Here is a 53,884-nt window from a genome sequence, read left to right as displayed (position 1 = left end):
CTACGCCCGCGTCAGCCGCCACGCGCGGTGGATGCGGGCGTTGCGTTCGAAATCCGGCGGGATCGTGCCCGCGCTGATCTCCTCGCAGCGCGCGAACTCGGCCACCGCGTTCTCGTCTAGCCTGAAGCGGCGGAAGTTGTTGCTGAAATACAGCACGCCGCCCGGCGCCAGCCGGGCCACCGCGGCGCGCAGCAGGCGCACCTGTTCCTTCTGCACGTCGAAATCATCGGCACGCGCGGAATTGGAGAACGTCGGCGGATCGCAGAACACCAGGTCGTATTCGCCCTGCTCCGCTTCCAGCCAGCGCAACGCATCGGCCTGCACCAGCCGGTGCTTCGCGCCGCCCAGGCCGTTCTCGGCCAGGTTGTCGGCGCACCACTGCAGGTAGGTCGCGGACAGGTCGACACTGGTCGTCGTCGCAGCGCCGGCCACCGCCGCCTGCAAGCTGGCCACGCCGGTGTAGCAGAACAGGTTGAGGAAACGCTTGCCGCGCGCTTCCTGCGCCATGCGGCGACGCAGCGGGCGGTGATCGAGGAACAGCCCCGTATCCAAATAATCGAACAGGTTGACCCGCAGCAGCGCGCCCGATTCGCGCACGACGATGAGCTCGTCGCGCTGCTGCATGCGGCCGTACTTGGAGCCGCCCTTGCCGCGCTCGCGCGACTTCACCGCGATCTGCTCCTGCGGCACGCCGAACACCTCGCGGGTGGCGGCCAGCAGCTCGCTGAAACGACGACGCACGTCGTGTTCGGGAATGGTGGCCGGTGCGGCGTATTCCTGCACATGCAGGAAGGTCCGCGCCTGGCCGCCCTCCTCCTGGTACACGTCGATGGCGGCGGCATACTCGGGGAGATCGGCGTCGTAGACGCGATAGCAGGTGACGCCGTCACGCGCGCGCCAGTTCTTGAACTTCTTCTGGTTCTTGCGCAGCCGGTTGGCGACCATCTGCGCGCCGTCCGACAGCGGCTTCGCTTCGCGCGGCTCGCGCGCCGGCGTGGCGACCGGATCGCAGACGATCAGTGCGCATTCGATCGCGCCGTTGAACAGCTGGTACTTCTTCGCAGCCCGCAGGCCGGTGGCGTAGCCGAGCTCGGCATTGCCGCACAGCAGGCTGGCGCGCCACTGCGGCACCGCCCGTTGCAAGGCATCGCCCAGTGCGCGGTAGAGATCGGCATCGGCAGCGAGGCGTTCGTCGTAGGGCGGATTGCAGACCACCAGGCCACGCGCCGTCTCCTGCACCGGCAACTGCGCCACGTCGCGTGCTTCGAAGTGCAGCTGGCCGGCCAGCCCAGCGAGCACCGCATTGTCACGGGCGGCGCGGATCGCGCCCAGGTCGATGTCGCTGCCGAAGAACACCGCCCGCAACGCCTTGCGTCCTTCCGTTTCGCGCTGCACCGCCTCGGCGAACAGCGCGCGCCACGCGTCGACGTCGAATCCCAGCCAGCGCGATGGCAGTACGTTGCCGTGCCGTTGCAGGCCGGGCGCCACGTCGGCCGCCATCAGCGCGCCTTCGATCAGCAGCGTGCCGCTGCCGCACATCGGATCGAGCAGTGCGCCACCCTCGTGGTAGAGCGCCGGCCAGCCGCCGCGCATCAGCACCGCGGCGGCGAGGTTCTCCTTCAGCGGCGCATCGTTCTGCGCCTGCCGCCAGCCGCGGCGATGCATCGGTCCGCCGCCCAGGTCGATCGAGATCGTCGCGCGGTTCCTGCGCAACGACAGGTTGATGCGGACGTCCGGCTGCTCCACGTCCACCGACGGCCGTTCCATGCCCTGCTGGCGCAGGCGATCCACCACCGCATCCTTGACGCGCTGCGCAGCGAAACGCGCATGCGTGATGGCTTCGCCGGACACGTGGGCGTCCACCGCCAGCGTCAGTTCCGGCCGCGTGTGCTGTTCCCACGGCAGCGCCATCACGCCGTCGTACAGCGCCTGCTCGCTGAGGCATTCGAATTCGGCGATCGGCCACAGCACGCGACTGGCCAGGCGCGACCACAGCACGGCGCGCTGCGCATCGACCGGCTCGCCTTCGGCATTGACGCCGGCGACGGTCGCGGTGGCCTTGGGCACGCCGAGCGCGAGCAGTTCGTCGGCAAGCAGGTATTCCAGGCCCTTGGCGCAGGAGACGAAAAATTTCACGGTGGAACCTCGTAATGAACGTCACCCCGGCGAAGGCCGGGGCCCAGTGACTTTGCCCGCCGCGATCAACGTCGCTGGGTCCCGGCCTTCGCCGGGATGACGGCCTTCAAAGATGGGCGAGTAACTGCCCGAACGCCTCCGCCGAAGCAGCCACGTGATCGGACAGGCGATGCGAATCGTTGACCAGCAGCAGGCGCGCGCGGCGTGGAAGCGCCCAGTCGACGACCGCCTGCGCCGGAATCAGTTCGTCGTCCCAGCCATGGATGATCGATATGGGTACGGTCGCGGCATCCAGCGCCGGCAATGGCCCCATGGCGATTGCCGGCGCCATCAGGAACAGGCCGCGCACTGGCACCTCCAGCGAAATCCGCCCGGCGATGTAGCCGCCCAGACTGGAACCAGCCAGCACCACGGGACCGCGTGCCGCGGCCGCCTGCGCCAGGCCGCGCAGGCGCTCCAGCCGCGCCACCACGTCGCCCAGCGAACTGACGTCGCGACGCGCATCGAGGTCCGTGTAGTCGGGACGCTCGTGCGTCCAGCCCAACCGTTCGGCCACGTCGGCCAGGGCGGTGACCTTGGTCGCGTCCGGACCGCTCTCGAAACCGTGCGACAGGATGCAGTGACCGCGCATTACAGCGCCTCCACCGCGTCGCCAAGGCGGAACGTGCCGCCTTCGACGATGCGCGCGCACAGGCCACCGTGGCCGCGCATCGCGTTGTAACCGCCGGCGCCGAGCGCGTCCTCCATGCGCGAGCAGGGATCGCAGTCCTCGGTGCCTTCGAACACCGCATCGCCGATACGGAAGCGGCGGCCCTTCAGCGCGATCAGCGGAATACCCGAGACCACCACGTTCCGGCGCAACAGCGAAGGCGCCAGGTCCGGACGCTGCGCCAGCGCCGCGATGACCGGCAGGTGTTCGGCCTGGATCAGGGTGATGCCGCGCTTGCCGCTGCCGCCCTTGTAACGGTCGCCGACCAGACCCGCGCCGGTCTCGGCGTCGACGACCTCGGTGGCGACCATCACCTCGTCGCGCGCCGGGCGCAGGCCGATCCACTCCACCTTGCCGGCGCGCGGCAGGGTGGCCATCAGTTTGGCCAAGGGAGAGTCGGGATTGAGCGGCATGAGGAAACCCGCGCGTCGTGGACATTGAAGGCCGCCAGTTTACCGGACCGGGCTGCGGCCCGGTCCTGCTAGCATCCGGTCATGAGCACCGACCTTCCCATGTTCGCCCGCATCGTCGATCCCCTGCCCTACGAGGACAAGCTGGAGGCGCGCCCGCTCGACCGGATCGACCTGGTGGTCATCCATTGCACGGAGCTGCCTGACCTGGCGATGGCGCGCGAGTACGGCGAGCGTATCCTGCATGCCTCGGGCACCGGCAACAGCGGTCATTACTACGTCGATCGCGACGGCAGCGTGCACGTCTACGTGCGTCCGGAGCGTGTCGCCCACCACGTGCGCGGCTACAACCCGCGCTCGGTCGGCATCGAACTGGTCAACACCGGCCGTTATCCCAACTGGCTCGCCACCGGCAGCCAGACGATGCAAGAACCCTACACCGCCGCGCAGCTCGCCTCGCTGGACGCGTTGCTGGCGGACCTGCAGCGCGAACTGCCGGGCCTGCGTTTCATCGCCGGCCACGAAGACCTCGACACCGCCTGCGAGCCCGCCAGCGACGATCCGGACGTGCTGGTCCGCCGAAAGATGGACCCGGGCCCGCTGTTCCCCTGGGATGCGGTCCTGCGCACCACCACTCTGCGACGCCTGCTGCCCTGACGGGTCCACGCACAGGCGGCGGCTATAATCGCCGCTCGCCACGCATCCCAGGCCCTCCCGTGCCAGCCCCCGAACCCGTCGTCTCCGAGCTGATCGAACTGCTGTCGCTGGAGCGGCTGGAAGACAACCTGTTCCGTGGCCAGAGCCGCGATATCGGCACCAAGTACGTGTTCGGCGGCCAGGTGCTGGGCCAGGCCCTGTCGGCCGCGCAGGCCACGGTGGAAGGCGGCTCCGGCAGCCGGCGCGCGCACTCGCTGCATGCCTACTTCCTGCGCGCGGGCAACATCGAGGCGCCGATCGTCTACGAAGTGGACCGCACGCGCGACGGCGGCAGCTTCTCGGTGCGCCGGGTCACCGCGATCCAGCACGGTCGCGTGATCTTCTTCTGCGCGGCCTCGTTCCAGGCCGAAGAGGACGGCGCCGAACACCAGTTGTCGATGCCGGAAGTGCCGCAGCCGGAAGACATCGCGCCTGCGCCACCAGTCCCCGCCGAGGTAATGGCCTCACTGCCACCCAAGGTGCAGCGCTGGATGTCGCGCCGCGGCCCGTTCGAGTTCCGCCACGTGTATCCGCGCGACGAGCTGAATCCGCCCAAGCGTCCGCCGTTCCAGCAGGTCTGGTTCCGGTTGAGCGAACCGGTCGGCGACTCGCCGGAACTGCACCGCGCCCTGCTCGCCTACGCCTCCGACTTCCAGTTGCTGGGCACGGCGACCTATCCGCATGGCATCAGCTACTACCAGCCCAACGTGCAGATGGCCTCGCTGGACCACGCGCTGTGGTTCCACCGCCCGTTCCGCGCCGACGACTGGCTGCTCTACTCCATCGACAGCCCAAGCGCGAGTGGTTCGCGCGGGCTGGCGCGCGGGCAGATTTTCGACCGCCAGGGTCGGCTGGTCGCCAGCACCGCGCAGGAAGGCCTGATCCGCGTGGTGCCCGATGCCGAAGCGGCCTCCGCCGTTCCGGCAAAAGACTGAGGAACAAGCATGCGGCAGGTGTTTTCCAGCCAGCGGATCGAAACCGTCGAAGGCGTGGCCAAGCTGCTGACCGACGCCGGCATTCCCGTGCACATCAGCAACGGTCGCTCGTACCACAGCAAGCGTGGCGGGCAGTTCAGCTATACCGAGCCGGTGAAGGCCCAGCTGCAGCCGGCAGTGTGGGTGCGGCACGCCGACGACCAGCCGCGCGCGCGCGAACTGCTGCGCGAGGCCGGCCTGCTGGAAACCACACGGCCCGGCTACGCGTCCACGCTGACGTTCACCAGCCCGCAGGACGCGACGACGCCCCAGCGCTCGTGGGCCTGGCGCATCCGCCTGATCCTGCTGGCGCTGATCGCATTGGCCGCCGTCGTGATGTGGATGCGCCGTCCTGTGCCGCCATCTGCCGCCGTGCCGCAGCCTCAGCTGGAGCAGGCACCGCCTGCCCAACCCGCCCCGGCGGAAGAAGAGGAAGACCGCATCCGCATCCAGCCCGTCAGTGGCGGCTGAGCCCCGCATGACCTGGAGGGCGGTGCCGCCGAGCCCGGTCACATCCTGCGCGCCGGCCCGTCAGGGTCATCGGTTCCCTCGATGACCCCGATGCCATGAACGCAGTCGCCCTCGACCTGATGCTGCAAGTCGAACTGCCCGCCGCCACCCGTGGCAGCCAGGAAGCCTACGGCCGCATCGTGCATGCCTGCCAGAACACGGTCACCGCCATCGCGCTGGCGATCACGCGCGACGTGCAGGCCAGCGAGGACATCGCGCAGGAGGCCTTCCTCAAAGCCTGGCAACAGCTGGACCGGCTGAAGAACAGCGCCAGCTTCCTGCCGTGGCTGCGGCAGATCACCCGCAACCTGGCGCGCGACTGGCTGCGTGCGCAGCATGGCCGTCCCATGTCGGGCGAAGTGGCCGAGATCGCCATCGGCATGGCCGCGGATCCCGGACCCACGCCCGCCGAACGCCTGCTGCAGACGGAAGAGGAACTCGTCGCCACCGAGATCATCTCGTCGCTGCCGGAAGACAGCCGCGAGACCCTGCTGTTGTTCTACCGCGAAGGCCAGAGTTCGCAGCAGGTCGCCGACCTGCTCGGGCTGAGCGACGCCGCCGTCCGCAAGCGCCTGTCGCGTGCCCGTGCGATGGTCCGCGACGAGTTGCTGCAGAGGTTCGGCGAATTCGCGCGCGCCACGGCGCCGACGGCTGCCTTCACCATGATCGTGCTGGGTGGGCTGGTCGGTGCGATGCCGGCCGCCAGCGCGGCGACGGTGATCGGGTCCGGCGTGCTGGGCAGTGGCCTCATCGGGAAGATCAGCACCGGTGGACTGACCACCGGCGGCGTGACCGGTGGCGTCGCGGGCGGCTCGCTGGGCGTGATCTTCGAACAGGTCACCCAGCATCCGGCTTCGCTCAGTGGCCTGGTAGGCGGTGTGATCGGCGGACTCATCGGCTACGCCTTCACCTGGTGGTACTTGGCGCGTTTCTGCCAGACCGCGCAGGAGCGGCAGCAGGTGCGTCGCTTCATGACGCTGAACACTGTCACCGGTTCGGCCTGGCTGTTCTGCCTGATGCTGGCGACGCTGTTGACGACGGGCTGGCAGGCCATTGCGATCACCACGGCCGTGGGGTTGTCCGCGGTCAACTACCAGTATTTGGCCATCCTGCCCCGGATCATGGATCCGATCCTCGTCCGTCCCGACAACCAACGGCGCCGTCGCGGTTACGACTATCTGCTGGGCAAGCAGGCGATCATGATGACCAGCCTGTTCACCCTCGGCGCCATCGCCTTCGTGCTCATCCGTACGGGACGGCTGACCCTCTGAATGCCGCGCGCCACCACGATCGGTCACACTTCGTGCCGTCGGTCGTCGTGCCCGCATGACCCGGAAAACGCGGAGCGGCGGTGAAGACCTTGGTAATCGAACTTTCCTTGCGTGAGGCGCTGCCGGCGGCAGCGCGGGGCGACCAGGACGCCTACGGCCGCATCGTGGCCCTTTGCCAGAACACGATCACCGGCATTGCGCTGGCCATCACCCGCGACGTGCAGGCCAGCGAAGACATCGCACAGGAAGCCTTGCTCAAAGGATGGCGGCAACTCGCGACGCTGAACAATCCGGACAGCTTCCTGCCGTGGCTGCGCGAGATCACCCGCAACCTGGCGCGCGACCACCTGCGCGCGCAACGACGGCGACCGATGACCGGCGAGGCCGCCGAACTCGCGGTGACACTCGCGGCCGATACCGCTCCCACGCCGGCCGAGACGTTGCTGCAGACCGAACAGGAGCAGGCGGCCCGCGAAGTCATCGCCGCCCTGCCGGAAGACAGTCGCGAGGTACTGCTGCTCTACTACCGCGAGGGCCAGCGTTCGCAACAAGTCGCGGCCCTGCTGGGCATCACCGACGCAGCGGTACGCAAGCGTCTGTCACGCGCACGCCAGTACGTCCGGGAGGAACTGATGTCTCGCTTCGGCGACTTCGCCCGCACATCGGCGCCCTCCGCAGCGTTCGCCAGCGGAGTGCTCGGCCTGCTTGTCGTGGCGGCGCCGCCCTCCGCAGGCGCGGTCGTCCTGAGCACCGGTGGCGCCATCGCAGGCAAGGGACTGATGAAGCTGGTCGGTGGTGCGCTCGGCGCCACGGCTCTGGGTACGTTCGTGGGGATCGGCGCGGTCTGGTTCGGCGTCCGCAAGTACCTGCGCGACCCGCTGGACGCACGCGAACGCACTGAACTGCTGCGGTATGGCACGGTCAACACCCTCGCCATTCTGGCATTCATCGTAGGCATCAGCGCCCTGGCGCGCGTATCGGGATGGGTTCCGCATACGGTCCTGACGCTGACCTACATGATCGTCATCTGCTGGACATCCAGTTACTGGCTGCCACGCATCCTGGAACGCCGTCGGGTACGCGACCTGCTGCAGGATCCGGAGCGCGCGCGGCGCTGCATGGAACGCCAGCGCGTCTGGCGGATCTGGGGGCTTGTGTTGGCGGTGACACTGGCGACCGCCGGCCTGTTCGCCGGTCTGGTGATGTCCGGTCGCTTGATGCTCTGAACGGGCGCGTGCGCCCGGGTGGGCGCACGCCGTTCCTGCCCGGCTCAGCGGCGAGCGGGCTTGCCTGCTGCCAGTTCATCCTTGGACAGGAAGCCGTCCTTGTTGGTGTCGAGCGCATCGAAGCGCTCGGCGAAGCGGCCCTTGTCCTTCACCTCGTCTCGCGACAGGCGGCCATCCTTGTTGGCATCCAGTGCCGCGAAACGCTCGTCCATGCGCGCCTGCATGCGCTGCTGGAACTCGGCACGGCGCGCGACGTCGGCCTGGTCGATCTCGGCTCGGGTGAGCTTGCCGTCCTTGTCGGCGTCGGCCTTGGCAAACCATTCGTCACGACGCTGCTTGCTGCGCAGTTCGCGGTCGGCGCGGTCGATCACGCCGTCCTTGTTGGCGTCCATCGCATCGAAGCGGGCGGCGAAGCGCGGATCGGCGGCAGCTTCCGCCTTGCTGATGCGGCCATCCCCGTCGGTATCGAGCTTCTTGAAACCGTCGCCATGGCGCTGGCCACCGTGGCGACCGTGACCACGCATGCCCTTGTGCTGCGGGCGCTCGTCAGCCGTCAGCTTGCCGTCGCCGTTCTTGTCCAGGGCGGCAAAGCGTTCGGCCAGGCGCGGATGCGCGGCGGCTTCGGTCTTGTCGATCGCGCCGTCGTTGTTCTTGTCGAGGCTCGCGCGCGCCGGCTTCGCGGCATCGCCGGCCTGCGTGGCGGCGAATGCGGATCCGGCGCCGAGGGCGGCCAGCACGGCCACGAAAAGCAGGGTCTTGCGGTTCATCGTGTTCTCCTGAGGGCGCGGCGCCAGATGCGCCACTGACAGGGAAAACGCCTCGGCATCCCCGGGGTTGACGCGCGGACGGACGCGTTCAGGCAGCGGATGGTCGCAATCCACGCGACGGCGGGGCCGCAGTATGCTGGCCGCATGTCGATTCCCCTCGCCCGCGCGCTGTCGATCTTCGGCCACCCGATGCTGGTGCTGCCGATGGCCGTGCTGGCGATCGCGCTGGCGCAGGGAGATGCGCGCACCGCGATGTGGTCGGCGGCCGGCTTCGGCGCATTCGCCGCGCTGGTGATGGGCTATTCGTGGTGGCAGGTACGTCGCGGCCGCTGGGCGCACGTGGATGCCAGCGCGACGCACGAACGCAGCACGTTGAACCGCTTCCTGCTGATCGCGCTGGCCAGCGGCGCAATCCTGGTCGCCTGGCGTGGCGGGCAACCGCTGTTCGCGCTGGGGCTCGCGCTGTCCGCGGCCATGATCCTGGCGGCGATGCTGACGGCACGCTGGTGCAAGCTGTCGCTGCACCTGGCGTTCGTCGTGTTTGCCGCGTGCCTGCTGCACGAACTGGGCCTGGTGTGGATGCTCGTGGCGTTGCTGTTCGCTGCCACGGTCGCCTGGTCGCGCCTCGCGCTGCAACGCCATACGCCGCGCGACCTGGTCGCCGGCGCGGTGGCCGGTGCGCTGGCGGGACTCGCGTTCTGGCCGCTGGCCACGCGCTGGACCGGGTGACATGGGTGAGAACACGCAATCGCTCGACGACCTGCGCCTGTTCCACACCGGCGAGCATCCCTGCGGCTACTGGCCCGACCGCATTGCGCGCGACCTGGTGCTGGATCCGCGCGATCCGCGCCTGCCGCAGCTGTATCCCGATGCGCTGGGCTGGGGCTTCCGCCGATCGGGCGACATCGTCTACCGGCCGCACTGCCGGCAATGCCGCGCCTGCGTGGCCGTGCGCATTCCCGTCGCCGACTTCGCGCCCGACCGCAGCCAGCGGCGCTGCGCCGCACGCAACGCGCGCGTCGAGACACGGATCGTCGCCGCCTTGCGCGATGATGAGCATCTGGCGCTCTACCAGCGGTATCTCGCGGCCCGGCATCCGCTCGGCGGCATGGACGACCACGGTGCCACGGAGTTCGACCAGTTCCTGGTGGGCAGCTGGTCGCGCGGACGCTTCGTGGAACTGCGTGAGGATGGACAGTTGCTGGCGGTCGCGGTGACCGACGTCATTCCGGGTGCGCTGTCGGCCGTCTACACCTTCTACGATCCCGCACTGGAATCGCGCAGCCTGGGCACGCTGGCGATCCTGCGACAGATCGAATGGGCGCGACGCGACCGCTATACACATCTGTATCTCGGCTACTGGATCGACGGCCATCGCAAGATGGATTACAAGCGCCGCTTCTCCCCGCTCGAGTGCTTCGACGGGCGTAGCTGGGTCCGCGCGGATCTGTGAGTCGAAACACGTCCACGCGCTCAGTGTGAGACGTAAATGTAAATAGCAACTTCGTGATCGGCTGCACAGAATGTGCCACCGGCGTGCCCTGCGCGCCGGCCCTGGAACATCCACTCAATCGTCTGGAGTTGTCATGAAGTTCAACATTCTTGCCCTCGCGGCGCTGACCACCCTCGCGCTGGCCGCCTGCAAGCCCGCCGAGGAAGCGACTCCGGTCGCCGACGCACCGGCCGTCGAAGCACCGGCCGTCGAAGCCCCGGCCGTCGAAGCCCCGGCCGCCACCGAGGCCGTTGCCGCCACCACGGATACCGTCGAAGCCGGCACCGGCGTGCCCGAGTGCGACCAGTATCTGGAAAAGGTCTACGCCTGCATCAGCGACAAGGTGCCGGAAGCCCAGCGCGAGATGATGAAGCAGGGTATCGAGCAGTCGAAGGCCGGCTGGGCTGCGCTGACCGACAAGACGGCGCTGGCCGCGCAGTGCAAGACCGCGATGGACCAGGCCAAGACGGCGTACGCCGCGATGGGCTGCTCGTTCTAAGCGTTCCACCGGGCCGACTCGTCGTTAGCCTGCGGCGCCCCGGGTTTCCGGGGCGCCGTTTTTACGCCTGTCACGGTGGCATGACAGAATCCGCGCATGCGTACCCTTGCCCTCCTGCTCACGATGACCCTCGCCGCCTGCAGTTCGCCCGCCACGCTGGAGGCCCCTGCCCCCGGGCAGGTCGCGGCAATGCGCGTGGCGACCTACAACACGTCGCTCTTTTCCGATGATGCCGGCGACGTGATCCGGCAACTCGAAGGCGACAGCACGCATGCACGCAAGATCGCCGCGGTGCTGCAAAAGGTGCGGCCGGACCTGGTGCTGTTGAACGAGTTCGACTACGACGATGCGCATCGCGCCGCCGACCTGTTCCAGCAGCGCTATCTCGGCATCGCCCAGCCGGGCGGTGGCGAGCCGCTGCGGTACCCGTACCGCTATCTCGCACCGGTGAACACCGGCGTGCCGAGCGGCCTGGACCTGGATCGCGACGGCCAGGTCGGTACCGAAGGCCGCGCACGCGGCAACGATGCCTGGGGTTACGGCCTGCATCCCGGCCAGTACGGCATGCTGGTGCTGTCGCGCTTCCCGATCGACGAGACGAAGGTGCGCACGTTCCAGTTGCTGCGCTGGAGCACGCTGCCGGGCGCCACCAATCCCGTGGATCCGACCACGCACGAAGCGTTCTATCCCGACGCGATCTGGAAGCAGCTGCGCCTGTCGTCCAAGTCGCACTGGGACGTGCCGGTGCGCACGCCGGGCGGCGTGGTGCATTTCCTCGTCTCGCACCCCACGCCTCCCGTGTTCGACGGACCGGAAAACCGCAACGGCCTGCGCAATGCCGACGAGATCCGCCTGTGGCGCGAATACCTGACGCCGGGCGACGCGCCCTGGCTTTGCGACGACCAGGGACGCTGCGGAGGTCTGGCAGCCGATGCGCGCTTCGTCATCGCCGGCGATCTCAACAACGATCCCGCCGATGGCGATGGACAGCACGAGGCCATCGTCGAGCTGCTGGAACACCCGCGCGTCATGCGCATGGCCACGCCACGCAGCGAGGGCGGTGAAGAGACCGCGCTGGCATACGCCGCCAAGGGGCTTGAGCGCCGCGGTGCGCCTGCGCATGTCACCGGCGACTTCGGCCGCCGCAACGGTGCGCTGCGGCTGGACTACGTGCTGCCATCGACCGGTTTCAGCCTGACAGGCAGCGGCGTGTTCTGGCCCAAGAAGGATCATGCCGACGCCGCCATCGCCGACGGCAGCGATCATCATCTGGTCTGGGTGGACCTTACCCTCTAGCGCGGCATGCTTGCGCCCGGCGGGGCTACGCCCGTCGCGAACCTCAGCCCGCTACCGGCGGGCCGTCGCGACTTACGTCGCTCCCACGACGGGGTTGGCGACACGCGGACCGAACCCGAACAGCGATTCGTTCTGCGCCGACACGATCATGCGGATCATGCTGCCGGGCACCATCAGTTCCACCTGCACCTCATGGCCTTCGGCGTTCTTGCCGACCAGCGTCATCTCGGTGAAGGCGCCGCCGGTGTCGATTTCCTTGCAGAAGATATGGGGACCGTCGGGCTGGCTGGTGAGGTAGGGCTTGATCGCTTCGCCCAGCGCTTCCAGCGCCTGCGGGAAGAAAAAGACGGCATAGCCGGTATTGCCATTCATGGCGTCGCTCCGTTCATGGTGTGCGCCTCAGGCCAGGTCGATCGTGATGGCCGCAGCCGCATCGCGCGCCACGGCGCGTGCGGTGTCGACGTCGTTCGCACGCGCGAGCGTCACGCCGACGCGGCGATGGCCTTCCACGCGCGGCTTGCCGAACAGCCGCAGGGCGGTATCCGGCGCGGCCAACGCGCCTTCGACGTTGCCGAACACCGGCACGCCGTGACCGTGCGCCAGCATCGCGCAGGAGGCGGAGGGACCGCTCTGCCGGATCGCCGGGACCGGCAGACCCAGGATGGCGCGCGCATGCAGCGCGAATTCCGACAGCTCCTGCGACACCAGCGTGACCAGTCCCGTGTCGTGCGGGCGTGGCGAGACTTCGCTGAACCACACCTCGTCGCCCTTCACGAACAGTTCCACGCCGAACAGGCCCCAGCCGCCCAGGTCGTCGGTGACCGCGCGCGCGATCTGCTGCGCGCGTTCCAGCGCGCGCGGCGACATCGGCTGCGGCTGCCAGCTTTCGCGGTAGTCGCCGTCCTTCTGCCAGTGGCCGATGGGATCGCAGAATGAAGTGCCGCCGGCGTGGCGCACGGTCAGCAGGGTGATCTCGTAGTCGAAGTCGATGAAGCCTTCGACGATGCAGCGGCCCGCACCTGCACGGCCACCGGTCTGGGCATAGTCCCAGGCCGCATCGATGTCGGCCTCGCTGCGCAACGTGCTCTGGCCCTTGCCGGAGGACGACATCACCGGCTTCACCACGCAGGGCAGGCCGATCGCCTGCACCGCTTCACGGTATTCCTCGCGCGTATCGACGAAGCGGTACGGCGACGTCGGCAGGCCCAGCGTTTCGGCGGCCAGGCGGCGGATGCCTTCGCGGTCCATCGTCAGTCGCGCGGCGCGCGCGGTGGGGATGACGCGCGCGGCGCCTTCGGCTTCCAGTGCAACGAGGGTTTCGGTGTGGATCGCCTCGATTTCCGGCACCACCAGGTGGGGCTGCTCCTGCGCGATCAGCGCGCGGATCGCGGCCGGGTCCAGCATGTCGAGGACGTGCGAGCGATGCGCCACCTGCATGGCGGGCGCGTCCGCGTAGCGGTCGGCGGCGATGACTTCCACGCCGAGGCGTTGCAGCTCGATGGCCACTTCCTTGCCCAGTTCGCCCGATCCCAGCAGCAGGACGCGGGTGGCGGACGGGGACAGCGGGGTTCCAAGAGTGGTCATGCGCACGGGTCCTGAAAGGGGGCGCCAGTGTAACGGGAGCGCCGACGAGCGGCGGCAGACACGCATTGACATATGATATCAAATTGATATCTTTCATCTCATCGCAAGCCAACCCGGGGAACCGCCATGCTCCATGTGATCCGCCAGATCCAGCGCCGCTGGCCCTCCCAGGCGCACCGGGTCGTCCCCGGCCTGCTCCTTCTCTCCGCTGCCCTGCTTGCCGCAGGCGCCGGCCTGTCGCTGCTGTGATCCTCGCCTGAGACCAAGACCATGAAAGAGAACGCCAAGTCGTCGTTGCCCGGAATCCCGACCCTGCTGGGCCTGCTGGTGCTGGGCCTGGGGGTCATCGCCATTTTCATCACGGGCGCGGCCGACAAGCAGCCCGCCTACATGGGCGTGGCCGCCCTGCTCGGCTTCGTGCTGATGTTCCTGATGGCCGGGCTGTACAAGCTGGAACCCAACCAGTCGGCCGTGCTCAGCCTGTTCGGCAAGTACGTCGGCACGGTGAAGGACAACGGCCTGCACTGGAACAACCCCTTCTTCAGCAAGCGCAAGGTGTCGCTGCGCATCCGCAACTTCGAAAGCAGCCGCCTGAAGGTCAACGAACTGGATGGCAGTCCGATCGAGATCGCCGCGGTGATCGTGTGGCAGGTGGTCGACTCGGCGGAGGCCGTGTTCAACGTCGACGATTACGAGAGCTTCGTGCACATCCAGTCCGAAGCCGCGCTGCGCGCGATGGCCTCCAGCTATCCGTACGACCAGCATGAGGAAGGCCAGATCGCCCTGCGCAGCCACCCGCAGGAGATCTCCCAGCACCTGCAGGAGCAGATCGCCGAGCGCCTCGGCAAGGCCGGCGTGGACGTGATCGAGGCGCGCATCAGCCACCTCGCCTACGCACCGGAAATCGCCCAGGCCATGCTGCAGCGCCAGCAGGCCAACGCGGTGATCGCGGCACGCACGCGCATCGTCGCCGGTGCGGTCGGCATGGTGGAGATGGCGCTGGCCGAGCTGCAGAAGAACGACGTGGTGAAGCTGGACGAAGAGCGCAAGGCGCAAATGGTCAGCAACCTGCTGGTCGTGCTGTGCGGCGAGCGCGGCACCCAGCCCATCGTCAACACCGGCTCCATCTACTGACGCGGCGCGCCGGCATGCATGCCCTGGTCCCGCTGGTCCTCGCCGTCTCCGGCCTGCCCGCTCTGCTGGTCGCCGCATGGATGAGCCGCGCGAACGACATCCGCTCGCGCGGGCAGGCCTTGCACTGGCTGCTGGTCGGCCTGGCGATCCAGGCCGGCGCGGTCGGCGTCTACTTCGCCGGTGACGATGGCCGTCGGGCGCAGGGCATCGTGATCGCCATGGTGGTACTGGTGAATGCGCTGATCGTCTCGATGGTGCTGCAGCTGCGCCGCAACAGGAAGCAACCGTGAGCGAGAAGCCGGACAAGAAGGCCTATCCGCTGCGCATCAACGCCGAGGTGCTGGCGGCGGCGCAGCGCTGGGCGGACGACGAACTGCGCTCGCTCAATGCCCAGATCGAGTACGTGCTGCGTGATGCGCTGCGCAAGGCCGGGCGGCTGCCGAAGGGCGGCGCCCACGACATCGACAAGAAGGAATCGCCATGAACCACCGCTGGAGCCACAAGGTCGTCGAAGTTCCGTACAGGATGTTCGCCGGCAAGCTCACCGATCGCATCCAACAGGAGATGGACAAGATGAGCACGCAGGGATGGGAGCTGGTCAGTACCCTGTTCATCGAGCACGAGATTTCGGTGCGGCTGTTCTTCAAGAAGCCCGCCTGATCCCCGTTTACGGAGCCCATCCATGCAGCATCCGCAGGAGTTTCCCGTCGCCCCGCTGGCATCCCACGCTGCCTGGTGGCTGTGGTTGCCGATGCTCGTCGCGACCGGCGGCGTCATCGTCGCGATGACGATGGAGTCGCGCACGTCGCCACCGGCCGCTGGATGGCTCGCGATTCCGTTCGTTCTGGCCATCTGCGCTGTGTTGACACTCGCCCTGCGGCGCAGGCAGATCGTGCTGCACAACCGCGAGCTGCAGGTGCGCGCCACGTTCTATACGAAGAAGCTGCCCGTCGAAGCCATCGACCTGGACAAGGCGCGCGTGCTGAGTCTGGAGGAACACACCGACCTGGCGCCGATGCTGAAGACCAACGGCTTCAGCCTGCCGGGCTTCAAGGCCGGTCATTTCCGCCTGCGCAACCTCACCAAGGCGTTCTGCCTGGTCACCGATCGCACCCGCGTCCTCACCCTGCCGCTGCGTGGAGGCGGCATGGTGCTGTTGAGCCCGGCGCGCCCGGCCGACCTGCTGGCGCGCCTGCGCGAACTGGCGACGCCCGCGCCGCATCGCTAAGCTGCGGGCATGCGACGCCTGCCCACCAGACCGCTGAAGACGCTGCTGCTCAATACCGCGCAGATCGAGCTGTGGCCTGCCGACGGGCTGCGCGCACGCGGCAATGCCGATGCGCGTGCGCTGGCCGGCGCGCACACCGTGCTGCGTCGCAAGCAGGATGGCCGCTACCTGGCGGCGGTATCGGCACACGCCGTCCATCCGCTGGTGCCTGGCCTGATTCGCGAACCGGGACTCGACGACGCCTGGGATGCGCTGGACCGGCTTGAAGGCGCCACGCGCGGCTTCGATGCGGATGCGCAGGGCACGCTGCCGCTGCACGCGCTGCAGGAACGGCTGCACGCGTTGGGACTGGACGACCGCTACGGCGAGCGCAGCGGTCTGGCGCTGGTCGCCGAACCGGCCGCGCTGGCGTTCGCCGGACGCGACCGCTATCGCAGGCCGTTGTGGCTGACCACCGCCGCTGCACGCGCCTGGCTGACCATGCAGCGCGCGGCTTACGGGGAAGGCATCGTCCTCGACGCGATCTCCGGCTACCGCAGCCACGACTACCAGCTCGGCATCTTTAACCGCAAGCTGGCGCGCGGGCAGACGGTCGAAGAGATCCTCACCGTCAACGCCGCACCCGGCTACAGCGAACACCACGGTGGTTGCGCGCTCGATATCGGCACGCCCGGCGAGCCGCCGGCCGAAACGTCGTTCGAGAACACGCCCGCCTTCGCCTGGCTCACGCGATACGCCGGCGACTTCGGCTTCGCCATGAGTTATCCGCGCGACAATCCGCACGGCATCGTCTACGAACCGTGGCACTGGTGCCACCGGCCGGCAGCCTGACCGGCATGCACCGTCGCGACGCGATGCGTTGCGCGCTCGTCGCCGGCACGGCCGCGTGGTTGCCGGCCTGCAGCGATGTCGAGGACTCCGCCGCGCGAGCGGCCAGCGATATCGCCCGGCTGGACAGCACCCGTCTTGCCGGCATTGTCCGACCCACGACCACCACCGGGGTCGTGGCCGCCATGCGCGCCTGGCGCGGCGCGGTCTGCATCGCGGGCGCACGCTTCAGCATGGGCGGGCAGACACGCGAGCCCGAGGCGCTGCAGTTCGATCTGGCCGGCATGGACCGGCTGCTCCGGATGGACCCGGTGGCGCGCATCGTGCGCGTGCAGGCCGGCATGCGCTGGCGTCGCCTGCAGGCGCTGCTGGATCCGCACGACCTGTCCGTCAAGGTCATGCAGAGCTACAGCAACTTCACTGTCGGCGGCTCGGTATCGGTGAACTGCCATGGCCGCTACATCGGGGAAAGCGCGATCGCCGGCACGGTCCGCGCCCTGCAACTCGTCACGGCGGATGGAAGCACGCATGAACTGTCCCGTGACCGCGAGCCGGCCCTGTTCTCAGCAGCGCTCGGCGGTTACGGCGGCCTCGGCGTGATCACCGAAGTCGAACTGGACCTCGCGCACAACACGCGTATCGCGCGAACGGTGTCGGCGGTGCCGCTCGACGCGTATCCGGACTGGTTCCGGGTGAACGTGCTGGGCAAGGGCGATGTCGTCATGCACAACGCCGACCTGGTGCCTCCCGACTTCGACGCGCCACTGGCCATCACGTGGTCGCGCACCTCGGCACCTCTGACCGATACGCGCCGCCTGGTGCCGGAAGGCCTGGACTACAGCCGGGAACAGAACCTCATCTGGTCAGCCACCGAACTGCCTGGCGGCGATGCGCTCCGCGAGCGCTACATGACGCGCCGCCTGCTGACCGAGCCTCGCGTGATCATGCGCAACTGCGAGGCGAGCCTGGACGTAGCCTCGATCGAGCCGCGTACACGACGGGTGTCGACCTACCTGCTGCAGGAATACTTCGTGCCGACGGGCGCATTCCATCCGTTCATCGCGCGGATGCGTGCCATCCTGCGCGCCGCCGATGCCGACGCGCTCAACGTGTCCATCCGGCACGCGGCCGAGGATACGACCTCGCTGATGCGCTGGGCGGACCAGGACATGTTCTGCTTCGTGCTCTACCACAAGCAGCGCTCGTGGCAGGATGCGCGCGCCGTCGGCTGGACGCGGGCGCTGATCGACGCCGCACTGGACCACGGCGGACGCTACTACCTGCCTTACCGGCTGCATGCCACGCGAAAGCAGTTCGCGCGCGCCTACCCACAAGCGGACCGGTTCGCGGCGATCAAGCGGGACGTCGATCCCGATAACCGGTTCCGCAACCTGCTGTGGGATCGTTACCTCGCCAGCCCCTAGCGTCGCATCAGTCCTGCGAACGCTTTGTGGGCGTCTTCGCCTCGATGCCGGCATCGGCGATGCGCCACAGGTACTGCGCGGCGTAGGTGCGGTACGGGCCCCACGTCTCGCCGCGGGCGGCCAGTTCCTTCGGCGTGGGCATGGCGTCGAGCCTGTCGACGAACTGCGCGCCCTTGCGCACGCCGAGATCATCGATCGGCAGCACGTCCGGGCGGCCGAGGCGGAACATCAGCATCATTTCCACCGTCCAGCGGCCGATGCCGCGCACGGGCACCAGGGCGGCGACGATCTCGTCCTGGTGCATCGTCGACATCTGCCGCAACGTGGGGATCTCGCCACGCCGCTCGCGCGCCGCCAGATCACGCAGCGCCAGCGTCTTGTTGCCGGACACGCCGCAGGCGCGCAGCGCCGCGTCGTCGATGCGATCCAGGGTGTCGACGTGGAGGCGCGCGCTGGCGATGGCGGTTTCGACGCGACCGACGATGGTCGCCGCCGCCTTGCCGCTCAGTTGCTGGTACAGGATCGCCCTGGCCAGTGCGTCGACCGGATCGAAGGTCTTCTTCCAGGTGGGCTGCGGCGCGATGTAACCAATCCGCTTCATCCACGCACCCAGCTTGCGGTCGCGCCGGGTCAGGTAATCCCAGGCGTGTTCCGTGTCGAAGCCGCGTGCATGCCGGGGCATGGCCTCAGCGCCGGATGGCGTCGACCGCCCACAGTACCCAGCCCAGCATCAGCATCGTGCCGCCGGTGGGCGCCAGCCGCGTCGGCAGGCCGAAGAGCGCCCCACCCACCAGGCTGCCCGCGAACAACAGCGTGCCCAGCAGCAGCAGGCAGAGCGCCGCCGTTCCAAGGCGTCGCGTGGTGCCTGGCGCCAGCGCCGCGAGCGCCAGTCCGTGACCGAACGCGAACAGCGCGGCCATCTGCACGTGCGATTGCGACTGCGCGATCGCGACCCCGTGCGAGGCGTAGGCGGACAGACCCACCGCGACGGCCGCCAACAGGCCACCGGTCAGGGCCAGGAACGAGGGTTTGCGTTGGCGTCGGTCGTAGTTCATCGGCTCGGTGGTCCCGGGATCGGGCGGGCATCCTGCCAGCGACAGGACGCGCGTTCCGGAAACCGCGACCCCACAAACGCAACGCGCCGCATGAAGCGGCGCGTTGGGATGGAGCGGATCATCCGGGACAGGCGTCCGGGAGGGTTTACTGCTTGACCGCCCAGTAGACGTCGAACTTGCCGTCTTCCAGGAACGCGCCATCGACGCCGGACTTCCAGGACTCGTACGGACGGTCGACGACTTCGTGGCCGGCGGTGACCGCCCAGGCACGCAGCGCATTGCGCTGGTTGTCCAGCTGCGACATGTAACCGGTGTAGCTGCCGTAGGCCGACTTGCGGGCCTGCGTACGGACGTACTCCACCGGCGCGCCGGACGGAATGGTGACCTTCAGTTCGCCCGTGGACGCGACCGGTGCCGACGGCGGCGTGACCGGAGCGGCATCGGCGGCGGCATCGGCCTTCGGCGCGGCGCTGCCCTTGCGGACCGGCTGGGCGACGTCGAACGCGTACTTCTCGGTGCCGAAGTCGGTGGTGATGATGCGCAGCGGGCCGGCGGCGACCAGGCCGTTGGCGTCCATCACGCGCTTGATCCATTCCTGGTTCGACTTGATCGAGGCCTTGATGGCGTCGTTGTTGCGGTCGATGTTGCCGGCGTTGACGACCAGCAGGTCCTCGGCCGGGACGTCGACGATCTTGAGGTCGGTCAGCGTGCTGCCGGCTTCGCGGTAATCGATGTTCGGCACGGTGGCCAGCATGTTGCTCAGCTTGCCCAGGCCGGCCTTGACGGCATCGCCGACGTGGCGGCTGACGTACATGCCCGCATAGCGGCCGATCAGGTTGAAGCCGTAGGAGACTTCATAGCTCTGCGTGACCTTGACGTTACGGTTGTTCTTGCCGCTCGGCTCCAGCGCGAAGGTGCTGCGCTTGTCGGTGCCCATGCGCTTGTCGACGATCGCGTAGACGATCTTGCCCGGGCCGCCGGTCGGCGCGGGGCGCTCGCTCTCGACGATTTCCCAGCTGCCCTGGCCCCAGGCCGCATTGGCGGAATTGAAGTCCACCTTGGCGCCGACGCCCGTGTTGTCTTCGCCGCCGGAGTAGCTCAGCTCGTTGGCCGCGCCCGGGATCAGCGGGTTCCAGTCCTTCAGACGACGCACGTTGTTCAGCGTGTCGAACACGATGGTCATGCGACGGTTGGTCTCGATGCTTTCCTGCAGCTGGCGCGAGGACGGCAGGACCAGGCCGATCACCAGAAACAGCGCCAGAACCAGCGCCAACGCAATCACGAACTCGATCAAACGGGTCATTCAGGAGTCTCCGGGGGCCGGTGCCTCGGCCGTGAAAAAAATGCACCGCGCATCCTAGCAGGGTTACAGGGCTTCGGGCAGCCCATCTGACACCGGTTGGCCGCCCTCCTCCGGGACGTACGCGGGCGCATGCTGCGCCGGCCTCCGGAGTCCTGCTGCGCTGCAACGGCGGGCGTTTCCGCAATGCGGCCGGGCGCCTTCGCTACGGCCCCGGCGTCGCCGCGCACCACGTCAGGCAGAGCGTCTTCTCCTCAGACCAGCTGCAGTTCGAAGGCCTTCAGCACCGCCCGGGTGCGGTCGCGCACGCCCAGCTTGGAAAGGATGTTGGAGACGTGGTTCTTGATGGTGCCTTCGGCCACGCCCAGTGAGTTGGCGATCTCCTTGTTGGAGAAGCCGCTGGCCATCAGGCGAAGGATCTCGGTCTCGCGGTCGGTCAACGGGTCGGGGCGGTCCAGGCTGACGAATTCGTTGCGCATGTGTTCCAGCCCGGACAGCAGGCGCTGGGTGACGGCCGGCTGCACCAGCGAACCGCCGTCGGCCACCGTACGGATCGCGCCGACCAGTTGCTCCAGCGAGACGTCCTTCAGCAGGTAGCCCTTGGCGCCCGCCTTCAGCCCGGCCAGCACCAGCTGGTCGTCGTCGAAGGTGGTCAGGATGATGGTGGGCGGCAGCTGGCCCGCGCGGGCCAGGGCCTGCAGGGCCTCCAGTCCCGACATCACCGGCATGCGCATGTCCATCAGCACCACGTCGGGCTTGACCTGCGGGACCAGGTCCACCGCCTGCTTGCCGTCGGCGGCCTCGGCCACGACCTCGATGCCGTCGTCCAGCGCCAGCAGGGAGCGGATGCCCTGGCGCACCAGGGTTTGATCGTCGACCAGACAGACACGGATCACGGGGTTCCTCCGGAGCTGAGCTCGGGTGTGGGTTCGGGTTGGGGAATGGAAAGGGGAGTGAGCGCGGGGGCCGCCTCGGTGACGGGCAAGGCGATATGCAGGCAGAAGCCATGCCCCGGGCGCGTTTCGATGCGCAACTCGCCGCCGTACTGGACCAGGCGCTCGCGCATGCCGGTCAGGCCGTTGCCGGCCACCACCTGCTGGCTGCCGGCGCCGTCGTCGCGCGCGTCGATCAGGATCCGGGCGCCATCGCGCCGGCAGTGCAGCCAGAGATGCCGGGCGCCGGCGTGGCGCACCGCGTTGGTGATGATCTCCTGGGTGCAACGGAGCAAGACATGGGCGCGGTGCGGGTCTTCGAGGGTCAGCGGCTCCTCGATGTCCATGTGGATGGCCAGCGACGGCACCTTCTCGGCCAGTGGCAGCAGCGCCGCGCCGAGGTCGATCGATCCGCTGTCGCGCAGCTGGCTGACCGCCTCGCGCACGTCGGTCAGGAGCAGCCGGGCCAGCGTATGCGCCTGGCGTACATGCTCCTGCGCCCGCCCTTCGGTCATGTGCCCGGCGACTTCCAGGTTAAGGCTGAGCGCGGTCAGGTGGTGGCCCAGCAGGTCGTGCAGCTCCCGCGAAATGCGGGTGCGCTCGTTGACGCGGGCGCTTTCGGCCAGCAGCACCCGCGTGGCGCGCAGCTCCGCGTTGAGCCGACGCTGTTCTTCGCGCGCCTGGGCCTGCTGGCGCGCCACATAGGTGGTGATGAGCACGAAAGCGGCGAAGCCCACGTAGAACATGGACTGGAAGAGTGCTTCCCAGAAATTGAAGTCGTCGCGCGCCATGAACGATGGCACCAGCAGCACGTGCGCGGCGAGCAGCCAGGCCACGGCGAAGCGCAATTCCAGCAGCCAGGGCAGCACGCCGGCCATGATCAGCAGCAGCACTGCGCCCAGGCCGGTCTGGGTATAGAAGCCCACGCCGATGGCGGTCGCCGTCAGCACCATCGCCAGCGGAACGTTCCACGCCACCGGCAGGCTGTCGCGACGGCCGTCCAGGGCCCGTGTGGCGAGCCAGTAGACACCGCCGAAACTGAAGTAGCACAGGGCCGTCAGCGGCAGGTTCACGCCCTGCCCGTCCGTTCCGCTGGACGGCGGCAGCACCCATACGTTCAGGATGATGGGAATTCCCACCAGGGCCCACGTGTAGAGGCCTGCGGCGCGCAGCAGGCGGGTATGGCTCAGTCGTCCCAGCATCCGGGCATCTTAGGCGGAATCGTCCGGATCCATGGCCCAACTAAAGTCATGCCGACGTTGGAACGTGAGGTGGCCGGGTTCATCCCCGGCTCACCCGCGCCTCGCCGGTGGCGGCGACCGCATGCGATAATCCGCGCTCGGCCACGTGCCGCCCCGCAAGACCCGTTCGGAGTCAGGTAATGTCGATTGTCATCCGCGACGTGCGCGAGCACGAGCTGGATTCCGTCCTAGCCCTCAACAACAATGCCGGACTGGCGATCCTGCCGCTGGATTCGGCCAAGGTCCGCCGCTTCTACGAGACGGCCGAATACTTCCGCGTCGCCGAGCGCGACGGCAACCTCGCCGGTTTCCTCGTCGGCTTCGGCTCCGGCGCCGCGCACGACAGCAGCAACTTCGCCTGGTTCGGCGAGCGCTACCCGCAGTTCTTCTACATCGACCGCATCGTCGTGGCCAGCCGCCGTCGCGGCGGCGGCGTCGGCCGCGCGTTCTACGCCGACGTGCAGAGCTTCGCCGAGCTGCGCTATCCGCACTTGGCCTGTGAAGTCTTCCTCGACCACGGTGCCGATCCGGCCTTGCTGTTCCATGGCAGCTTCGGCTTCCGCGAAGTGGGCCAGAACGTCATGGCCGAGGCGGAAGTGCGCGCGAGCATGCTGATGAAGGAACTCTGCAGTTACCCGTGGGTGCGCGAGACCTACGGTGATGCCCTGCCCGACGTCGCGTGGGCCCGCACCCGCCTGCTGGCCGACGCCAGCGCGCAACGGCCGACCGGTACATGAGCGTGACCCGGGCTTCCATGGACTACGAACAGGCCGGCGAACTGAAGATCGGCCAGGTCGGCATCGCCAACCTCCGCATCCGCACCCTCGACGTCGACCAGCTGATCCGCGAAATGCGCGAGCGTGTCGAGCGCGCACCCAAGCTGTTCGGCCGTGCCGCCGTGATCGTCGATTTCGGCGGCCTGACCCGGCTGCCCGACGCGGACACCGCACGTGCGCTGATCGACGGCCTGCGCGGCGCGGGCGTCATTCCGGTGGCGCTGGCCTATGGCACCCGCGAGACCGAAACCCTGGCCGAACAGCTCGGCCTGCCGCTGCTGGCCAAGTTCCGCGCGCAATACGAGCCGGTGGCGCAAGCTGCGCAGGCCCCCGCACGTGCGGCACCCGAACCTGCCCCGGCCAAGGCCGCCCCCGTGCCGGCCGCGAAAGCCGCCGACGCGAAGCCGGGCCTAGTCCAGAAAACGCCGGTGCGCTCGGGCCAGCAGCTGTATGCCGAGAACCGCGACCTGACCGTGCTGAGCACCGTGGGCGCCGGCGCCGAAGTGATTTCCGACGGCTCCATCCACATCTACGGCGCCCTGCGCGGCCGCGCGCTCGCCGGCGCGCGCGGCAACGCCGACGCCCGCATTTTCTGCCGTGAATTCCATGCCGAACTGGTCGCCATCGCCGGCCACTACAAGGTGATGGAGGAAGTACCCAAGGAACTGCGCGGCAAGGCCGTGCAGATCTGGCTCGACCAGGACCAGCTCAAGATCGTCGCGCAGGACTGACGCGCGGCGCCGACCGAACATAAGAACGACCAAGGAGAACACCGTTGGCTGAAATCATCGTAGTCACGTCCGGCAAGGGCGGCGTCGGCAAGACCACCACCAGCGCCAGCATCGCCTGCGGCCTGGCGCGCCGCGGCAAGAAGGTCGCGGTCATCGACTTCGACGTCGGCCTGCGCAACCTCGACCTCATCATGGGCTGCGAGCGCCGCGTGGTGTACGACTTCGTCAACGTCACCCAGGGCGAGGCGACGCTGAAGCAGGCGCTGATCAAGGACAAGCGGTTCGAGACGCTGTACGTGCTGGCCGCATCGCAGACCCGCGACAAGGATGCACTGACCAAGGAAGGCGTGGAGAAGGTGCTGAAGGACCTGTCCGACGACGGCTTCGACTACGTCGTGTGCGACTCGCCGGCCGGCATCGAGAAGGGCGCGTTCCTGGCCATGTACTTCGCCGACCAAGCCATCGTGGTGGTCAATCCGGAAGTGTCTTCGGTGCGCGATTCCGACCGCATCCTCGGCCTGCTGGACTCCAAGACCCGCCGCGCCGAGAACGGCGAACCGCTGAAGGCCAACCTGCTGCTGACCCGCTACAACCCCGCGCGCGTGGAAGGCGGCGAGATGCTCAGCATCAAGGACGTGGAAGACGTGCTGGGGCTGAAGACCCTGGGCGTGATCCCCGAGTCGGGCGACGTGCTCAACGCCTCCAACAAGGGCGAGCCTGTCATCCTCGACCTGGAGTCGCCGGCCGGCCAGGCCTACGACGACACCGTCGGCCGCCTGCTGGGCGAAGACCGCCCGATGCGCTTCATCACCCTTGAGAAGAAGGGTTTCTTCACCAAGTTGTTCGGAGGTTGAACATGGGCCTGTTCGATTTCCTCAAGACCAAGAAGAACACCGCCGAGACCGCCAAGAACCGCCTGCAGATCATCATTGCGCAGGAACGCAATTCGCGTGGCGCTCCCGACTACCTGCCGCTGCTGCGCCGCGAGCTGCTGGAAGTCATCAAGAAGTACGTCAACGTCGACGTCGACGCGGTGAAGGTCGACCTGATCAAGGACGGCGACCACGACGTGCTGGATATCTCGGTGGCGCTGCCGGAAGGCAATGCCTGACCTGACAGGCGTCGCAGAGCGGAGCGTGCTCCGCTCGGAACGACCCGGTTCGTGACGAAAGGCAGCGGAGCGAGCTCCGCTCTACCCATGACGCCCGACGACGCTGCTGCCAACGCCGAGAACGCCGGGGTGATGCGGGTACGCGACCTGCCGCCCGGCGCGGCCGATGCGTTGCTCGCGTCCCATGGCCTGCAACTGCATCGCGTCGATGATGATGCCCCGATCCCCGGCAGCTACTGGGGCGAGCCCGAAGCCGGCGTCATCGCCAACAACGTCTACGTGCGCAGTGATACGCCCGTGCATTCGATGCTGCACGAGGCCTGCCACCTGATCGTCCTGCCGCCGGAACAGCGCGCGCAGGTGCATACCGATGCCACCGACTCGGTGATCGAGGAAGACGCCACCTGCTGCCTGCAGATCATCCTGGCCGGCGAACTGCCCGGTGTAGGGCGCGCGCGCCTGATGGCCGACATGGATGCCTGGGGATACACGTACCGGCTCGGGTCGACACAGGCGTGGTTCGAGCAAGATGCCGAGGACGCGCGGATGTTCTTGAGGGGTCTCGGACTGCCTCACCGCTGAGGCCGTGCTTTCTGCAGGAGCGACGTGAGTCGCGACCGCATGGCATCGGAGCCGTTGCCCCTGACGCGTGGCCGAACGGATCGGCTTCCACGTCGCCGGGAGCTACCCGGTCGCGACTCACGTCGCTCCTGCAGGGGATATGGACGCCGCACTTGCACCCCCTGCCCTGCCCTCACTACCCTTCCGGTTCCTGCGCCCGCGCCCTGAAGGACGTCCCGTGAAGCATCGCCACCTCCTGCTCGCCCTCGCCGTCGGCGTGGGCATCGCCACGCTCGCCGCCTGCAAGAAGGACGAGCCGGCCGCCGATACGGCCGCTGCGCCGGCCGCGCCGAAGGGCGAGACCGCCGACCAGTTCATCGCGCGCGTCAACGACGAGCTCAAGAAGATGTATCCGGAACTGACCGCCGCGCAATGGCTGTCCAGTACCTACATCAACGACGACAGCCAGCTGCTGGCCGCCAAGGGCAACGAGCGTTACCTGACCCAGCTCAACCACTGGATCGAGCAGGCGAAGAAGCACGAAGGCCAGCCGATGTCGCCGGAAACCGCGCGCGCGATCCAGTTGCTCAAGCTGGGCACCGCGATGCCGGCGCCGAAGGACCCGGCCAAGCTCGCCGAGCTGACGCAGATCGCGACGAAGATGGAAGGCACCTACGGCGCGGGCACGTACTGCACCGGCGAAGGCGATGCGAAGAAGTGCCGCCAGCTGGGCGAGCTCGAGGACGTGCTGCGCAGCAGCCGCGACTACGACGCGCAGCTCGACGCCTGGCAGGGCTGGCACACGATCGCCCAGCCGATGCGCAAGGACTACACGCGCTTCGTCGAACTGGTGAACGAGGGCTCGAAGGAAATGGGCTTCGCCGACGCCGGCGAGATGTGGCGCAGCGGCTACGACATGACGCCTGCCGAGATCGCCGCCGAAACCGACCGCCTGTGGGGCCAGGTCAAGCCGCTGTACGAACAGCTGCACTGCTACACCCGCACCAAGCTGCAGGCCACGTATGGCGTGGAGAAGGGCCAGGTCAACGGCCTGCTGCCCGCGCACCTGATGGGCAACATGTGGCAGCAGGACTGGGGCAACCTGTGGGATGTGCTGGAACCGTACAAGGGCGCCGGCAGCCTCGACATCACCGGCGCGCTGGAGAAGCAATACCAGGCGGATTACCAGGCCGCGCTGGCCAAGGCCGGTCCCGGCCCGGGCACGGACGCGCTGTTCAAGGCCGAGCGCGATGCGCAGCTGCAGGTCGCCAGGCAGATGACCGAACGCGCGCAGGACTTCTACACCAGTCTCGGCATGCCCAAGCTGCCGGAGAGCTACTGGACCAAGACGCAGTTCATCAAGCCGATGGACCGCGACGTGGTGTGCCATGCCAGCGCCTGGGACATGAACATGAGCGGCGATGTGCGCACCAAGATGTGCATCAAGCCGAACGAGGAAGACTTCACCACCATCTACCACGAGTTGGGCCACGTCTATTACTACCTGGCCTACAACAAGCTGCCGCCGCTGTTCCAGACCGGCGCGCACGACGGCTTCCACGAAGCCATCGGCGACACCATGGTGCTGGCGATGACGCCTGACTACCTGAAGTCGATCGGCATGATCGATGCCACCGCGCAGAGCAACGAAGCGCTGATCAACGCGCAGATGCGCATGGCGCTGGCGAAGGTGTCGTTCATGCCGTTCGGCCTGATGATCGACCGCTGGCGCTGGGGCGTGTTCGATGGCAGCATCAAGCCGGCCGACTACAACAAGGCCTGGTGGGAACTGAAGGCCAAGTACCAGGGCGTGGCGCCGGCGACCGCGCGCGGCGAGGACTTCTTCGACCCGGGCGCGAAGTACCACGTGCCGGGCAACACGCCGTACACGCGCTACTTCCTCTCGCACGTGCTGCAGTTCCAGTTCTACAAGGGCCTGTGCGATGCGGCCGGCTACCAGGGTCCGCTGTACAACTGCAGCTTCTACGGCAACAAGGCGGCGGGCCAGAAGTTCTGGGCGATGCTGGAGAAGGGCGCCAGCCAGCCTTGGCAGGCCACCCTGAAGGAACTCACCGGCGGCGAGAAGATGGATGCCGGTGCGGTGCTGGAGTACTTCGCCCCGCTGCAGGACTGGCTGAAGCAGCAGAACGAGGGCCAGACGTGCGGCTGGCAGGTGCCCGCCCCGGCGGCCGCGACGCCCGCGAAGCCGTAAGCGAACGCGAAGGGCGGGTCGATGACGGCCCGCCCTTTCCCGGCACCACATCCTGGAAAGGACGTCCTACCGATGACACATCCCCTGACCTTCCGCCTGCTGGCGGGCCTGCTGCTGGCAGCGCCATTGGTGGCAAGCGCCGCCGTCACCCAGGTACCCGGCGAGGCCAGCCACACGCCAGCCCAGACGGCACCGGGCTGGAAGCTGGCGCAATTCCCGGCACGTACCGTCACCCGCCTCGGCTATCGCGAGATGGCGCTGGAGCGGCTGGTGAAGCTGCAGCAATACAACGCATCCGCCCGGCCGAAGGCCATGCAGATCGGCATCGGCCGCCAGCTCACGGGCGAAGGCATCGGCAGGACGACACCGGCCTTGCGCTGGGTGCCTCTGGCGTCCGGCGGTGCGGTCGCGCGCCTGCAGGTCAGCTCACCGGATGCGCTGGGACTGCGCGTCGGGCTGCAGGTCACCGGCCTGCACCCGCATGTCGAACTGAGGTTCGGCGGCTCCGACGCGCCCGGCCGCGTCGTGGCGGCGATCACGGCGGCCGAGGCCCGCCAGGCCGCCGATGCCCAGGGCATCTACTGGAGTCCGGCGACCGACGGCATCAGCCAGGTCATCGAGGTCTATCGTCCGGCGCACGTCACGGCGGCGCAGGCCCGACTGCAGGCACCGCAGGTGTCGCACCTGCTGGCCAACAGCGAGAACAACTTCAAGATCGTGGAAAAGGTCGGCGAATCCGCGAGCTGCAACATCGATGCGGTGTGCCGCGTCGACAGCCTCGGCCCCGCCTACGTGCAGGCGAAGAATGCCGTGGCGCACATGGTCTTCAACACGTACACCACCGCCGGCGGCATCCACGGCACCTACATCTGCACCGGCACCCTGCTCAACGACACCACGCCCGGCACGCAGGTGCCGTGGTTCTACTCGGCGGACCACTGCTTCGCCGGCGGCAGCGACGGCGTGCCGGTGCAGGACCGCGCCAAGGTCGCGCTCAGCCTCAACACCTACTGGGGTTACGAAAACTCGGTCTGCGGCACCAACAATGGCGTGCGCGCCAATCCGCTGACCGGCGGCGCGGACGTCATGTTCCATGACGCCAACGTCGACGCCCTGTTGCTGCGCCTTCGCAACGCGCCGCCGGCGTCGGCGACGTTCGCCGGCTGGGACGCCAGCCCGCTGGCGGCGAATGCCAGCGTGATCGCCCTGCACCATCCGTCCGGCGATGCCAAGAAGTACTCGCGTGGCCAGCATCTCACCGACGTCTATCCGGAAAACTTCACCGTCGGCTGGCAGGAAGGCACCACCGAAGGCGGCAGCAGCGGCTCAGGCCTGTTCACCCTGTACCGCGACAACAGCTACCGCCTGCGGGGCGGCCTGTACGGTGGCAGCGCGAGTTGCGCCAACGCCGGGAACCTCTCCAACGCGGGCAACCGCGACCACTACTCCCGTCTCGATCTGGTGTTCCCGCAGATCAAGCAGTGGCTTGCCGCCGATCCGGTCCGCGAGAACAGCTCGCAGCCGTTGGTCCGCTCGGCCGGCGCCGTCGCGCAGGGTCAGGGCGCGCGGACATCGCAGGCCACGTCCGCAACCCTGCCTGCGACCGCGACGGGTCCGGCCGTCCGTGAACGCCCGGGTCAGGCAACACCGCTGCGCGCAGGCACGCTCGAGCGCTGAGGCGAAGCCCACGCGCGAAGGAGACAAGGCCGGCCCATGCCGGCCTTTTTTCTGCGCACGCATCCGCTTCATCGTGCGCACACGGAACGCAGCGAACCTGCGCGCGACATCCTGCGGACCAGCCCATGCCGACCATCCTCACCCACGCGCTGATCCCCCTGGCGGCCGGCGTCGCGCTCGGCCGCAAGCGGCTGCCGCCCCGCCTGGTCGGCACCGGCATGCTGGCCGCGATGCTGCCGGACGCGGATGTCGTCGCCTTCAAGCTCGGCATCGAATACGCACATGCACTCGGTCATCGCGGCGCCAGCCATTCCCTGGTGTTCGCGCTGGCCTGCGGTGCATTCGCCGCCGCCGGTGCGCGCTGCCTCCGGACTTCGGCCATGACGGCATTCCTGTTCATCGCGCTGTCGGCCGCGTCGCATCCGCTGCTGGACATGCTGACCGACGGCGGACTCGGCGTTGCGCTGCTCTGGCCCTGGTCGGAGGCGCGCCACTTCGCACCGTGGCGGGTGATCGAGGTGTCGCCGTTCGCGAACCGCTTCTTCAGCGCGCGCGGCGTTGACGTGCTGCTGTCGGAGTTCCGCTGGGTGTGGGTGCCGGTGTTGGCACTCGCTTGCTTCACCGCTTGGTTGCGTCGAAGCATGCGCGTGGGAGCGACGTAAGTCGCGATCGCAAGAACGAAGCTATCGCGGAACCGCATCGTCGGTCAGCGTCATTGCCGAATCAACGTCAGCGGGTGCATTACATCAAATGATCGCGACTTACGTCGCTCCCACATTGACATCAACAGGAACGTCAGTTCACGTCCGGCGCCGGCTCCGCCTTGCGGTCCTTCATCTGCTCGGCCAGCTGTTCCTCGAACTGCTCCAGCGTCAGGCCCTGCGCCGCGGCCTCGATCACCGCGGTGTCGCGCAGTTCGTCGGAATACACCAGCCGCACCGCATTGCCCTGCGCCTCGTGCAGCGCAGCGGCCTGCTTGATCATCGCCAGCACTTCGGCGGCGCTGTCGGAACTGCCGGCGATGCGGCCGTCCATGCCCAGCACCCACACCCCTGCCTGGCGCACCACGCCCGCCAGCAGGTCGCCCTGCGGATTGCGCAGTTCGGCATGCGGCTCGATGGCCGGCGCATTCGCACGCGCCTGGTTGTGCGCCTTGATCGCCTTGCGCTTCTTCGCTTCGCGGCGGGCCTTGGACTGGATCGACATGGGAGTTCTCGCGGAAGGTCAGAGTTGATCGGTGGGTTCCAGCGCAGCGGCGTTCTGCGGACAGGCCAGGCGACGCCGGTGCGCATGCGCTTCCCATTGCCACATCAGCCAGCCCAGCAGCGTGAAGGCCGCCATGCCGAGCGCCAGGTGCAGGCCATGATGGCTCAACAGCGGCGACAGCACACCGGCGACCACCGCATTGACGATCAGGTTGCTGAACGCCTGCAGGGACGAGGCCGCGCCGCGCTGCCGCGGGTACATGTCGAGGATGGCCAGCGTCAGGATCGGGAACACCAGGGCCACGCCGAGCGCGGCGAGCATCATCGGCAGCACCGCCCACGGCACCTCGATGTCCTCGCCGGCCCAGGCGTTGTAGCCCACGTTGGCCACCATCGCGAGCGCCATGCAGGCGTAGCCGAGCTTCACCAGCCGCGTGCCTTCGATGCGCCCGGCGGCGCGCCCGGACAGGAACGCGCCCAGCACCATGCCACCGATGGTCGGCAGGAACAGCCAGGCGAACTGCTGTTCGTCCAGGTGCAGCAGGTCCATGACGAACGCCGGCGCCGAGGCGATGTACAGGAACAGGCCGGCGAAGCTCAGCGACCCGGCCAGCGCCAGCCGCAGGAAGCGCGGATTGCGCACGATGCCCACGTAGTCGCGCACCAGGTGGCGCGGCGATGCCGGCTGGCGCGCCTCTGGCGGATGCGTCTCCGGCAGCCAGCCGACCACCGCGACGATCAGCAGCAGCGAGAACCCGGCCAGGAACCAGAAGATCATCGGCCACGCGCTCCAGCCGAGGATCCAGCCGCCCACGATCGGCGCGATCGCCGGCGCGATGCCGAAGATCATCGACACCTGGCTCATCAGCCGTTGCGCGTCGTCCCCGTCGCGCGCATCGCGGATCACCGCGCGTCCGACGATGAAGCCGACGCCGGCGGACAGGCCCTGCACGCCGCGGAACAGCAGCAGCGTGCCCATGTCGGTGGCCAGCGCGCAGCCCACCGAGGCCAGCAGAAAGACGAACAGGCCACCCAGGATCACCCGCCGGCGGCCGAAGGTGTCCGACAGCGGGCCGTGCACCAGGCTCATCAGCGCATAGGTCAGCAGGTAGACGCTGATGGTCTGCTGCATCGCCACCTTGTCGGCACCCAGCTGCGCGCCGATGGCCGGGAACGCCGGGAAGATGGTGTCGATGGAGAACGGCCCGAACATCGCCAGCCCACCCAGCAGCAGGGCCAGGCGGCGGTTCGAGATCGTGTGGGGGGCACTCATTGCGGGAAAACTCCGGACGGGCGCGGCGGGGCTTCATGAACAGGCCGCGCCGGGTCGCACATGGTAAGCCCAAACCGCCGGCCGGCCCTCCCGCCGGGCTATACTCCGCGGGCAAGACCCGGTGGGAGAAGCCCGTCGCACGCGACGTGCTGCCGAAGGCGCAAACGCCCGTAATCGCTCAGGCCCGATACCACCACTGCAACGACACTCTGGAGAGACCGGCCGCCCACGCGGCAGCGCCGGCGCCGAAGGGGCACGAAGCACGCGACCTCCTCGTCGGCGCGCTTCCAAACTCTCAGGCAAAAGGACAGAGGGGCACACCACGCGCGGTTTCCGCGCGCCGGTCCTCATTGCCCTTCCGGATGCCTTCCATGTCGAATACCCCCTCCCTGCGCGAGCTCGAGCACCACGGCGCGTTCCTCGAACGCCACATCGGCCCCAACGACGCCGAGATCGCGCACATGCTGCGCGTGGTCGGCCACGAGTCGCTCGATGCGATGACCGACGCCATCGTGCCCGGCAGCATCAAGTCCGCGCAGCCGCTGGCGCTGCCCGCCCCGATCGACGAGGAAGAGGCCCTGGCCAAGATCCGCGCCGTCGCCGACCGCAACCAGGTCTTCCGCAGCTTCATCGGCCAGGGCTACTACGGCACGCACACGCCTAAGGTCATCCTGCGCAACATCCCCGAGAATCCGGCCTGGTACACCGCCTACACGCCGTACCAGGCGGAAATCTCGCAGGGCCGCATGGAAGCGCTGATCAACTTCCAGACCCTGGTCACCGACCTGACCGGCATGGAGATCGCCAGCGCCTCGCTGCTGGACGAAGCCACCGCCGCCGCCGAGGCGATGACGCTGGCCAAGCGCTCCGCCAAGTCGAAGTCGAACACGTTCCTGGTCGCCGGCGACACCCACCCGCAGACGCTCGAAGTACTGGCCACCCGCGCCGAGCCGCTGGGCATCACCGTCGACGTCGTGCGTTCCACCGATGCCTTCCACAAGAAGCTGGCCGCCGGCGATTACTTCGGCGTGCTGGTGCAGTACCCCGCCTCCAGCGGCTGGGTCGAGGAATGGTCCAAGGACGCCGACACCATCCATGCGCACAACGCGCTGTTCGTCGTCGCCACCGACCTGCTGGCGCTGACCCTGCTGAAGCCGCCGGGCGAGATGGGCGCCGACATCGTCATCGGCAACTCGCAGCGCTTCGGCGTACCGTTCGGTTTCGGCGGGCCGCACGCGGCCTTCATGGCCTGCCGCGACGCCTACAAGCGCAGCATGCCGGGCCGCCTGATCGGCGTGTCGGTCGATGCCGAGGGCAAGCCGGCCTACCGCCTGACGCTGCAGACGCGCGAGCAGCATATCCGCCGCGAGAAAGCCACCTCCAACATCTGCACCGCGCAGGTGCTGCTGGCGGTGATGGCCAGCATGTACGCCGTCTACCACGGCCCCGAAGGCCTGGCGCGCATCGCCGGCCGCGTCGCCCGCCTGACCGCCATCCTCGCCGCCGGCCTGCGCACGCTCGGCTATCCGACCGTGCACGCCAGCGCCTTCGACACGCTCTGCATCGAACCTGGCGACGCGCGCGATGCGATCCTGGCGCGCGCCCGCGACGCCCGCATCAACCTGCGCGTGCGCGGCAACGGTTCGCTGTGCATCTCGCTGGACGAAACCACCACCCGCGCCGACATCGACGCGCTGTGGGGCGTGTTCGCCGGCGAAGGCGCCACGCTGCCGTCGGTCGATGCGCTGGATGCCAGCGCGCCGTCGCTGATTCCTGACGCCCTGCGCCGCACCAGCGACTTCCTGACCCACCCGGTGTTCAACACGCACCACAGCGAACACGAACTGCTGCGCTACATGCGCGCGCTGTCGGACAAGGACCTGGCGCTGGACCGCACCATGATCCCGCTGGGCAGCTGCACCATGAAGCTCAACGCCACCGCCGAGATGATCCCGGTGACCTGGCCCGAGTTCGGCAACATCCATCCGCTCGCGCCGGCCGACCAGTCGCAGGGCTACACGCAGCTGATCGACGAGCTGGAAGCCATGCTGGTGGAATGCACCGGCTACGACGCCGTCAGCCTGCAGCCGAATTCCGGCGCACAGGGCGAATACGCCGGCCTGCTCGCCATCCGCGCCTACCACCGCGCACGCGGCGAAGGCCACCGCGACATCTGCCTGATCCCCGAATCCGCGCACGGCACCAACCCGGCGAGCGCGCAGATGTGCGGCATGCAGGTGGTGGTGACCAAGTGCGACGCCAACGGCAACGTCGACGTCGAGGACATCCGCCGCGCCGCCGAGAAGTACAGCGAGCGCCTGGCCGCGATCATGATCACCTACCCGTCCACGCACGGCGTGTTCGAGGAAGACGTGGTCGCCATCTGCGACATCGTCCACCAGCACGGCGGCCAGGTGTACACCGACGGCGCCAACATGAATGCGCTGGTCGGCGTGGCCAAGCCCGGCAAGTGGGGGTCGGACGTCTCGCACCTCAACCTGCACAAGACCTTCTGCATCCCGCACGGCGGCGGCGGTCCCGGCGTGGGTCCGTGCGCGGTGAAGGCGCACCTGGCGCCGTACCTGCCGAAGAAGCTCGGCGGCGAAGGCGACGTGGGCATGGTGTCGGCGGCCAGCTTCGGCAGCGCCAGCATTCTGCCGATCAGCTGGATGTACATCACGCTGATGGGCGCGGCCGGCCTGCGCAAGGCCACCCAGGTGGCGCTGCTCAACGCCAACTACATCGCCAAGCGGCTGGAACCGCACTTCGAGACGCTCTACACCGGACGCAACGGACTGGTGGCGCACGAGTGCATCCTCGACCTGCGCCCGATCAAGGACCGCACCGGCATCAGCGCCGAGGACGTGGCCAAGCGCCTGATCGACTTCGGCTTCCATGCGCCCACGCTGAGCTTCCCGGTCGCCGGCACGCTGATGGTCGAGCCGACCGAAAGCGAATCGCAGCACGAGCTGGACCGCTTCATCGACGCGATGATCGAGATCCGCGAGGAAATCCGTGCGGTCGAGGACGGCCGCCTGGACCGCGAGGACAACCCGCTGCGCAATGCGCCGCATACCGCGACGATGGTGATGGCCAGCGAATGGGCCCACGCCTACCCACGCGAACTGGCCGCGTTCCCGCTGGCTACGCTGAAACTGCAGAAGTACTGGCCGCCGGTCTCGCGCGTGGACAACGTCTACGGCGACAAGAACGTCATGTGCGCCTGCATCCCGGTGGATGCGTACAAGGAAGACGTGGAGGCCTGAGTGCCGCGGCACGGGTGAGCAAGAAGCCCCGCCATGCGGGGCTTCTTTTTTCCGCGCCGATCAGCGCCTGGCCGCGGCCAGCGCCACCGCATCGGCGCCGGCGGGGAAACGCCATAGTCCGCTGGCGTCGTGGACCGCATTCCACACGGCCTGCGCGACATCGGTTTCCAGCGTGAAGGCATCCGCATCGGCGAAGCCGGCGAACACCTCCTGCGCGTAGCGCGCATACGCGTCGGGCACCAGGCCGCGCATGCGCTCTTCGCCATTGGCCGCGAAGCGCGTGGTGGGTGCGTAGCCCGGCTCGACCAGCCGCACCGCCACGTCGAACGCGCCCAACTCGTGCGCCAGCGACGCGGTGAAGCCTTCGATCGCCGTCTTGCTGGCGGTATAGGCCGCCACCAGCGGCATCGGCGCCAGCGTGGCGCTGGAGGTGACGTTGACGAGGGTGCCCGCACGGCGCGCGCGGAACTGTGGGATCACCGCCTGCGTCATCGCCATCGTGCCGAAGGTGTTGGTCTCGAAGATCTCGCGCACCGTGGCCATCGGCGTGGCCTCGAACGCGCCGAACAGGCCGAGCCCCGCGTTGTTGACCAGCACGTCCAGGGGCCCGGCCGCCTCCAGCGCGGCGGCAATGCTGTCGGCCCGCGTGACATCCAGCGGCAGCACGCGCAGGCGTTCGTCGTTGGGCAGCAGTTCCGGGCGCGGCGTGCGCATGGTGGCGATGACGTACCAGCCCTGGGCGTGGAAGTGGCGGGCGGTCTCCAGGCCGTAGCCGGAGGAACAGCCGGTGATGAGGACAGTCTTCATGGGCGGGGTCCGTGGTCGTTGATCGGGAGGCCACGATAGGCGAGCATCGCCGGACGCTCTATCGCCCTGCGTCCACTTTTCTTATTGGATCGTCCATATGTCCGACCCACTGTCCGACATCGTCCGCCTGCTCCGCCCGCAGGCGGCCTTCTCCAAGGGCATCACCGCCGCCGGCGCCTGGGCGGTGCGGTACAGCCCGTTCGGCGAGCCCAGCTTCTGCATTGTCCAGGCAGGCCGGTGCGTGCTGGCGGTAGATGGCCATGCCCCGGTGGTGCTGGAAACCGGCGACTTCGTCCTGCTGCCGGCGACCCCGGGGTTCCTGCTGTCGGATGGGCGCACGCAGTTGCCCCACCACATCGACCCGGTCCGCGACCCGCCGCCGGACCAGGCAATCCGCCACGGTCGCCAGGACGGGCCGCCGGACGTACGCCTGCTCGGCGGCTGGTTCCGCTTCGCTGCGAACGAGCCGGACCTGCTGGCCGCGCTGTTGCCCGCACTGGTGCATGTGCGTGGCGTACCGAGGTTCTCGCAACTGGTGACGCTGCTGGGCGATGAAGCCGATGACGACCGTCCCGGGCGCGACGTGGTGCTGTCACGACTGGTGGACCTGCTGCTGGTGGAAGCGCTTCGCGCCATGCCTGCCGCCACCACGCCACCGGGCCTGCTGCGCGGCCTCGCCGATCCGCGCCTGGCGCCGTCGCTGCGCGCACTGCACGCACGGCCCGCGCATGCATGGACCGTCGCCGAACTCGCCCGGCACGCCGCGCTCTCCCGCTCGGCGTACTTCGAACGCTTCAGTCGCGCGGTCGGCGTCGCGCCGATGGCCTATCTGCTGAACTGGCGGATGGCGCTCGCCCGCGAGTTGTTGCGCGAAGGTCGCGTCAGCGTGGCCGACGCCGCCGACCAGGTCGGCTATCGCTCACCCGCCACATTCAGCACCGCTTTCCTCCGCCATACCGGCCTGCCGCCGCGTCGCTACGCCCGTCAGCACGCCGCGACACCCAGCGCAATGCGCAGCTGACATCGCGCCACGACGGAACTGGCCTTCGTCGACGCTGCTCACCGCCGGTTCTTCCATGCGCGGTTGAAGCACCGCACCATCGCCGATACGCAGGTTCGGCAACCGGTGTGATCGCGGCGACGCGTCGAGATCATGCATCCGGATAAGGCCGCGCCGTCTCCGTCAGCCACGCCATGAACGCCTGCACACGCTGGGGCAAGTGGCGGCGATGCGCGTACAGCAGCGTCACCGGCATCGGCTCGGCGACGTGCTGTGGCAAGACTTCCACCAGCAACCCCTGCTCCATCAGCGTGCGCAGGCCCGCGACCGGCGCTTGCCCCTCATCCGCCCCCGTATCGAGTACGGCGCAGGCTCTTCGGGCACCTTTCTCTCCGCCTCGCGGGGAGAAGGCATCGGAATGCGTCAGAACTCCACCTTCACCGACGGCGCGCTGCGTTTCGCTTCACCGTGGTAGACGGCTTCGATGTTGTTGCCGTCCGGATCCAGCACGAACGCACCGTAGTAACCCGGGTGGTAGTCGCGCAGGCCAGGCGCGCCGTTGTCCTTGCCGCCATGCGCCAGTGCGACCTCGTGGAAGCGGTCCACCATCGCGCGGTCCTGCGCCTGGAACGCCAGGTGATGGCGACCGGTGAGCTTGCCGTCCGCCGCCTCGCTGTCGGCGGTGGAGACGAACAGCTCGTCGGCCCAGAAGTAGTTGCCACCCTCGCCGGCCATCGGAATGCCGAGCACGTCGAACACCGCGGCGTAGAAGGTACGGCTGGCCTCCAGGTCGCGCACGACCAGCTGGATATGGTCGATCAGGCGACCGCGATGCAGTTCGTTGGTTTCCATGGAGCCTTCTCCGGTGATGGTCGCGGCAGTATTCCTGCCGATTGTGGACAGCCAGTGTCCGCGAGGCGTCGTTAACGCAGTCTCGACACCGGGTGACGGACGCTGGCGCTCCGCCAGCCACCGCGAGCGCGCCATGCCCGAGTCCATCTACGATGCCCTGCACGAAAGCCACGAAACGCAGCGCTCGCTGTGCCGCCGCCTGCTGAGGTCCAAGCCCGGTACGCGCGAACGGCTGGACCTGTTCACCGCACTGCGCATCGAACTGGCCGCGCACGCCGCGGCCGAGGAGCGCTTCCTCTACGTGCCGATCCTGATGGACGACCGCGGACTGAACTCCTCGCGCCATGCGCTGCACGAGCACCACGAGATCGACGAACTGGTCGAGGACATCCAGGCGCTCGACCCCCGCCGAGCCACCTGGCTGAAGAAGGCGCGCGAACTGTCGGAGAAGGTGCACCACCACCTGCGCGAGGAGGAGAAGAAGTTCTTCCAGGTCTCCGGCCGCATCCTCAGCGCGACGAAGAAGGCGCAACTGGCGCGCCGGTACCGGCGCGACTACGCGCGCATGCGCAAGGAGCTGGAGGCGAAGTAGGCCTTCCTCTCCGCAACCGTCCTTTCCGGCGTCGATGGCGATCGCGGGACAGCGCAGGTTCACGCCATCCTGTGATCCGGCCCGCACTTCCAGCGCTGCGTGGCCGATGCGTTGACGCCGTCTTTGCGCAAGGAACACCACACTGCAGGCGTGGTCGATGCCGCAACCGCGGCGTGCCGGATCCAGGTGATACAGCCACGGCGATCACAAGGGTACCGTTGTGCGAAGCCTCAGCTTCGCCCAGCTTGGCTGCAAGTGCGTCCCCGTGAACGGATCGCTGGCGCGGTACCCTCTTCACCATTGCGTCGCGATCCCCCGTGCGTGGCGTCAGCCGCGGGCGTTGTCGTCGTCGTTTAGATGCATGGCAGCGGGATGGCATGCCGCATCCTTCGGTACCGTATCGGTCATCGTGCGCAACGTATCTGGTACGCCGAGGGTTGCGAAGGCGAGCGTCGCCGCGGCGAACACGCTGGCCGCACAGAGCGGCACCACCTCGGCCCCCGTGCCGTCATCACGGCGGCGTGCGCGACGGCGCCCCGCATCGGGAGAGCCGCGCTTCATACGTTCGGCGGCAACGGGGCACACGTGCGGGGACCGGTATCGACCGGTGCCGCCAGCGACTGCAGCTGGCAGAACGTGGCGTCGTAGGCGGCGACTTCTTCCTGGTACTGGCACAGCGCGCGGAACGGACTGCGCGCCGAGAGCGCCTGCGCGGCGGCGCGCAGGCGCTCGCCGTCGGGGTGGCTCTGGACCAGGGCCGCGATCCAGACGGTAAGGGCTTCGAGCTGCCCGGTGGCGCGGGCATCGCTGGTTTCCAGGCGGTCCAGCAACGTATGCAGATGGGCTTGCGAGTAAAGCAACATGGGGCATGACATCCGGTCGGTGATCGCCGCATCCTGGCCCCTGTTCCGGCTGCGGTTTCCCCCGATCACGCGTCCGGTGCGCGGGTGCGGACACCTCCGCACCCGCGCGAGTCATGTGGCGTTGGGGAAGGCGTGACGTTTGGCCTATCCGCGCAGGTTCACTTCAGCGACCTTGTCTCCGTAATCTTCCTTGGGGTCCACCCCCAGCAGCATCTTCACGCCGGCGAGCAGGCTGTGTTCGTTGAGCCAGATTTCCGCGTGCTCGGCGTCGAAACGCAGCAGCGCGAGCTTGGGATCGTCCTTGCCGTCCTCGTACCAGGCGGCGATGAAGGGATTCCACAGACGCTCGATCACGGCGCGATCGTCGTCGCGTACCAGCGAGCCCTGCAGGCTGGCGAAGACGTCATGACCCATGGACGCGAATGTCGCGATGGCGCGCTGCGGTTCCCGCGTGCGCTGTGCAAGCAGGTTGTCGGTGGCGGTGAAGATCCATAGCGGTCCGCGCCCTTCGTGTTCGAGCAGCGCCGTCATCGGGCGGGTATGCCCGTCCTCCACGCCGTCCAGGCCCAGCATCATCGTGCGATCGGACTTGATCGCCTTCCACAGCTTCTTCTCGAACTCCTCGGGCGTATGCATGGCGTGCTTCCTCGTCTGGAATAGCCGCACGCTAGGCCGACGGGCGTCGCCGCGCCGTCAACGACCACCGCTGCCGTCAGGCGTGCGTCATCTTTGTTGCGCCGGCGTCACGGCAGGCGTACCCGCAGGTGAACGATACCCGCCGATTTCACCACGCGTTCGCGAGCGCCCGCCCACGCTGGCACGGCGATTCCCACCAGGAGATACGCCATGAAAACCTCTCCCATCCTGCTGTCGCTTGGCCTGATGTCGCTGATGTCCGCAGCCGCGGCGCAGACCTACGGTCCGCAAGACGAGGGCCGCCGTTTCAGCGACGGCAGCAAGGTCGAATGCCGCAATGTCGAAGTGCAGAAGAACAGCCGCGATCCCAACCGCGTCGCCGGCACCGCGATCGGCGCCGTCGTCGGCGGCCTGCTCGGCAACCAGGTCGGCAGCGGCAACGGCAAGAAGGTCGCCACCGTGGGTGGTGCCGTCGCCGGCGGCGCGATCGGCCGCAAGGTGCAGGGCAACAGCCAGGAGAACAAGGGCGACCGCATCGTCGAGCGTCGCTGCGAGCGCGTCTATCGCTGACGCGCGGCCACCCTCCTGCACGTCCATCCGGGGCGCCTGCGGCGTAGAACACCGCAGGCGCCCTGTCTTTAATGTGTCGGGAAAATACTGACATTCCATGCCTAAAACCTGCGTTATCGGAATTACATAAGCTCGCTTATAACCTCATGCCGATAATGATTTTCATCCATCGATTATTAGGACAAAAGGCGTAGACGTTCTCGCTAAAGACTTCGTCCGGATGCCGATATTCCGGGGCGAACCCACCCGACGACTGGTTGCCTGAAGGCTCCCGGCCCGTCGCGCGGGCCATGAAGCGATTAACTTCGATTGATTATGTGCCGCGTGTCGTAGTTCGACACATCCGACCGGTCATCTTGCGCTGGATCAAGGCGGACACCGGGATCGGGATCGAAGCTGACGCTCTGAGCCTTTGTCGCAGCGGCGGACACAGGCTCCTCATCACGGGAGCGTAATGCATGAAAGCGATGACGTTGAAAGTGGCCCAGCGCCTGGCGCTGGGGTTTGGCCTGTTGGTCGGCATGCTGGCTTTGTCCAGCGCGATTTCGCTAGTGCAGCTGCGCCGCGTTTCCAGCCGGCAGCACGAGATCACCGATGTGCTGATGAAGGAGATGGCACACCTGACGGCGATGCGGCGCGACACCTTGCGCGCCGAGTCGGTCACCCGCGAACTACTGCTCAGCGCACCGCAAGCGCGCCCGGCGGTGAAGGCACGTCTGGACGGCATCCGCCGCGACTACGATCGCCAGTTGGCCGACTACCGCTCGCTGGCCCGTGATCGCGGGTTGTCCCTGCTGCTGGACCGAGCGGTGGCGGCCGAAGCCGCGACGCGCGCGGTGGCGGACCGCGTCGCGGCGCAGGCACTAGGTCATCAGGATGTCGCCGCCGTACGGCTGCTGCTCGGAGCCGGCACCAGAACCGCAGACGCGCGAACGGCGCTTCTGCAGGGCGCCATCGATGCCCATGACCGCGCCATGCAGACTGCGATCGCCTCCATCGGACGCGCCACCCGCGCCAGTACCTGGACCCTGCTGGTATTCGGCGCATTGGCGACGGTCGCCGGCCTGCTGCTGGCGTGGCGCATCAGCCGTGCCCTGGTACGACCGTTGCAGGCGGCAACGAAAGCGGCCGACGAGATCGCCCGTGGCACGCTGGACGCCGAGATCGCAGTGGTGCGTGACGACGAGATCGGCGCCTTGATGCGGGCGATGCGTGGCATGCGCGACGCGCTGCGCGAGCGGATCGAACGCGAACAGCGGCTGGCACAGGAAGGCCTGCGCATCCGCACCGCACTGGACGACGTGACCACCAACGTCATGATCGCCGATGCCGACCGCACCATCGTCTACGCCAACCGTCCGCTGATGACCATGCTGGCCGAGGCTGAGCAGGATATCCGCCAGGACCTGCCGGCCTTCGAAGCGGCCAGCGTGGTCGGCCGCAGCATCGACCAGTTCCATCGCAACCCGGCTCACCAGTCGTCGATGCTCGATCGCCTGCAGGGCACGCACCGCGCGCAGATCGGCGTCGGCGGGCGCACCATGCAACTGATCATCAACCCGGTGACCGACACCACCGGCGCACGCGCCGGCTACGTGGTCGAGTGGGCCGACCGCACCGCCGAACTGCGCGTCGAGCAGGAGGTCACCCGGATCGTCCAGGCCGCCGTGCAGGGCGACCTGAGCGGGCGCATCAGCGAGATCGGCAAGCAGGGCTTCCTGCTGGGCCTGTCGCAGCAGATCAATGGCCTGCTGACCGCCATCGCCACCAGTGTGGAGGCGGTCTCCGGCGTGCTGCAGGCGCTCTCGCAGGGCGATCTGGGCACGCGCATGCAGGGCGAGTTCCAAGGCGTGTTCGCCCGCATGCGCGACGACGCCAACGCCACGGTCCACCAGCTCACCGACATCGTCAGCCGCATCCAGGACGCGACAGGCGCCATCACCACTGCGTCGTCCGAGATCGCAGCCGGCAACCAGGATCTGTCGCGTCGCACCGAGCAACAGGCGGCCAACCTCGAAGAGACCGCCGCGTCGATGGAAGAACTGACCTCCACCGTGCGCCAGAACGCCGAAAGCGCGCGTCAGGCCAACCAGCTCGCCATCGGCGCGGCCGGCGTGGCGTCGCAGGGCGGCCAGGTGGTCGGCCAGGTGGTCGCCACGATGTCCGACATCGAACAGTCCTCGCGCCGCATCGCCGAGATTATCTCCGTCATCGACGGCATCGCGTTCCAGACCAACATCCTGGCGCTCAATGCCGCGGTGGAGGCGGCCCGTGCCGGCGAGCAGGGCCGCGGCTTCGCCGTGGTCGCCTCGGAGGTGCGCACGCTGGCGCAGCGCTCGGCCAATGCCGCCAAGGAGATCAAGAACCTGATCGAGACCTCGGTGGACAAGGTGGCCGACGGCGCGCGCCTGGTTCACCAGGCCGGCGAGACGATGGAGGAGATCGTGGCCAGCGTGCAGCGCGTGACGGACATCATGGGTGAGATCAGCGCCGCCTCGCAGGAGCAGAGCATGGGCATCGAGCAGATCAACCAGGTGATCGTGCAGATGGACGGCGCCACCCAGCAGAATGCGGCGCTGGTCGAGGAAGCCACCGCCGCCGCGCGCGCCATGGAAGAACAGGCGCAGCACCTGCAGGACGCGGCGGCCGTGTTCCGTCTGGAGCTGCGCGGCCCGCATCGGGAGCTTTCGCAGGTGACGGCGCACGCCGCATGACCCGCCGCCCCCGCCACCGCGTGCGGTCCGCCGCGCCGCGCCGTCCAAAGCCGCCATGAAGATCTCCATCCCCGAGACCAGTGGCGTATCGGCGCCACACGTGCGCTGGGTGGCGCCGATGCTCGGCCTGCTGCTCACCACCGGCATGCTCGCCATCAGCATCACCGACCGTTCCGCACGCGTCCGTGCCGCCGAAGCCCACACCCAGGCCGAGGCGCAGGCGCTGCACGACACCGTGCGCGCGCATGCCCTCGGCATCGTGCGTTACCTGCACGCCATCGGTCCGCAGGCCGATGCGGCGATGACGATGCGTGGCCATGGCCGCAGCGCCGGGCTGCTGCCACCGGATATCGGCACCTCGCCGCGGCCGGTGAACGTCTACGACGGCACCGGGCGTCCGCTGCTGGCGAAAACGGGCGCCTGGCACACTCTGCCCACGCTTGTCGCACAGGCGCGCCGCGAAGCGGGCATCCTCGTCAGCTACGCCACCATCGGCGCCGCCGACGGCGCCCAATTGTGGATCGGCGTGCAAACGCCTGCCGGCCACTGGGTCGTCACTCCCGTCCCGGCCAGCGAGCTGGCCGCGCAACTCGATGCACTGGAAATCGGCAGCGACGGCATCGCCATCGTGCATGGCCGCAACGGTATCCCCCTGGCCAGTCAGGGAGCAGGCACGACTCCGCGCTTCACCCATTGTTACGCCCCACCCGATTCACCGTTCCAGACCGAAGTCGGCGTCGCACGTGCCGACTATCTGGCGGCCTGGGAGCGCGAAAGCGCCGCCGCGCTGGCCACACTGCTCGTGTACTGGCTGGCGGTGGCGTTCGTGATCCGCCGCGTCTCGCGCTCCGAGGCGTACAACCGCGCCGCCTACGCGGAACTGCAGCGCTATGCAGGCTGGCTGCGCCTGGCGCAGGATGCCGCCAACACCGGTATCTGGGTGCTGGACCCGGACCTCGAACAGGCGCGCCTGTCCGGACGGGCGCTGGAGATCCTGGGTCGCGATGCCGACGCCAGTCCGGTGCCGATCGAAGACTTCCTGGCGCACGTGCACGAAGACGATCGCGCCGACGAGGCCGAGCTGCTGCAGCACGCGCTGCGTGAGCAGACGGACTTCCAGTCCGAGTTCCGCATCATCCGCACCGACGGCAGCCTGCGCTGGGTCAGCTCGCAGGGCGGCGCGCGACGCGACCACGATGGCGCATACTTGCTCGCCGGCACCCTGCAGGACATCACGGCGCGCCGCCAGCAGCAGGCGAAGCTGGAGCAGGCCGAGCAGCAGTTCCGCGAACTGTTCGATCTCAATCCGCTGCCGTTCTGGGTGTTCGACGTGCAGACGCTGCGCTTCCTGGCCGTCAACGAGACCGCGGTGCGCCACTACGGCTACCGCAAGGACGAGTTCCTGGCCATGACCATCCTGGATATCCGGCCCGAGGTCGACCGCGAGGCGGTGCGCGCCGCGGTGGCCATGCATGACGAGCACGACGGGAACGACCATGTGTGGACGCACCTGACCCGCGACGGGCAGGCGCTGTCGGTACGCGTGCACACGAGCACCATCGTCTTCGGCGGCCACGACGCGCGCCTGGTGCTGGCCGAGGACGTGACCGAGCGCGTCGCCTACGAACGCGACCTGGCGTGGCGCGCCAGCCACGACGAGACCACCGGACTGCTGAAGAAGGCGGCGATGGCCACCGCATTCGCGCGCCGCACGTTTCCCGGCGCCCTCGATGTCCCCCTGGCAGCTGCGATCCATGTGCAGTTGCGCGATCTGGACATCGTGGATTCGGTGCTGGGCCAGGCCGCCGCGCGCGACATCGTGCGCCTGCTCGGCCAGCGCCTGTGCGATGCGCTGTGCGAACGCACGCTGGTCGGCTTCGACCCGTCCAGCGCGTTCGTGGTCCTGGTACCGGTGGCCGCCAACGCGTCCTTGGCCGTGCAGCGCATCGAAGCGGTGCTCGCGCAGCCACTGGAAACCGATCACGGCAGCCACCGCGTCGACGCGTGGATCGGGGTGGCCGCGCAGAACGCTCCGCAGGAGCCGCTCGATGCCGTGATCGGCCATGCCGCACTGGCATGCGTGCAGGCGCGCAAGGAACGGTTGCCGCTGATGCACTACACCAGCGTTCTGTCCAAGCGCGCCGAAGACCGCCTGGCCACCATTCCGCGCCTGCGCCAAGCAGTGAACGCCAACGCGTTCCACCTCGCCTTCCAGCCGATCGTCGCCGCCGACGACGGCCGCCTGCTGGCGCTGGAAGCGCTGCTGCGCTGGACGACCGACGATGGTCCGGTGCCTCCGGACACCTTCATTCCACTCTGCGAGGAGTCCGGCCTGATCGTACCGATCGGCGAATGGGTGCTGCACGCGTGCGCCGAAGCGCACTGCGCGCTGGCCCTGCAGTACGCGCACGACATCCCGATCGCGGTCAACGTATCGGCGGTGCAATTCATGACAGGTGCGCTGCCGGAAACCGTGGACGCGGTCCAGCGCACCTACGGCCTGCCGCCTGGCGCACTGCAGGTGGAGCTGACCGAGAGCGCGATGATGCGCCGCCCTGCGCTGGTGCGCGAAGCGGTGCGCCAACTGCGCGAGCAGGGCTGTGGCGTGTCGGTGGACGACTTCGGCACCGGATACGCCAGCATGGGCTACCTGCGCGATCTGCCGGTGGACAAGCTGAAGATCGACCGCAGCTTCGTGCGGGGTGTGCACCGCGACGCCAGGATCGCCTCCATCTGCCGCTCGATCATCGCCCTGGGCCATGGCCTGGGTCTGCAGGTCGTGGCCGAAGGCGTGGAGTGCGATGAAGAACGGGCATGGTTGCGTGCCGAGGGCGCCGACCAGATCCAGGGTTTCCTGATCGCCCGACCGATGACAATGCCGGACCTGCTGGCGTGGATGGCCGGACCCGGACGGAACGACCGGTCGGATGCGCGGCCGGATCCCGCCAGCGCCGTGGCATGAGAGAACACCGCGGACCTGCCCGCGGCGCACTCCGCATCCCCCTGTTCGCTACCCGTGCGTCCCCGACGCCGCGGGCGGCTGCGCCTGCAGCACCTGCGCGGGCATGTCCTCGACCGCGCGCGGCTTGCCGATGTAGTAGCCCTGCAGGCGGCTGCAGCCCATCGCCACCAGCATCTGCTTCTGTTCCGGCGTCTCCACGCCTTCGGCCACCACGTCCAGGCCGAGTTGCTGGCCCAGCATCACCACCGATTGCACGATGGCGGCGTGGCGCGAACCGGTGGTCATCTGGCGCACGAACTGGCGGTCGATCTTCAGCTCGTGCGCAGGCAGGTAGGCGAGATAGGACAGGCTGCAGTAGCCGGTGCCGAAGTCGTCCAGCGAAATGCGCGCACCTACCGCTTCCAGCTGCGTGAGGACGGCCACCGTGCGCTCGGGCTCCAGCATCGCCATCGATTCGGTGATCTCCAGCGTCAACGCGCCCGGTGGCAGGCCGTGCCGGCGCATCGCCGAGGCGACCTGCGCCACCAGGCAGTCGCCGCGCACCTGCACCGGCGACAGGTTCACCGACACCGTCGGCACGCGCGCGCCGGCACGACGCCACACGGCCCACTGGCGGCAGGCTTCATCCAGCACCCACTGGCCCAGGTCGACGATCAGGCCCACGCGCTCGGCCAGGGCGATGAAGCGGTCGGGCATCACCAGGCCCAGGCGCGGATGCTGCCAGCGCACCAGCGCCTCCATGCCGGCCATGCCGTTGTCCAGCGCACGCACCTGCGGCTGGTAGTGCAGCACCAGCTGCCCACGTTCCAGCGCCTTGCGCAGTTCGTAGGTCAGCTGCAGCTGCCCCTGCACTTCCTCGCCCATCGATGGCGCGTACAACGCCAGTCCGTTGCGGCCGGCCTGCTTGATGTAATACATCGCCACGTCCGCGTGCGCGATCATCGCCTGCGCGTCCTCGCCGTCGCCGGGGTACTGCGCGATGCCGATGCTGGCGCTGACCGCGACGTCGTCGTTCTCCTTCAGGCGCGTCGACTCCACCAGCGCCGCCAGCAGACGCTCGCCGCGCGCGGTGGCCTCGCCGACCTCCGTCACGCGCGTGACCATGACGAACTCGTCGCCGCCCAGCCGCGCCACTGTGTCGTCGGCGGACGCCACGCGCCTCAGCGTATCGGCCACGCGCACCAGCAGCGCATCGCCCACATGGTGGCCGAAGGCGTCGTTGACCCCCTTGAAACCATCCAGGTCGATGAACAGCAGCGCGAACCGCTCGCCCGCCAGCTGCGCACGCAGGATGCGCTCCTGCAGCTGGTCGGTCAGCATCATCCGGTTGGGCAGTCCGGTGAGCGCGTCGTGCATCGCCAGGTGGGTCAACTGGCGGTTGGCCAGCTGCAGCGAATCCGACAGCCGCGCGGTGCGCTCGTGCAGCAGGCGATCCAGCGCGCTCGCACCGATCGCCGTGCCCAGCACCGCGGTGTTCACCACCACCACCAGCCAGGCCAGCGAATCCGGCGACAGCCCGTCGCGCAGTGCCGCGCTGCAGATCGAACCGGCGGGGAAATACGCCGCCGCCATGCCGGTGTAGTGCATGCCGACGATCGCCACGCCCATCACGCCGGCGGCGAGCAGGCGGTGCAGGCGCTCGTGATGCGCGTTGTCGCGCAGGCGGTACGCGATGGCCAGCGCTGCACCGGCGGCGACGATGGCGATCAGCAACGACGCGCTGAACCACAACGGCCGGTAGATGATGGCCGGGTCCATCCGCATCGCCGCCATGCCGACGTAATGCATTGCCGCGATGCCCAACCCCATCACCACGGCGCCGCTCACCATCCGCAAGCGGGTGACGTGGTCGCGCGTGACCAGCCACAGCGCGTAGCCGCTGGCGGCGACCGCCATCAGCAACGACAACAGGGTGATGCCGATGTCGTAGCCCAGCCGGATCGGCAGGCGCAGCGCCAGCATGCCGATGAAGTGCATCGACCACACGCCGATGCCCATCGCCAGCGCACCGCCGGCCAGCCACCAGCGGCGGGCGACCGGATCGCTGGCGCGGATGCGTCCGGTGGTCTTCAGCGCGGCGTACGACGCCACGACGGCCACGACGAACGACGTGGCCACCAGTTCCGGCACATAGGTCGCGATGAGTCCTGATTCCATGGAACGTTCCTGCCGCTCGCCTCCTGACCGGTTAACGGCGCGGACGCCTGAAGAATGAAGCGGTACGCCGACCACCGGCGCCAGCATGGTCCATTGTGCCGATGCTGTCACATTCCTACCCGACCCATCGCGCGGCGGGCTCGATGTGCGGCGTGATGGTGGCGTCCTTGCCGGCGCCCCTCCACCCGCGTATAACACCCGTTATAACGCCTGGAGACCTTCCGTGAAGCTCAAGATCACCACCATCGGCAATTCCGCCGGCGTCATCCTGCCCCGCGAACTGCTGGCGCGGCTGCGCCTGGACAAGGGCGACGAACTGCACGCGCTGGAAACCCCCGACGGCATCCGCCTGACCGTCTACGACCCCACGCTGGCCGAGCAGATGGACATCGCCGAGCAGGTGATGCGGGAAGACCGTCAGGTCCTGCACAAGCTGGCACAGTAGAGGCGGACACGATGATCATCTGGATCAGCAGGACGCTGGCACTGGCCATCCACGACCGCCAACTCGCCGAGCATGGCGGCGGCAGCGGTGTGCGCGACGAAGGATTGCTGGAGGCCGCCCTGGCACGCCCACAACAACGCCATGCCTATGCCGATCCGCCTGCGGACCTTGCCGATCTGGCGGCGGGACTCGCGTTCGGCATTGCCCGCAACCATCCCTTCATCGACGGCAACAAGCGCACCGCGCATGTCTGCTACCGCGTTTTCCTCCGGCTCAACGGAGGCGATCTTGCAGCCAGTGATGAGGAGAAATACGCGATGACACTGGGCCTTGCGGAAGGCACCATCAGCGAAGCCGAATTCGCCGAATGGCTGCGTCCGCGCATCACGATGTCGGCGACCGGCAAGGTGCAGGAACCCCCCGCGCGCTACGCCCGCTGACAGGCTGACACGTCCACGCGTCATCCGGCAGGCACCGTCACCGGAACTCCCGATGTGCGCCGAGCATGTCCGTGCAGCTACGCGTCGAGCGCCTCTCGCAGCGGAGCGAGGTCCGACGCCCGCGTCGGCCGTACCACGCGCGCCAGCTCGCGCCCGCCGTCCAGCACGATCACCGTCGGCCAACGCGTTACCCGGAACGAGCGTCCCAGCGCCCGTCCCTTGCCGTCCTCGATCTTGAGGTGGATCACGCCGGCCATATAGCCCAGCCAGGCGCGCAGCAGCGGCTGGGCGAGCCGGCAATGCCCGCACCACGGCGCGCCGAACTCGAGCACCACGATGCCCTCCATGGCATCGAGGGTGCTGCGAGCCGGCTCGACGGCCGCGTAGTCGGCGCGGTACGTCACGCGTCCCGGGCGACCAGCCGTTCGATGTCGTCGAGCCGGCTGTTGGTCAGGTCCTTGCCGATCTCCGCGACGATCCGCTGCGTGGCCTCCTTGTGCAGCAAGGGGCGCACGCGGCCCAGCGTGGCCGGATCGGCGACCAGCACCAGGTGTTCGTACTGCTGCTTCAGCGCACTGTCGTTCAATCCGCGCGCCAACTGCTTGGCGAAGGTCGCCTCGTCGATCTGGCGGCTGGTGGATTCGCCGGGCACGCTGCCCGATGGCCCCTCATCGTTCGCGTTCATCAGTTCGAGCAGGTCGTACTGGTGCAACGACACCGCGCCGTCTTCGCCGCGGTTGCGGAAGATGCGCGCGCCCTCGCCGTCGGCGACGACGACCAGGGCATCCACGGGTAAGGCACTCATATCGATCTCCTGTGCAGGGAGGAACACCGCTGCACTCCGCCGCATCACGGCGGAGTGCAGCGCGCGGAACGTCAGTGCGGCTTCTGCCGGTCCAGGGTGAAGGCATCGGCCACGGCATGCCTGGCGCGTTCCCAGGTCAGGCGCGAGCCGCCCCGGAAGCGGCCCCAGCCGCGCTCTAGATCGGTCGACAGGCTGTCGTCCCAGGGACGATCCGCATACTGGCTGCGCGCGTAGGTGCCGTAACGGTAGGCCGAGCGGTAGTCGTCGAACGCGTCGCCGTCCTGCCGGTACGGCGCCGTCTGGAAGCGCTGGGCGAAGGTGTCGTCGGTGCGCGCGTACGCATCGTACGTACGGTCGGCGCGTTCCCATGCGTCCTGCAGTGCGGGACGTGCGCGCTCCCAGTCCAGGCGGGACTCGCCGCGGCGCTCTTCCCAGCCCGCCTGGAGGCGGCGCTCGGTTTCTTCCCACGACTGCTCGGGATACTCGCCGCGTGCCACTGCGCCGGCGTGGTAGACGCCCGCATAGTCGCGCTGGAAGTCGTGCTCGCCGGAATAGTACGGACGCGTGGGTGCGGTTTCGCGCCAGTAGTCGACCTCGCCGGTCGGGTCGATGCGTTCGGCCACGCCCTTGCCTGCCGCCGCGCCGATGACGGTGCCGGCGGCGGCGCCGATCAGCGTGCCGATGGGACCGAACACCGTGCCGGCCACCGCACCGGCCGCCAGGCCACCGGCGGCGCCACCGACGCCCACGCCGACCGGGTGCGAACCGGGTGCGCCACTGATCGGATCGCGGTTGGCATCCCGCTGTGAAGTATCGCGTGTCATCTGGACTGTCTCCGTATTGGATAGGAAAGAAGATGCGACGTGCATCGCGTCATTCCGCGCATGGACCTGCGTGAACATGCCTGCGCGGGGTCATTCCGATACTCCGCATCCGGAGTGATCGCGATGTGCACTCGGCTCATGTTGGTGAGCGCACCGTGATCGAAACACCTCGATTACGACAATGCGACATGAACCGGCGGTTCCACACCCTCACCGTGCCGCGTGCACGATGACCTGCGCTAGCGCGCGTCGCCTGCGTTGCGCGGCAACGTGATGACGAACGTCGTCCTGCCATCGTGCGAGCGCGCGGCCACATCGCCGCCATGCGCGAGTGCGATCTCGCGCACGATGAAAAGCCCCAGCCCCAGGCTCGAGTGCTCGCCCTTGTGGGCCGTTTTCGATCCACGGCGCAACGGATCGAACAGGTCGTTGAGCGCATCGCCGGACACGGGCTCGCCGACATTGCTGACCGAGATCGCCATGCCGTCGCCAGCACCCACCAGCGACACGTCGATCGCGCCGCCTTCGTCGCCGTACTTGGCCGCGTTGGTCACCAGGTTGTGGACCGCTTCGCGGATGCGCGCGTCATCGACGTGGCCGCACGTGTCGCCCTCGACCTGCAGCGAGATGGGCGCATCGGGCAACGAGACGCGCAGGAGGTCGATTTCTTCCGCGAGTGCGGGACCCAGATCGCAGGCGGATAGCTGGAGATTCATGCCGCCGCCCAGCGTGCTCTTGCTGTAGTCCAGCAGCCCGTCCACCAGGCGGCCCAGCTGGATGCCGCCGCTGAGGATGCGTTCGGCCTGGCGCGCATGGGGCGTGCCCTTCGTGCTGTCCACCAGCAGATCCGCGGTGCCCACGACCGCACTGAGCGGTCCGCGCAGATCGTGGCCCAGCGCGCCAAGAAAGACATGGCGCCACGAGTCCACCGTGCGCGAGAACTCCGCCAGCGATTCGGCCACCGCCTGGTCGATCGCTTCATTGAAGCGGATCATGTCCTCGACCGAACGGGCGGCCAACGCCTCGTCGGCGGACCACAGGCGCAGCACCGACGCACGCAACGCGCGGTACTCGGCGATCATCTGGTTGACGCCGAACCCGTCGTCCGCGCGGCTGCGGCCATGGCTGGTCGCCGCCGATTCCGGCCCGACCGCCGCGGGCGCACGACCCTCGGCCTTGTCGCGCTGCTGCGCAGGACTCTGCGCGGTACGCAGATCCAGCACGATCGCACGCAGGATCAGCGGAATATCGTTGCGCAGGCGTTTCAGGTTCAGCCCGGCGCCCGCCGGTGCCTGCGTGATCGCGAACTCCACCGCGTCATCGAGGATGCGTCCGGTGTTCGCTTCTATGAAGTCGGCAAGTCGCATGCACGCTCCTTTCTGCTCACGGAATGTCGCGACGCGTGACGTCATTGGATACTCCAGGATTCGCCGCGTCGCACGGTGGTGTCAGTCGGCGATGCTGCGCGGATCGCGCGGATCGTCGACAGGGATCCCGGTGTCAGGCGGCTGGTCCGGGCCGCCCGGCACGTCGTCCGGATCGCGGGGATCGCGCGGCACGGGTGGTACCGCGGGATCCTCGGGCCGATACGGATCGCTCGGCCGTCCCGGCTCGCTCGGCTTGCCGGGTTCGGACGGCTGGCCTGGCGGCGTCGGCGTGCCCGGTTGCGTGGGTTTGCCCGGCTCGCTGGGTTGCGGCGTGCCTTGGGCGATGACGGGAACGTGCATGATGTTCTCCCGCGCACGGCACGGCCGTGCGCTCACGTCTTCGACGTCGACGCCTGCAACGCCGCCGCAAGTGCGGCGTCGCCCGAGACGAAGTCCGCCCAGCGCACTTCCACGCCGTTGCGACGGCCCTTCTCGACCAGTTTCAGGCCTACGGGGTCGATGGTCAGCGTGTACACCTGGTCACCGATGGTGAGTTCGCGCCGCAGCGCCTTGTCGAGGGGAGTCATGAAGCATCCTGTTCTGGGGGGAACGATCGTCGTGGAGCCGGCCTTGCGCAGCGCCCGGCTCCACCGCCGGATCGTTGCGTTCGTCGCTGGTGCGCTTGCCGGTCGACTCGCCGGACACCACCGGTCCAGCGGGGCGGCGTTGCCGCTCCACGGCCGTCGGTGCGCGCGGCGGAACTTCGCGGGGAGTACGTTGCATGGGGGATGTCCTCGCATCTGGCATGCGAACAGCGTGTGCATCGGCACGTTGACGATCCGTGACGGCGCGGCCGCCGTTTTCAGCGCACGGTCACGCTCGGGCGCTTGCACGACTGGCGGCTGAACGCACTCACGCCATGCCTACGGTGTCTTTACGAACGCGACGCCAGCATCCCGACATGCTCTGCCAAGAACGCATCGATGCGCGTCTGTCCGACGCCGAAAACCTGATCCGCTCCGGCGCCGATATCGGCGATCCCCATGCCTTCCTTCGCAGCCTGTGGATGCAGGTCTACGAGCAGGCGCCCATGCATCTGCGCTCGGCGGTACTGCGCCGCCTGCATGCGCTCGGGCGCCGGATGGGCATCAATTACGAGCACGGCAGCGCCACGACGATCGCGTCGTCGTAGCGCGCATGCCTCATTGCGTCGCCTGCAGCTGCTCCAGTGCGGCCTGGATGTCGTGCCGGCGATAAGGCTTGGCCAGCACCGGCGTATCGGCGAAGCGCGCCGGCATGCCCTGCTGCCCGTAACCGGTGGTGAAG

The 53,884-nt window shown here is 68.3% G+C and carries 60 protein-coding genes, 2 pseudogenes and 1 riboswitch (1 of these 63 only partly in view); of the genes and pseudogenes, 34 read left to right on the top strand and 28 right to left on the bottom strand.

From position 1 onward, the window contains the following. From rlmKL to CSC78_RS02320, 3 genes are all read right to left on the bottom strand, one after another. Complete coding sequence (gene rlmKL, locus CSC78_RS02330) at window positions 1-2,136, bottom strand: bifunctional 23S rRNA (guanine(2069)-N(7))-methyltransferase RlmK/23S rRNA (guanine(2445)-N(2))-methyltransferase RlmL (RefSeq protein WP_162336301.1); 2,136 nt, start codon at window positions 2,134-2,136, stop codon at window positions 1-3. Between the two features lie 106 nt (window positions 2,137-2,242). Continuing rightward, a complete protein-coding gene (locus tag CSC78_RS02325; protein WP_162336300.1) occupies window positions 2,243-2,767 on the bottom strand; it encodes a YqiA/YcfP family alpha/beta fold hydrolase in 525 nt (174 codons plus the stop codon). Continuing rightward, window positions 2,767-3,258: an MOSC domain-containing protein gene (locus CSC78_RS02320; RefSeq protein WP_162336299.1), complete on the bottom strand. Its 492-nt coding sequence runs from the start codon at window positions 3,256-3,258 to the stop codon at window positions 2,767-2,769. The genes CSC78_RS02325 and CSC78_RS02320 overlap by 1 nt, the downstream gene beginning before the upstream one ends. Window positions 3,259-3,339: 81 nt before the next feature. On the opposite strand from CSC78_RS02320, the gene CSC78_RS02315 reads away from it, so the two are divergent. From CSC78_RS02315 to CSC78_RS02295, 5 genes are all read left to right on the top strand, one after another. Further along, a complete protein-coding gene (locus CSC78_RS02315) occupies window positions 3,340-3,912 on the top strand; it encodes an N-acetylmuramoyl-L-alanine amidase (RefSeq protein ID WP_379608556.1) in 573 nt (190 codons plus the stop codon). Between the two features lie 59 nt (window positions 3,913-3,971). Next, entirely contained in the window at window positions 3,972-4,886 is a 915-nt protein-coding gene (tesB, locus tag CSC78_RS02310) for an acyl-CoA thioesterase II (protein WP_162336298.1), read from the top strand. A 9-nt stretch (window positions 4,887-4,895) separates the two neighbouring features. Next, window positions 4,896-5,396: a putative signal transducing protein gene (locus CSC78_RS02305; RefSeq protein WP_162336297.1), complete on the top strand. Its 501-nt coding sequence runs from the start codon at window positions 4,896-4,898 to the stop codon at window positions 5,394-5,396. Between the two features lie 95 nt (window positions 5,397-5,491). Continuing rightward, a complete protein-coding gene (locus CSC78_RS02300) occupies window positions 5,492-6,706 on the top strand; it encodes an RNA polymerase sigma factor (RefSeq protein WP_162336296.1) in 1,215 nt (404 codons plus the stop codon). An 80-nt stretch (window positions 6,707-6,786) separates the two neighbouring features. Beyond that, window positions 6,787-7,932 carry an RNA polymerase sigma factor gene (locus tag CSC78_RS02295; protein WP_162336295.1) on the top strand — a complete coding sequence of 382 codons (1,146 nt, stop codon included), beginning with the start codon at window positions 6,787-6,789 and terminating at the stop codon, window positions 7,930-7,932. A gap of 44 nt (window positions 7,933-7,976) precedes the next feature. Here CSC78_RS02295 and CSC78_RS18955 read toward each other — a convergent pair. Together CSC78_RS18955 and CSC78_RS02285 are read right to left on the bottom strand one after the other, a co-directional pair. Then, window positions 7,977-8,138, bottom strand: a pseudogene (locus CSC78_RS18955) (EF-hand domain-containing protein); the annotation flags it as partial. Between the two features lie 51 nt (window positions 8,139-8,189). Next, a pseudogene (locus CSC78_RS02285) lies at window positions 8,190-8,699 on the bottom strand (calcium-binding protein); the annotation flags it as partial. Between the two features lie 144 nt (window positions 8,700-8,843). Here CSC78_RS02285 and CSC78_RS02280 point away from each other — a divergent pair. The 4 genes from CSC78_RS02280 (at window position 8,844) to CSC78_RS02265 (ending at window position 11,986) form a co-directional block, all read left to right on the top strand. Further along, complete coding sequence (locus CSC78_RS02280; protein WP_162336293.1) at window positions 8,844-9,428, top strand: phosphatase PAP2 family protein; 585 nt, start codon at window positions 8,844-8,846, stop codon at window positions 9,426-9,428. A 1-nt stretch (window position 9,429) separates the two neighbouring features. Beyond that, window positions 9,430-10,152 (top strand): arginyltransferase, encoded by a 723-nt coding sequence (locus tag CSC78_RS02275; RefSeq protein ID WP_162336292.1) that lies wholly within the window; start codon window positions 9,430-9,432, stop codon window positions 10,150-10,152. Between the two features lie 133 nt (window positions 10,153-10,285). Then, window positions 10,286-10,690, top strand: a complete 405-nt coding sequence (locus CSC78_RS02270; RefSeq protein ID WP_162336291.1) for a DUF5339 domain-containing protein — start codon at window positions 10,286-10,288, stop codon at window positions 10,688-10,690. A 96-nt stretch (window positions 10,691-10,786) separates the two neighbouring features. Then, window positions 10,787-11,986, top strand: a complete 1,200-nt coding sequence (locus tag CSC78_RS02265) for an endonuclease/exonuclease/phosphatase family protein (RefSeq protein WP_162336290.1) — start codon at window positions 10,787-10,789, stop codon at window positions 11,984-11,986. A 72-nt stretch (window positions 11,987-12,058) separates the two neighbouring features. Here CSC78_RS02265 and CSC78_RS02260 read toward each other — a convergent pair whose 3' ends face one another. Continuing rightward, window positions 12,059-12,358 carry a hypothetical protein gene (locus CSC78_RS02260; RefSeq protein WP_162336289.1) on the bottom strand — a complete coding sequence of 100 codons (300 nt, stop codon included), beginning with the start codon at window positions 12,356-12,358 and terminating at the stop codon, window positions 12,059-12,061. Between the two features lie 27 nt (window positions 12,359-12,385). Then, complete coding sequence (gene purT, locus CSC78_RS02255) at window positions 12,386-13,570, bottom strand: formate-dependent phosphoribosylglycinamide formyltransferase (protein WP_162336288.1); 1,185 nt, start codon at window positions 13,568-13,570, stop codon at window positions 12,386-12,388. Between the two features lie 126 nt (window positions 13,571-13,696). On the opposite strand from purT, the gene CSC78_RS19150 reads away from it, so the two are divergent. The 8 genes from CSC78_RS19150 to CSC78_RS02220 are packed head-to-tail and all read left to right on the top strand — an operon-like array spanning window position 13,697 to window position 18,184. Continuing rightward, window positions 13,697-13,819, top strand: coding sequence for a hypothetical protein (locus CSC78_RS19150; RefSeq protein WP_274379337.1), 123 nt, complete (start codon window positions 13,697-13,699; stop codon window positions 13,817-13,819). 21 nt (window positions 13,820-13,840) lie between these two features. Further along, window positions 13,841-14,704: an SPFH domain-containing protein gene (locus CSC78_RS02250; protein ID WP_162336287.1), complete on the top strand. Its 864-nt coding sequence runs from the start codon at window positions 13,841-13,843 to the stop codon at window positions 14,702-14,704. A gap of 14 nt (window positions 14,705-14,718) precedes the next feature. Then, window positions 14,719-14,994 (top strand): hypothetical protein, encoded by a 276-nt coding sequence (locus tag CSC78_RS02245; RefSeq protein WP_162336286.1) that lies wholly within the window; start codon window positions 14,719-14,721, stop codon window positions 14,992-14,994. Continuing rightward, window positions 14,991-15,188, top strand: coding sequence for an Arc family DNA binding domain-containing protein (locus CSC78_RS02240; protein ID WP_162336285.1), 198 nt, complete (start codon window positions 14,991-14,993; stop codon window positions 15,186-15,188). The genes CSC78_RS02245 and CSC78_RS02240 overlap by 4 nt, the downstream gene beginning before the upstream one ends. Then, window positions 15,185-15,364: a DUF4177 domain-containing protein gene (locus tag CSC78_RS02235; RefSeq protein ID WP_162336284.1), complete on the top strand. Its 180-nt coding sequence runs from the start codon at window positions 15,185-15,187 to the stop codon at window positions 15,362-15,364. Before CSC78_RS02240 ends, CSC78_RS02235 begins: the two co-directional genes overlap by 4 nt. Before the next feature lie 22 nt (window positions 15,365-15,386). Next, window positions 15,387-15,932, top strand: a complete 546-nt coding sequence (locus CSC78_RS02230; protein ID WP_162336283.1) for a PH domain-containing protein — start codon at window positions 15,387-15,389, stop codon at window positions 15,930-15,932. A 9-nt stretch (window positions 15,933-15,941) separates the two neighbouring features. After that, window positions 15,942-16,763, top strand: a complete 822-nt coding sequence (locus CSC78_RS02225) for a M15 family metallopeptidase (RefSeq protein ID WP_162336282.1) — start codon at window positions 15,942-15,944, stop codon at window positions 16,761-16,763. Beyond that, the gene (locus CSC78_RS02220; protein WP_238391137.1) at window positions 16,733-18,184 is read left to right on the top strand and encodes an FAD-binding oxidoreductase; all 1,452 of its coding nucleotides are present in this window, start codon (window positions 16,733-16,735) and stop codon (window positions 18,182-18,184) included. Before CSC78_RS02225 ends, CSC78_RS02220 begins: the two co-directional genes overlap by 31 nt. A 7-nt stretch (window positions 18,185-18,191) precedes the next feature. Here CSC78_RS02220 and CSC78_RS02215 read toward each other — a convergent pair whose 3' ends face one another. The 5 genes from CSC78_RS02215 to CSC78_RS02195 all read right to left on the bottom strand — a co-directional run bounded on the left by CSC78_RS02215 (window position 18,192) and on the right by CSC78_RS02195 (window position 22,673). Further along, window positions 18,192-18,866: a DNA-3-methyladenine glycosylase family protein gene (locus CSC78_RS02215; RefSeq protein WP_162336281.1), complete on the bottom strand. Its 675-nt coding sequence runs from the start codon at window positions 18,864-18,866 to the stop codon at window positions 18,192-18,194. A 4-nt stretch (window positions 18,867-18,870) separates the two neighbouring features. Next, window positions 18,871-19,239, bottom strand: coding sequence for a DUF423 domain-containing protein (locus tag CSC78_RS02210; RefSeq protein ID WP_162336280.1), 369 nt, complete (start codon window positions 19,237-19,239; stop codon window positions 18,871-18,873). 145 nt (window positions 19,240-19,384) lie between these two features. Continuing rightward, a complete protein-coding gene (locus CSC78_RS02205) occupies window positions 19,385-20,542 on the bottom strand; it encodes a polyketide cyclase (protein WP_162336279.1) in 1,158 nt (385 codons plus the stop codon). 251 nt (window positions 20,543-20,793) lie between these two features. Further along, window positions 20,794-21,435, bottom strand: coding sequence for a response regulator (locus tag CSC78_RS02200; RefSeq protein ID WP_162109974.1), 642 nt, complete (start codon window positions 21,433-21,435; stop codon window positions 20,794-20,796). Continuing rightward, a complete protein-coding gene (locus CSC78_RS02195; protein WP_162336278.1) occupies window positions 21,432-22,673 on the bottom strand; it encodes a sensor histidine kinase in 1,242 nt (413 codons plus the stop codon). The genes CSC78_RS02200 and CSC78_RS02195 overlap by 4 nt, the downstream gene beginning before the upstream one ends. 179 nt (window positions 22,674-22,852) lie before the next feature. Here CSC78_RS02195 and CSC78_RS02190 point away from each other — a divergent pair, with 179 nt between their 5' ends. From CSC78_RS02190 to CSC78_RS02155, 8 genes are all read left to right on the top strand, one after another. After that, window positions 22,853-23,449 carry a GNAT family N-acetyltransferase gene (locus CSC78_RS02190; RefSeq protein WP_162336277.1) on the top strand — a complete coding sequence of 199 codons (597 nt, stop codon included), beginning with the start codon at window positions 22,853-22,855 and terminating at the stop codon, window positions 23,447-23,449. Further along, window positions 23,446-24,219, top strand: coding sequence for a septum site-determining protein MinC (gene minC / locus CSC78_RS02185; protein WP_238391136.1), 774 nt, complete (start codon window positions 23,446-23,448; stop codon window positions 24,217-24,219). Before CSC78_RS02190 ends, minC begins: the two co-directional genes overlap by 4 nt. Window positions 24,220-24,263: 44 nt before the next feature. After that, the gene (gene minD, locus CSC78_RS02180; RefSeq protein ID WP_162336276.1) at window positions 24,264-25,073 is read left to right on the top strand and encodes a septum site-determining protein MinD; all 810 of its coding nucleotides are present in this window, start codon (window positions 24,264-24,266) and stop codon (window positions 25,071-25,073) included. A 2-nt stretch (window positions 25,074-25,075) separates the two neighbouring features. After that, a complete protein-coding gene (gene minE, locus CSC78_RS02175) occupies window positions 25,076-25,330 on the top strand; it encodes a cell division topological specificity factor MinE (protein ID WP_162336275.1) in 255 nt (84 codons plus the stop codon). An 87-nt stretch (window positions 25,331-25,417) separates the two neighbouring features. Further along, entirely contained in the window at window positions 25,418-25,912 is a 495-nt protein-coding gene (locus CSC78_RS02170) for a hypothetical protein (RefSeq protein WP_162336274.1), read from the top strand. 217 nt (window positions 25,913-26,129) lie between these two features. Beyond that, entirely contained in the window at window positions 26,130-28,103 is a 1,974-nt protein-coding gene (locus tag CSC78_RS02165) for a M2 family metallopeptidase (RefSeq protein WP_162336273.1), read from the top strand. A 72-nt stretch (window positions 28,104-28,175) separates the two neighbouring features. Beyond that, window positions 28,176-29,780, top strand: a complete 1,605-nt coding sequence (locus tag CSC78_RS02160) for a trypsin-like serine peptidase (RefSeq protein ID WP_162336272.1) — start codon at window positions 28,176-28,178, stop codon at window positions 29,778-29,780. A gap of 125 nt (window positions 29,781-29,905) precedes the next feature. After that, window positions 29,906-30,442: a metal-dependent hydrolase gene (locus tag CSC78_RS02155; RefSeq protein WP_162336271.1), complete on the top strand. Its 537-nt coding sequence runs from the start codon at window positions 29,906-29,908 to the stop codon at window positions 30,440-30,442. Window positions 30,443-30,575: 133 nt separating this feature from the next. Here the strand turns inward: CSC78_RS02155 and CSC78_RS02150 are convergent, their stop codons facing one another. Next, a complete protein-coding gene (locus tag CSC78_RS02150; protein ID WP_162336270.1) occupies window positions 30,576-30,986 on the bottom strand; it encodes a hypothetical protein in 411 nt (136 codons plus the stop codon). Between the two features lie 18 nt (window positions 30,987-31,004). After that, a complete protein-coding gene (locus CSC78_RS02145; protein ID WP_162336269.1) occupies window positions 31,005-32,258 on the bottom strand; it encodes a multidrug effflux MFS transporter in 1,254 nt (417 codons plus the stop codon). Window positions 32,259-32,457: 199 nt separating this feature from the next. Continuing rightward, window positions 32,458-32,579, top strand: a riboswitch (glycine riboswitch). Window positions 32,580-32,620: 41 nt separating this feature from the next. Here CSC78_RS02145 and gcvP point away from each other — a divergent pair. After that, window positions 32,621-35,524 (top strand): aminomethyl-transferring glycine dehydrogenase, encoded by a 2,904-nt coding sequence (gene gcvP, locus CSC78_RS02140; RefSeq protein ID WP_162336268.1) that lies wholly within the window; start codon window positions 32,621-32,623, stop codon window positions 35,522-35,524. 60 nt (window positions 35,525-35,584) lie between these two features. Here the strand turns inward: gcvP and CSC78_RS02135 are convergent, their stop codons facing one another. Next, the gene (locus CSC78_RS02135; RefSeq protein ID WP_162336267.1) at window positions 35,585-36,331 is read right to left on the bottom strand and encodes an SDR family oxidoreductase; all 747 of its coding nucleotides are present in this window, start codon (window positions 36,329-36,331) and stop codon (window positions 35,585-35,587) included. A 97-nt stretch (window positions 36,332-36,428) separates the two neighbouring features. Here CSC78_RS02135 and CSC78_RS02130 point away from each other — a divergent pair, with 97 nt between their 5' ends. Further along, window positions 36,429-37,352: an AraC family transcriptional regulator gene (locus CSC78_RS02130; protein WP_162336266.1), complete on the top strand. Its 924-nt coding sequence runs from the start codon at window positions 36,429-36,431 to the stop codon at window positions 37,350-37,352. A gap of 130 nt (window positions 37,353-37,482) precedes the next feature. Here CSC78_RS02130 and CSC78_RS02125 read toward each other — a convergent pair whose 3' ends face one another. Both CSC78_RS02125 and CSC78_RS02120 read right to left on the bottom strand, forming a co-directional pair. Further along, entirely contained in the window at window positions 37,483-37,620 is a 138-nt protein-coding gene (locus CSC78_RS02125) for a hypothetical protein (protein ID WP_379608558.1), read from the bottom strand. 134 nt (window positions 37,621-37,754) lie between these two features. After that, a complete protein-coding gene (locus tag CSC78_RS02120; protein ID WP_162336265.1) occupies window positions 37,755-38,183 on the bottom strand; it encodes a VOC family protein in 429 nt (142 codons plus the stop codon). 133 nt (window positions 38,184-38,316) lie between these two features. On the opposite strand from CSC78_RS02120, the gene CSC78_RS02115 reads away from it, so the two are divergent. Next, window positions 38,317-38,775 carry a hemerythrin domain-containing protein gene (locus tag CSC78_RS02115; RefSeq protein WP_162336264.1) on the top strand — a complete coding sequence of 153 codons (459 nt, stop codon included), beginning with the start codon at window positions 38,317-38,319 and terminating at the stop codon, window positions 38,773-38,775. A 327-nt stretch (window positions 38,776-39,102) separates the two neighbouring features. Here the strand turns inward: CSC78_RS02115 and CSC78_RS02110 are convergent, their stop codons facing one another. The 3 genes from CSC78_RS02110 to CSC78_RS02100 all read right to left on the bottom strand — a co-directional run bounded on the left by CSC78_RS02110 (window position 39,103) and on the right by CSC78_RS02100 (window position 40,274). Further along, on the bottom strand, window positions 39,103-39,336 hold the full coding sequence (locus tag CSC78_RS02110; protein ID WP_162336263.1) for a hypothetical protein: 234 nt from the start codon (window positions 39,334-39,336) through the stop codon (window positions 39,103-39,105). Further along, window positions 39,333-39,638, bottom strand: a complete 306-nt coding sequence (locus CSC78_RS02105) for a hypothetical protein (RefSeq protein WP_162336262.1) — start codon at window positions 39,636-39,638, stop codon at window positions 39,333-39,335. The genes CSC78_RS02110 and CSC78_RS02105 overlap by 4 nt, the downstream gene beginning before the upstream one ends. 144 nt (window positions 39,639-39,782) lie before the next feature. Next, the gene (locus CSC78_RS02100; RefSeq protein ID WP_162336261.1) at window positions 39,783-40,274 is read right to left on the bottom strand and encodes a pyridoxamine 5'-phosphate oxidase family protein; all 492 of its coding nucleotides are present in this window, start codon (window positions 40,272-40,274) and stop codon (window positions 39,783-39,785) included. A 210-nt stretch (window positions 40,275-40,484) separates the two neighbouring features. Between CSC78_RS02100 and CSC78_RS02095 the strand changes: the two genes are divergently transcribed. From CSC78_RS02095 to CSC78_RS02085, 3 genes are all read left to right on the top strand, one after another. Beyond that, window positions 40,485-40,844 (top strand): glycine zipper 2TM domain-containing protein, encoded by a 360-nt coding sequence (locus CSC78_RS02095; protein ID WP_162336260.1) that lies wholly within the window; start codon window positions 40,485-40,487, stop codon window positions 40,842-40,844. Window positions 40,845-41,302: 458 nt separating this feature from the next. Then, entirely contained in the window at window positions 41,303-43,558 is a 2,256-nt protein-coding gene (locus CSC78_RS19145; protein WP_274379336.1) for a methyl-accepting chemotaxis protein, read from the top strand. Between the two features lie 55 nt (window positions 43,559-43,613). Further along, window positions 43,614-46,520, top strand: a complete 2,907-nt coding sequence (locus tag CSC78_RS02085; RefSeq protein WP_162336259.1) for a GGDEF domain-containing phosphodiesterase — start codon at window positions 43,614-43,616, stop codon at window positions 46,518-46,520. Between the two features lie 48 nt (window positions 46,521-46,568). Here CSC78_RS02085 and CSC78_RS02080 read toward each other — a convergent pair whose 3' ends face one another. Beyond that, complete coding sequence (locus CSC78_RS02080; RefSeq protein WP_162336258.1) at window positions 46,569-48,677, bottom strand: putative bifunctional diguanylate cyclase/phosphodiesterase; 2,109 nt, start codon at window positions 48,675-48,677, stop codon at window positions 46,569-46,571. A 223-nt stretch (window positions 48,678-48,900) separates the two neighbouring features. Here CSC78_RS02080 and CSC78_RS02075 point away from each other — a divergent pair, with 223 nt between their 5' ends. Together CSC78_RS02075 and CSC78_RS02070 are read left to right on the top strand one after the other, a co-directional pair. Further along, window positions 48,901-49,122, top strand: a complete 222-nt coding sequence (locus CSC78_RS02075; RefSeq protein WP_162336257.1) for an AbrB/MazE/SpoVT family DNA-binding domain-containing protein — start codon at window positions 48,901-48,903, stop codon at window positions 49,120-49,122. Window positions 49,123-49,133: 11 nt separating this feature from the next. Next, entirely contained in the window at window positions 49,134-49,562 is a 429-nt protein-coding gene (locus CSC78_RS02070; protein ID WP_162336256.1) for a type II toxin-antitoxin system death-on-curing family toxin, read from the top strand. Window positions 49,563-49,639: 77 nt separating this feature from the next. Here CSC78_RS02070 and CSC78_RS02065 read toward each other — a convergent pair whose 3' ends face one another. From CSC78_RS02065 to CSC78_RS02040, 6 genes are all read right to left on the bottom strand, one after another. Then, window positions 49,640-49,909 carry a thioredoxin family protein gene (locus CSC78_RS02065; RefSeq protein ID WP_162336472.1) on the bottom strand — a complete coding sequence of 90 codons (270 nt, stop codon included), beginning with the start codon at window positions 49,907-49,909 and terminating at the stop codon, window positions 49,640-49,642. Between the two features lie 53 nt (window positions 49,910-49,962). Then, window positions 49,963-50,367: a host attachment family protein gene (locus CSC78_RS02060; RefSeq protein ID WP_162336255.1), complete on the bottom strand. Its 405-nt coding sequence runs from the start codon at window positions 50,365-50,367 to the stop codon at window positions 49,963-49,965. Between the two features lie 71 nt (window positions 50,368-50,438). Further along, a complete protein-coding gene (locus CSC78_RS02055; RefSeq protein ID WP_162336254.1) occupies window positions 50,439-51,191 on the bottom strand; it encodes a hypothetical protein in 753 nt (250 codons plus the stop codon). A 239-nt stretch (window positions 51,192-51,430) separates the two neighbouring features. Further along, window positions 51,431-52,558, bottom strand: coding sequence for a sensor histidine kinase (locus CSC78_RS02050; protein ID WP_162336253.1), 1,128 nt, complete (start codon window positions 52,556-52,558; stop codon window positions 51,431-51,433). Between the two features lie 81 nt (window positions 52,559-52,639). Beyond that, window positions 52,640-52,918, bottom strand: coding sequence for a hypothetical protein (locus CSC78_RS19140; protein ID WP_162336252.1), 279 nt, complete (start codon window positions 52,916-52,918; stop codon window positions 52,640-52,642). Between the two features lie 32 nt (window positions 52,919-52,950). Then, a complete protein-coding gene (locus CSC78_RS02040; protein ID WP_162336251.1) occupies window positions 52,951-53,145 on the bottom strand; it encodes a hypothetical protein in 195 nt (64 codons plus the stop codon). Between the two features lie 374 nt (window positions 53,146-53,519). Here CSC78_RS02040 and CSC78_RS02035 point away from each other — a divergent pair, with 374 nt between their 5' ends. Then, the gene (locus tag CSC78_RS02035; RefSeq protein ID WP_162336250.1) at window positions 53,520-53,750 is read left to right on the top strand and encodes a hypothetical protein; all 231 of its coding nucleotides are present in this window, start codon (window positions 53,520-53,522) and stop codon (window positions 53,748-53,750) included. A gap of 10 nt (window positions 53,751-53,760) precedes the next feature. On the opposite strand, the gene CSC78_RS02030 is transcribed toward CSC78_RS02035, so the two are convergent. Then, on the bottom strand, window positions 53,761-53,884 hold the final stretch of the coding sequence (locus CSC78_RS02030; RefSeq protein WP_162336249.1) for a response regulator. It continues 245 nt past the right edge of the window; the window shows 124 of its 369 coding nt (coding positions 246-369); its start codon lies off the right edge, out of view — the gene reads right to left on this strand; it ends in the stop codon at window positions 53,761-53,763.

This window comes from Pseudoxanthomonas japonensis (assembly GCF_010093445.1).
Taxonomy (GTDB): domain Bacteria; phylum Pseudomonadota; class Gammaproteobacteria; order Xanthomonadales; family Xanthomonadaceae; genus Pseudoxanthomonas_A; species Pseudoxanthomonas_A japonensis.
The sequence above is the reverse complement of the archived record's forward strand: the minus strand, read 5'-3'. Positions and strand labels throughout refer to the sequence as shown.

Excerpts from the sequence above, each read along its gene's own strand:
- CSC78_RS02325 (WP_162336300.1), bottom strand. The coding sequence starts at position 2,767 with ATGCGCGGTCACTGCATCCTGTCGCACGGTTTCGAGAGCGGTCCGGAC.
- CSC78_RS02320 (WP_162336299.1), bottom strand. The coding sequence starts at position 3,258 with ATGCCGCTCAATCCCGACTCTCCCTTGGCCAAACTGATGGCCACCCTG.
- CSC78_RS02315 (WP_379608556.1), top strand. The coding sequence starts at position 3,340 with ATGAGCACCGACCTTCCCATGTTCGCCCGCATCGTCGATCCCCTGCCC.
- CSC78_RS02305 (WP_162336297.1), top strand. The coding sequence starts at position 4,896 with ATGCGGCAGGTGTTTTCCAGCCAGCGGATCGAAACCGTCGAAGGCGTG.
- CSC78_RS02300 (WP_162336296.1), top strand. The coding sequence starts at position 5,492 with ATGAACGCAGTCGCCCTCGACCTGATGCTGCAAGTCGAACTGCCCGCC.
- CSC78_RS02280 (WP_162336293.1), top strand. The coding sequence starts at position 8,844 with ATGTCGATTCCCCTCGCCCGCGCGCTGTCGATCTTCGGCCACCCGATG.
- CSC78_RS02275 (WP_162336292.1), top strand. The coding sequence starts at position 9,430 with ATGGGTGAGAACACGCAATCGCTCGACGACCTGCGCCTGTTCCACACC.
- CSC78_RS02270 (WP_162336291.1), top strand. The coding sequence starts at position 10,286 with ATGAAGTTCAACATTCTTGCCCTCGCGGCGCTGACCACCCTCGCGCTG.
- CSC78_RS02265 (WP_162336290.1), top strand. The coding sequence starts at position 10,787 with ATGCGTACCCTTGCCCTCCTGCTCACGATGACCCTCGCCGCCTGCAGT.
- CSC78_RS02260 (WP_162336289.1), bottom strand. The coding sequence starts at position 12,358 with ATGAATGGCAATACCGGCTATGCCGTCTTTTTCTTCCCGCAGGCGCTG.
- purT (WP_162336288.1), bottom strand. The coding sequence starts at position 13,570 with ATGACCACTCTTGGAACCCCGCTGTCCCCGTCCGCCACCCGCGTCCTG.
- CSC78_RS19150 (WP_274379337.1), top strand. The coding sequence starts at position 13,697 with ATGCTCCATGTGATCCGCCAGATCCAGCGCCGCTGGCCCTCCCAGGCG.
- CSC78_RS02250 (WP_162336287.1), top strand. The coding sequence starts at position 13,841 with ATGAAAGAGAACGCCAAGTCGTCGTTGCCCGGAATCCCGACCCTGCTG.
- CSC78_RS02245 (WP_162336286.1), top strand. The coding sequence starts at position 14,719 with ATGCATGCCCTGGTCCCGCTGGTCCTCGCCGTCTCCGGCCTGCCCGCT.
- CSC78_RS02235 (WP_162336284.1), top strand. The coding sequence starts at position 15,185 with ATGAACCACCGCTGGAGCCACAAGGTCGTCGAAGTTCCGTACAGGATG.
- CSC78_RS02230 (WP_162336283.1), top strand. The coding sequence starts at position 15,387 with ATGCAGCATCCGCAGGAGTTTCCCGTCGCCCCGCTGGCATCCCACGCT.
- CSC78_RS02225 (WP_162336282.1), top strand. The coding sequence starts at position 15,942 with ATGCGACGCCTGCCCACCAGACCGCTGAAGACGCTGCTGCTCAATACC.
- CSC78_RS02215 (WP_162336281.1), bottom strand. The coding sequence starts at position 18,866 with ATGCCCCGGCATGCACGCGGCTTCGACACGGAACACGCCTGGGATTAC.
- CSC78_RS02210 (WP_162336280.1), bottom strand. The coding sequence starts at position 19,239 with ATGAACTACGACCGACGCCAACGCAAACCCTCGTTCCTGGCCCTGACC.
- CSC78_RS02205 (WP_162336279.1), bottom strand. The coding sequence starts at position 20,542 with ATGACCCGTTTGATCGAGTTCGTGATTGCGTTGGCGCTGGTTCTGGCG.
- CSC78_RS02195 (WP_162336278.1), bottom strand. The coding sequence starts at position 22,673 with ATGCTGGGACGACTGAGCCATACCCGCCTGCTGCGCGCCGCAGGCCTC.
- CSC78_RS02190 (WP_162336277.1), top strand. The coding sequence starts at position 22,853 with ATGTCGATTGTCATCCGCGACGTGCGCGAGCACGAGCTGGATTCCGTC.
- minC (WP_238391136.1), top strand. The coding sequence starts at position 23,446 with ATGAGCGTGACCCGGGCTTCCATGGACTACGAACAGGCCGGCGAACTG.
- minE (WP_162336275.1), top strand. The coding sequence starts at position 25,076 with ATGGGCCTGTTCGATTTCCTCAAGACCAAGAAGAACACCGCCGAGACC.
- CSC78_RS02170 (WP_162336274.1), top strand. The coding sequence starts at position 25,418 with ATGACGCCCGACGACGCTGCTGCCAACGCCGAGAACGCCGGGGTGATG.
- CSC78_RS02160 (WP_162336272.1), top strand. The coding sequence starts at position 28,176 with ATGACACATCCCCTGACCTTCCGCCTGCTGGCGGGCCTGCTGCTGGCA.
- CSC78_RS02155 (WP_162336271.1), top strand. The coding sequence starts at position 29,906 with ATGCCGACCATCCTCACCCACGCGCTGATCCCCCTGGCGGCCGGCGTC.
- CSC78_RS02150 (WP_162336270.1), bottom strand. The coding sequence starts at position 30,986 with ATGTCGATCCAGTCCAAGGCCCGCCGCGAAGCGAAGAAGCGCAAGGCG.
- CSC78_RS02145 (WP_162336269.1), bottom strand. The coding sequence starts at position 32,258 with ATGAGTGCCCCCCACACGATCTCGAACCGCCGCCTGGCCCTGCTGCTG.
- gcvP (WP_162336268.1), top strand. The coding sequence starts at position 32,621 with ATGCCTTCCATGTCGAATACCCCCTCCCTGCGCGAGCTCGAGCACCAC.
- CSC78_RS02135 (WP_162336267.1), bottom strand. The coding sequence starts at position 36,331 with ATGAAGACTGTCCTCATCACCGGCTGTTCCTCCGGCTACGGCCTGGAG.
- CSC78_RS02130 (WP_162336266.1), top strand. The coding sequence starts at position 36,429 with ATGTCCGACCCACTGTCCGACATCGTCCGCCTGCTCCGCCCGCAGGCG.
- CSC78_RS02120 (WP_162336265.1), bottom strand. The coding sequence starts at position 38,183 with ATGGAAACCAACGAACTGCATCGCGGTCGCCTGATCGACCATATCCAG.
- CSC78_RS02115 (WP_162336264.1), top strand. The coding sequence starts at position 38,317 with ATGCCCGAGTCCATCTACGATGCCCTGCACGAAAGCCACGAAACGCAG.
- CSC78_RS02110 (WP_162336263.1), bottom strand. The coding sequence starts at position 39,336 with ATGAAGCGCGGCTCTCCCGATGCGGGGCGCCGTCGCGCACGCCGCCGT.
- CSC78_RS02105 (WP_162336262.1), bottom strand. The coding sequence starts at position 39,638 with ATGTTGCTTTACTCGCAAGCCCATCTGCATACGTTGCTGGACCGCCTG.
- CSC78_RS02100 (WP_162336261.1), bottom strand. The coding sequence starts at position 40,274 with ATGCATACGCCCGAGGAGTTCGAGAAGAAGCTGTGGAAGGCGATCAAG.
- CSC78_RS02095 (WP_162336260.1), top strand. The coding sequence starts at position 40,485 with ATGAAAACCTCTCCCATCCTGCTGTCGCTTGGCCTGATGTCGCTGATG.
- CSC78_RS19145 (WP_274379336.1), top strand. The coding sequence starts at position 41,303 with ATGAAAGCGATGACGTTGAAAGTGGCCCAGCGCCTGGCGCTGGGGTTT.
- CSC78_RS02085 (WP_162336259.1), top strand. The coding sequence starts at position 43,614 with ATGAAGATCTCCATCCCCGAGACCAGTGGCGTATCGGCGCCACACGTG.
- CSC78_RS02080 (WP_162336258.1), bottom strand. The coding sequence starts at position 48,677 with ATGGAATCAGGACTCATCGCGACCTATGTGCCGGAACTGGTGGCCACG.
- CSC78_RS02070 (WP_162336256.1), top strand. The coding sequence starts at position 49,134 with ATGATCATCTGGATCAGCAGGACGCTGGCACTGGCCATCCACGACCGC.
- CSC78_RS02065 (WP_162336472.1), bottom strand. The coding sequence starts at position 49,909 with ATGGAGGGCATCGTGGTGCTCGAGTTCGGCGCGCCGTGGTGCGGGCAT.
- CSC78_RS02060 (WP_162336255.1), bottom strand. The coding sequence starts at position 50,367 with ATGAGTGCCTTACCCGTGGATGCCCTGGTCGTCGTCGCCGACGGCGAG.
- CSC78_RS02055 (WP_162336254.1), bottom strand. The coding sequence starts at position 51,191 with ATGACACGCGATACTTCACAGCGGGATGCCAACCGCGATCCGATCAGT.
- CSC78_RS02050 (WP_162336253.1), bottom strand. The coding sequence starts at position 52,558 with ATGCGACTTGCCGACTTCATAGAAGCGAACACCGGACGCATCCTCGAT.
- CSC78_RS19140 (WP_162336252.1), bottom strand. The coding sequence starts at position 52,918 with ATGCACGTTCCCGTCATCGCCCAAGGCACGCCGCAACCCAGCGAGCCG.
- CSC78_RS02040 (WP_162336251.1), bottom strand. The coding sequence starts at position 53,145 with ATGACTCCCCTCGACAAGGCGCTGCGGCGCGAACTCACCATCGGTGAC.
- CSC78_RS02035 (WP_162336250.1), top strand. The coding sequence starts at position 53,520 with ATGCTCTGCCAAGAACGCATCGATGCGCGTCTGTCCGACGCCGAAAAC.